The 57,671-nt window shown below is 72.6% G+C and carries 49 protein-coding genes; 31 read left to right on the plus strand and 18 right to left on the minus strand.

The genetic code is table 11. The annotated features are described in order from the left end of the window. The 10 genes from IH00_RS44185 to IH00_RS44190 form a co-directional block, all read left to right on the plus strand. Positions 1 to 2,534 (plus strand): ATP-binding protein (locus IH00_RS44185; protein WP_234334909.1); only part of this gene is annotated, 2,534 nt, incomplete at its 5' end. A gap of 244 nt (positions 2,535 to 2,778) precedes the next feature. Further along, positions 2,779 to 3,462 carry a response regulator gene (locus tag IH00_RS0120755; RefSeq protein ID WP_031075745.1) on the plus strand — a complete coding sequence of 228 codons (684 nt, stop codon included), beginning with the start codon at positions 2,779 to 2,781 and terminating at the stop codon, positions 3,460 to 3,462. 205 nt (positions 3,463 to 3,667) lie between these two features. After that, the gene (locus IH00_RS0120760) at positions 3,668 to 6,511 is read left to right on the plus strand and encodes a DNA translocase FtsK (RefSeq protein ID WP_052411529.1); all 2,844 of its coding nucleotides are present in this window, start codon (positions 3,668 to 3,670) and stop codon (positions 6,509 to 6,511) included. 240 nt (positions 6,512 to 6,751) lie between these two features. Beyond that, entirely contained in the window at positions 6,752 to 7,663 is a 912-nt protein-coding gene (locus IH00_RS0120765; RefSeq protein ID WP_078887868.1) for a helix-turn-helix domain-containing protein, read from the plus strand. A gap of 129 nt (positions 7,664 to 7,792) precedes the next feature. Then, positions 7,793 to 9,274, plus strand: a complete 1,482-nt coding sequence (gene rimO, locus IH00_RS0120770; RefSeq protein WP_052411530.1) for a 30S ribosomal protein S12 methylthiotransferase RimO — start codon at positions 7,793 to 7,795, stop codon at positions 9,272 to 9,274. Continuing rightward, positions 9,271 to 10,104, plus strand: a complete 834-nt coding sequence (gene pgsA, locus IH00_RS0120775) for a CDP-diacylglycerol--glycerol-3-phosphate 3-phosphatidyltransferase (protein ID WP_031075752.1) — start codon at positions 9,271 to 9,273, stop codon at positions 10,102 to 10,104. Before rimO ends, pgsA begins: the two co-directional genes overlap by 4 nt. Beyond that, positions 10,101 to 10,622, plus strand: coding sequence for a CinA family protein (locus tag IH00_RS0120780; protein WP_031075754.1), 522 nt, complete (start codon positions 10,101 to 10,103; stop codon positions 10,620 to 10,622). Before pgsA ends, IH00_RS0120780 begins: the two co-directional genes overlap by 4 nt. 109 nt (positions 10,623 to 10,731) lie before the next feature. Further along, complete coding sequence (locus IH00_RS0120785) at positions 10,732 to 11,115, plus strand: helix-turn-helix domain-containing protein (RefSeq protein WP_019889909.1); 384 nt, start codon at positions 10,732 to 10,734, stop codon at positions 11,113 to 11,115. Positions 11,116 to 11,277: 162 nt separating this feature from the next. After that, positions 11,278 to 11,763: a Dps family protein gene (locus IH00_RS0120790; protein ID WP_031075757.1), complete on the plus strand. Its 486-nt coding sequence runs from the start codon at positions 11,278 to 11,280 to the stop codon at positions 11,761 to 11,763. Between the two features lie 572 nt (positions 11,764 to 12,335). Further along, the gene (locus IH00_RS44190; RefSeq protein ID WP_078887880.1) at positions 12,336 to 12,593 is read left to right on the plus strand and encodes a hypothetical protein; all 258 of its coding nucleotides are present in this window, start codon (positions 12,336 to 12,338) and stop codon (positions 12,591 to 12,593) included. 89 nt (positions 12,594 to 12,682) lie between these two features. On the opposite strand, the gene IH00_RS0120800 is transcribed toward IH00_RS44190, so the two are convergent. Then, positions 12,683 to 13,489 (minus strand): Fpg/Nei family DNA glycosylase, encoded by an 807-nt coding sequence (locus IH00_RS0120800; protein WP_031075759.1) that lies wholly within the window; start codon positions 13,487 to 13,489, stop codon positions 12,683 to 12,685. Between the two features lie 35 nt (positions 13,490 to 13,524). Further along, complete coding sequence (locus IH00_RS0120805; protein ID WP_031075761.1) at positions 13,525 to 18,144, minus strand: ATP-dependent helicase; 4,620 nt, start codon at positions 18,142 to 18,144, stop codon at positions 13,525 to 13,527. 135 nt (positions 18,145 to 18,279) lie between these two features. Between IH00_RS0120805 and IH00_RS0120810 the strand changes: the two genes are divergently transcribed. From IH00_RS0120810 to IH00_RS0120820, 3 genes are all read left to right on the plus strand, one after another. Then, entirely contained in the window at positions 18,280 to 19,140 is an 861-nt protein-coding gene (locus tag IH00_RS0120810) for an AraC family transcriptional regulator (protein WP_031075763.1), read from the plus strand. Positions 19,141 to 19,357: 217 nt separating this feature from the next. Next, positions 19,358 to 20,089, plus strand: coding sequence for an AzlC family ABC transporter permease (locus IH00_RS0120815; RefSeq protein ID WP_031075765.1), 732 nt, complete (start codon positions 19,358 to 19,360; stop codon positions 20,087 to 20,089). Continuing rightward, positions 20,086 to 20,394, plus strand: coding sequence for an AzlD domain-containing protein (locus IH00_RS0120820; protein ID WP_031075767.1), 309 nt, complete (start codon positions 20,086 to 20,088; stop codon positions 20,392 to 20,394). The genes IH00_RS0120815 and IH00_RS0120820 overlap by 4 nt, the downstream gene beginning before the upstream one ends. Before the next feature lie 194 nt (positions 20,395 to 20,588). On the opposite strand, the gene IH00_RS0120825 is transcribed toward IH00_RS0120820, so the two are convergent. Beyond that, the gene (locus IH00_RS0120825; protein ID WP_031075769.1) at positions 20,589 to 21,494 is read right to left on the minus strand and encodes a hypothetical protein; all 906 of its coding nucleotides are present in this window, start codon (positions 21,492 to 21,494) and stop codon (positions 20,589 to 20,591) included. Between the two features lie 79 nt (positions 21,495 to 21,573). Between IH00_RS0120825 and IH00_RS0120830 the strand changes: the two genes are divergently transcribed. The 4 genes from IH00_RS0120830 to recX all read left to right on the plus strand — a co-directional run bounded on the left by IH00_RS0120830 (position 21,574) and on the right by recX (position 25,267). Next, positions 21,574 to 21,768, plus strand: coding sequence for a DUF3046 domain-containing protein (locus IH00_RS0120830; protein ID WP_031075771.1), 195 nt, complete (start codon positions 21,574 to 21,576; stop codon positions 21,766 to 21,768). A 129-nt stretch (positions 21,769 to 21,897) separates the two neighbouring features. Continuing rightward, a complete protein-coding gene (locus IH00_RS0120835; RefSeq protein ID WP_234334910.1) occupies positions 21,898 to 23,292 on the plus strand; it encodes an AI-2E family transporter in 1,395 nt (464 codons plus the stop codon). Between the two features lie 274 nt (positions 23,293 to 23,566). Then, positions 23,567 to 24,694 (plus strand): recombinase RecA, encoded by a 1,128-nt coding sequence (gene recA / locus IH00_RS0120840; protein ID WP_031075775.1) that lies wholly within the window; start codon positions 23,567 to 23,569, stop codon positions 24,692 to 24,694. 3 nt (positions 24,695 to 24,697) lie between these two features. Then, on the plus strand, positions 24,698 to 25,267 hold the full coding sequence (gene recX / locus IH00_RS0120845) for a recombination regulator RecX (RefSeq protein WP_031075782.1): 570 nt from the start codon (positions 24,698 to 24,700) through the stop codon (positions 25,265 to 25,267). 387 nt (positions 25,268 to 25,654) lie between these two features. On the opposite strand, the gene IH00_RS0120850 is transcribed toward recX, so the two are convergent. From IH00_RS0120850 to IH00_RS0120880, 8 genes are all read right to left on the minus strand, one after another. After that, positions 25,655 to 26,047, minus strand: a complete 393-nt coding sequence (locus tag IH00_RS0120850; protein ID WP_107064497.1) for a rhodanese-like domain-containing protein — start codon at positions 26,045 to 26,047, stop codon at positions 25,655 to 25,657. Further along, positions 26,044 to 26,622 (minus strand): cupin domain-containing protein, encoded by a 579-nt coding sequence (locus IH00_RS0120855; RefSeq protein WP_199819791.1) that lies wholly within the window; start codon positions 26,620 to 26,622, stop codon positions 26,044 to 26,046. The genes IH00_RS0120850 and IH00_RS0120855 overlap by 4 nt, the downstream gene beginning before the upstream one ends. Positions 26,623 to 26,703: 81 nt before the next feature. Beyond that, the gene (locus IH00_RS45470; protein WP_355356953.1) at positions 26,704 to 26,790 is read right to left on the minus strand and encodes a putative leader peptide; all 87 of its coding nucleotides are present in this window, start codon (positions 26,788 to 26,790) and stop codon (positions 26,704 to 26,706) included. A gap of 173 nt (positions 26,791 to 26,963) precedes the next feature. Then, positions 26,964 to 28,619 (minus strand): FAD-dependent monooxygenase, encoded by a 1,656-nt coding sequence (locus tag IH00_RS0120860; RefSeq protein ID WP_031075786.1) that lies wholly within the window; start codon positions 28,617 to 28,619, stop codon positions 26,964 to 26,966. Between the two features lie 309 nt (positions 28,620 to 28,928). Beyond that, the gene (locus IH00_RS0120865; protein WP_031075788.1) at positions 28,929 to 29,897 is read right to left on the minus strand and encodes an amino acid ABC transporter permease; all 969 of its coding nucleotides are present in this window, start codon (positions 29,895 to 29,897) and stop codon (positions 28,929 to 28,931) included. Beyond that, positions 29,894 to 30,541 (minus strand): amino acid ABC transporter permease, encoded by a 648-nt coding sequence (locus tag IH00_RS0120870; protein ID WP_031075791.1) that lies wholly within the window; start codon positions 30,539 to 30,541, stop codon positions 29,894 to 29,896. Before IH00_RS0120870 ends, IH00_RS0120865 begins: the two co-directional genes overlap by 4 nt. A gap of 169 nt (positions 30,542 to 30,710) precedes the next feature. Continuing rightward, positions 30,711 to 31,631 carry a glutamate ABC transporter substrate-binding protein gene (locus tag IH00_RS0120875; protein WP_031075793.1) on the minus strand — a complete coding sequence of 307 codons (921 nt, stop codon included), beginning with the start codon at positions 31,629 to 31,631 and terminating at the stop codon, positions 30,711 to 30,713. 126 nt (positions 31,632 to 31,757) lie between these two features. Then, positions 31,758 to 32,543 carry an amino acid ABC transporter ATP-binding protein gene (locus IH00_RS0120880; RefSeq protein ID WP_031075795.1) on the minus strand — a complete coding sequence of 262 codons (786 nt, stop codon included), beginning with the start codon at positions 32,541 to 32,543 and terminating at the stop codon, positions 31,758 to 31,760. Positions 32,544 to 32,805: 262 nt separating this feature from the next. Between IH00_RS0120880 and IH00_RS0120885 the strand changes: the two genes are divergently transcribed. Together IH00_RS0120885 and IH00_RS0120890 are read left to right on the plus strand one after the other, a co-directional pair. Then, positions 32,806 to 33,729 (plus strand): response regulator transcription factor, encoded by a 924-nt coding sequence (locus tag IH00_RS0120885; RefSeq protein ID WP_031075796.1) that lies wholly within the window; start codon positions 32,806 to 32,808, stop codon positions 33,727 to 33,729. Between the two features lie 12 nt (positions 33,730 to 33,741). Continuing rightward, positions 33,742 to 35,142, plus strand: coding sequence for a sensor histidine kinase (locus tag IH00_RS0120890; RefSeq protein WP_031075798.1), 1,401 nt, complete (start codon positions 33,742 to 33,744; stop codon positions 35,140 to 35,142). Positions 35,143 to 35,148: 6 nt separating this feature from the next. Here the strand turns inward: IH00_RS0120890 and IH00_RS0120895 are convergent, their stop codons facing one another. The 3 genes from IH00_RS0120895 to IH00_RS42810 form a co-directional block, all read right to left on the minus strand. Then, entirely contained in the window at positions 35,149 to 36,147 is a 999-nt protein-coding gene (locus tag IH00_RS0120895; protein WP_031075800.1) for a TAXI family TRAP transporter solute-binding subunit, read from the minus strand. A 206-nt stretch (positions 36,148 to 36,353) separates the two neighbouring features. Further along, complete coding sequence (locus IH00_RS0120905) at positions 36,354 to 37,208, minus strand: class I SAM-dependent methyltransferase (RefSeq protein WP_031075802.1); 855 nt, start codon at positions 37,206 to 37,208, stop codon at positions 36,354 to 36,356. 10 nt (positions 37,209 to 37,218) lie between these two features. Beyond that, positions 37,219 to 37,377, minus strand: coding sequence for a hypothetical protein (locus IH00_RS42810; RefSeq protein ID WP_158827875.1), 159 nt, complete (start codon positions 37,375 to 37,377; stop codon positions 37,219 to 37,221). Positions 37,378 to 38,068: 691 nt separating this feature from the next. Here IH00_RS42810 and IH00_RS42020 point away from each other — a divergent pair. The 3 genes from IH00_RS42020 (at position 38,069) to IH00_RS0120925 (ending at position 41,044) form a co-directional block, all read left to right on the plus strand. Then, complete coding sequence (locus IH00_RS42020) at positions 38,069 to 38,239, plus strand: hypothetical protein (protein ID WP_158827877.1); 171 nt, start codon at positions 38,069 to 38,071, stop codon at positions 38,237 to 38,239. Positions 38,240 to 38,454: 215 nt separating this feature from the next. Further along, entirely contained in the window at positions 38,455 to 39,948 is a 1,494-nt protein-coding gene (miaB, locus tag IH00_RS0120920; RefSeq protein WP_199819788.1) for a tRNA (N6-isopentenyl adenosine(37)-C2)-methylthiotransferase MiaB, read from the plus strand. 379 nt (positions 39,949 to 40,327) lie between these two features. Further along, complete coding sequence (locus IH00_RS0120925) at positions 40,328 to 41,044, plus strand: class III extradiol dioxygenase subunit B-like domain-containing protein (protein WP_031075808.1); 717 nt, start codon at positions 40,328 to 40,330, stop codon at positions 41,042 to 41,044. Between the two features lie 153 nt (positions 41,045 to 41,197). On the opposite strand, the gene IH00_RS0120930 is transcribed toward IH00_RS0120925, so the two are convergent. Together IH00_RS0120930 and IH00_RS0120935 are read right to left on the minus strand one after the other, a co-directional pair. Beyond that, a complete protein-coding gene (locus tag IH00_RS0120930; RefSeq protein ID WP_031075811.1) occupies positions 41,198 to 41,449 on the minus strand; it encodes an antitoxin in 252 nt (83 codons plus the stop codon). Between the two features lie 49 nt (positions 41,450 to 41,498). Then, positions 41,499 to 41,771 (minus strand): hypothetical protein, encoded by a 273-nt coding sequence (locus IH00_RS0120935; RefSeq protein WP_031075814.1) that lies wholly within the window; start codon positions 41,769 to 41,771, stop codon positions 41,499 to 41,501. A 183-nt stretch (positions 41,772 to 41,954) separates the two neighbouring features. On the opposite strand from IH00_RS0120935, the gene miaA reads away from it, so the two are divergent. The 6 genes from miaA (at position 41,955) to hflX (ending at position 50,572) form a co-directional block, all read left to right on the plus strand. Then, the gene (miaA, locus tag IH00_RS0120940) at positions 41,955 to 42,893 is read left to right on the plus strand and encodes a tRNA (adenosine(37)-N6)-dimethylallyltransferase MiaA (RefSeq protein ID WP_031075816.1); all 939 of its coding nucleotides are present in this window, start codon (positions 41,955 to 41,957) and stop codon (positions 42,891 to 42,893) included. 107 nt (positions 42,894 to 43,000) lie between these two features. Next, on the plus strand, positions 43,001 to 43,498 hold the full coding sequence (locus tag IH00_RS0120945; RefSeq protein ID WP_031075818.1) for a DUF1129 domain-containing protein: 498 nt from the start codon (positions 43,001 to 43,003) through the stop codon (positions 43,496 to 43,498). Between the two features lie 417 nt (positions 43,499 to 43,915). Continuing rightward, positions 43,916 to 44,824, plus strand: a complete 909-nt coding sequence (dapF, locus tag IH00_RS0120950; RefSeq protein WP_052411531.1) for a diaminopimelate epimerase — start codon at positions 43,916 to 43,918, stop codon at positions 44,822 to 44,824. A 141-nt stretch (positions 44,825 to 44,965) separates the two neighbouring features. Beyond that, positions 44,966 to 47,140, plus strand: coding sequence for a RelA/SpoT family protein (locus tag IH00_RS0120955; protein ID WP_031075823.1), 2,175 nt, complete (start codon positions 44,966 to 44,968; stop codon positions 47,138 to 47,140). A gap of 267 nt (positions 47,141 to 47,407) precedes the next feature. Then, on the plus strand, positions 47,408 to 48,901 hold the full coding sequence (locus IH00_RS0120960) for a M1 family metallopeptidase (protein WP_031075825.1): 1,494 nt from the start codon (positions 47,408 to 47,410) through the stop codon (positions 48,899 to 48,901). A 165-nt stretch (positions 48,902 to 49,066) separates the two neighbouring features. Next, on the plus strand, positions 49,067 to 50,572 hold the full coding sequence (gene hflX, locus IH00_RS0120965) for a GTPase HflX (protein ID WP_031075827.1): 1,506 nt from the start codon (positions 49,067 to 49,069) through the stop codon (positions 50,570 to 50,572). A 72-nt stretch (positions 50,573 to 50,644) separates the two neighbouring features. Here the strand turns inward: hflX and IH00_RS0120970 are convergent, their stop codons facing one another. Beyond that, entirely contained in the window at positions 50,645 to 51,820 is a 1,176-nt protein-coding gene (locus IH00_RS0120970; RefSeq protein WP_031075830.1) for a trypsin-like serine peptidase, read from the minus strand. A gap of 193 nt (positions 51,821 to 52,013) precedes the next feature. Beyond that, positions 52,014 to 53,189, minus strand: a complete 1,176-nt coding sequence (locus tag IH00_RS0120975; RefSeq protein ID WP_031075832.1) for a trypsin-like serine peptidase — start codon at positions 53,187 to 53,189, stop codon at positions 52,014 to 52,016. Between the two features lie 216 nt (positions 53,190 to 53,405). Here IH00_RS0120975 and IH00_RS0120980 point away from each other — a divergent pair, with 216 nt between their 5' ends. From IH00_RS0120980 to IH00_RS0120990, 3 genes are read left to right on the plus strand one after another with little or no spacing between them, the layout of a single operon-like run. Beyond that, complete coding sequence (locus tag IH00_RS0120980) at positions 53,406 to 54,788, plus strand: diaminobutyrate--2-oxoglutarate transaminase family protein (RefSeq protein ID WP_031075834.1); 1,383 nt, start codon at positions 53,406 to 53,408, stop codon at positions 54,786 to 54,788. Positions 54,789 to 54,819: 31 nt separating this feature from the next. Next, on the plus strand, positions 54,820 to 56,832 hold the full coding sequence (locus IH00_RS0120985; protein WP_031075836.1) for an IucA/IucC family protein: 2,013 nt from the start codon (positions 54,820 to 54,822) through the stop codon (positions 56,830 to 56,832). Positions 56,833 to 56,870: 38 nt separating this feature from the next. Beyond that, positions 56,871 to 57,623, plus strand: coding sequence for a GNAT family N-acetyltransferase (locus tag IH00_RS0120990; RefSeq protein WP_031075839.1), 753 nt, complete (start codon positions 56,871 to 56,873; stop codon positions 57,621 to 57,623). The last annotated feature ends 48 nt before the right edge of the window (positions 57,624 to 57,671 follow it).

Here is a 57,671-nt window from a genome sequence, read left to right on the forward strand (position 1 = left end):
TCAACACGATGGTCGACCAGCTCTCGTCGTTCGCCGAGGAGGTCACGCGGGTGGCCCGCGAGGTGGGTACCGAGGGCATCCTCGGCGGCCAGGCCCGGGTCCGGGACGTGGACGGCACCTGGCGCGACCTGACCGAGTCGGTGAACGAGATGGCCGGGAACCTGACGCGGCAGGTGCGCGCGATCGCGGCCGTCGCCACGGCGGTGACCCGCGGTGACCTGAACCTGAAGATCGACGTCGATGCGGCGGGCGAGATCCAGGTCCTCCAGGACAACATCAACACGATGATCGCCAACCTGCGCGACACCACCCTCGCCAACGAGGAGCAGGACTGGCTCAAGGGCAACCTGGCCCGGATCTCCGGTCTGATGCAGGGCCGGCGCGACCTCGACGACGTGGCGTCGCTGATCATGAGCGAGCTGACCCCGGTGGTCTCGGCGCAGCACGGCGCGTTCTTCCTGGCGATGCCCACGGGCGGCGGCAACGAGATCGGGGCGGACGAGGACGGCTCGTACGTGCTGGTCATGCGCGGCAGCTACGGCTACTCGGCCGGGTCGATGCCCACGTCCTTCCGGCCGGGCGAGACGCTGATCGGTACGGCCGCCGAGGAGAAGCGGACCATCCAGGTCAATGTGCCGCCCGGTTACCTCAAGATCTCGTCCGGGCTCGGGGAGGCCGCCCCGGCGCATGTGATCGTGCTGCCAGTGCTCTTCGAGGGGAAGGTCCTCGGCGTGATCGAGCTGGCGTCGTTCCAGCCCTTCACGCAGATCCAGCGCGACTTCCTGAACCAGATCGCCGAGATGATCGCGACGAGCGTCAACACCATCAGCGTCAACACCAAGACCGAGGTGCTGCTCGAGCAGTCGCAGGAGCTGACGGAGCAGCTGCGGGAGCGTTCGGCGGAACTGGAGAGCCGGCAGAAGGCGCTGCAGGACTCCAACGCCGAGCTGGAGGAGAAGGCCGAGCTGCTGGCGCAGCAGAACCGCGACATCGAGGTGAAGAACACCGAGATCGAGGAGGCGCGGCAGGTGCTGGAGGAGCGGGCCGAGCAGCTCGCCGTCTCCATGCGCTACAAGTCGGAGTTCCTGGCGAACATGTCGCACGAGCTGCGTACGCCGCTGAACTCGCTGCTCATCCTGGCGAAGCTGCTCGCGGACAACGCGGAGGGCAACCTGTCGCCGAAGCAGGTCGAGTTCGCCGAGACCATCCACGGTGCCGGTTCGGACCTGCTCCAGCTGATCAACGACATCCTCGACCTGTCGAAGGTCGAGGCGGGCAAGATGGACGTCAGCCCGACCCGGATCGCGCTGGTCCAGCTCGTCGACTACGTGGAGGCGACGTTCCGGCCGCTGACCGCCGAGAAGGGCCTGGACTTCTCCGTACGGGTGTCGCCGGAACTGCCGGCCACGCTCCACACCGACGAGCAGCGGCTGCTGCAGGTGCTGCGCAACCTGCTGTCGAACGCGGTGAAGTTCACCGACAGCGGGGCGGTGGAGCTGGTGATCCGGCCCGCCAGGGCGGACGTGCCGCAGTCGATCCGCGAGCAGTTGCTGGAGGCGGGTTCGCTGAGCGAGCCGGACGGCGACCTGATCGCGTTCTCGGTGACCGACACGGGGATCGGCATCGCCGCCAGCAAGATGCGGGTGATCTTCGAGGCGTTCAAGCAGGCGGACGGTACGACGAGCCGCAAGTACGGCGGTACGGGTCTGGGGCTGTCGATCAGCCGGGAGATCGCGCGGCTGCTGGGCGGCGAGATCCACGCGGCGAGCGAGCCGGGCCGTGGCTCGACCTTCACGCTGTACCTGCCGCTGCACCCCAGCGAGCTGCCGCCGCACGGGTACGGGCATCAGGGCTCGGGTGCGGAGCCCGGTGGCTCCGACGGCCAGGGGCCGGAGGGATTCGGCGAGGCGGCGCAGGACGGGCGCTCGGGCGGAGGGGCGCTGTTCCGGCATCGCCGCAGGGCGGTGGGCCGGGCGGAGCCGCGGGCGGCGCTGCCGGGCCGGACGGCGCAGCCGCAGGAGGCGCCTTCCCCGGCGGCCGGGGGGCAGCAGGCTTCGGGGGTGGCCGCGGGCCCGGCGGCCGGTGCGGCGTCCGGGGCGCAGGAGTGGCCGGGCGCCGGTCAGGAGGACGCGCACGCGCCGGGACACCGCTTCGCGTTCAACGGTGAGAAGGTGCTCATCGTCGACGACGACATCCGCAACGTCTTCGCGCTCACCAGCGTCCTGGAGCAGCACGGGCTGGCGGTGCTGTACGCCGAGAACGGCCGTGAGGGCATCGAGGTGCTGGAGCAGCACGACGACGCGGCGGTCGTCCTGATGGACATCATGATGCCGGAGATGGACGGATACGCGACGACGACGGCGATCCGGCGGATGCCGCAGTTCGCCGGCCTGCCGATCATCGCGCTGACGGCGAAGGCGATGAAGGGCGACCGGGAGAAGGCCATCGAGTCCGGGGCGTCCGATTACGTTACGAAGCCGGTGGATCCGGATCATCTGCTCTCCGTGATGGAGCAGTGGATGCGCGGAGAGTGATCGGGTGCTGCACGGATGACGGCGAGTTGTTGACTGACTGTGGTCGAAGGCGTGTGAGAGGGCGGCGTACGGGGAACCTTCTGGTCTCCCACCGCGTTTCTGCTATGTGCACAGTGACATCGCGGTGACAGGGTGTGGCGACAGGCGGGGTGCGGCTACCATGACCGGCACAAGGACGGACGGCGCAAGGGAGTCGTCCCCTGGGGCGGCGCCCGGCCAACTGCCGGGGCGAGGAGGACGGGCCATGGTGCAGAAGGCCAAGATCCTCCTGGTCGATGACCGACCGGAGAATCTGCTGGCGCTGGAGGCCATCCTCTCTGCGCTCGATCAGACGCTGGTCCGGGCATCGTCAGGGGAGGAAGCGCTCAAGGCGCTGCTGACGGACGACTTCGCGGTCATTCTGCTGGATGTCCAGATGCCGGGAATGGACGGTTTCGAGACCGCCGCGCACATCAAGCGTCGGGAACGGACGCGGGACATCCCGATCATCTTCCTCACCGCGATCAACCACGGCCCGCACCACACCTTCCGCGGGTACGCGGCCGGGGCCGTCGACTACATCTCCAAGCCGTTCGACCCCTGGGTGCTGCGCGCCAAGGTCTCGGTCTTCGTCGAGCTGTACATGAAGAACTGTCAGCTGCGCGAGCAGGCGGCGCTGCTGCGGCTCCAGCTCGAAGGCGGCCAGGGCGGCCAGGACGGCGCGGCCCGTGAGTCCGCTGGTCTGCTCGCCGAGCTCTCCGCCCGCCTCGCCGCGGTCGAGGAGCAGGCCGAGGCCCTCTCCAAGCAGCTCGACGACGAGTCGGCGGACGCCGCGGCCGTCGCCACCGCCGCGCACCTGGAGCGCAAACTCACCGGACTGCGCCGGGCGCTGGACGCCCTGGAGCCCGGCAGCGGAGGGGGCTCGCCCGGCCTTCCCGTACAGGGCTGACGCGCTGTCCGCCTGACGGGCCGTCAGTGACTCCGCCGCCGGTACGACGTACCGTCGGTGCCTCCTCGGTCACCGTGGGGGCGGCCACCCGGCTCACGGCCCTCGTTGAGCCGTCGTCAGTTTGCGGTGACCGCGCGGACGACACGAACGGGTGAAGCGGTAGGCACACGTGTCCACCGCGTCCCACACCGGTAATCTCACCCCCATGGCCTCACGTACGTCCGGCAAGGGTCCCCACGGCACGGCGGGCACCGCGAAGCCGCGCGCCGCCGGCCGTACGACAGGCGCCGCCGGCGCCGCGAAGAAGGCGGCACCCGCCAAGCCACCCGTCAAGAGGGCCGCGCCTGCCGCCAGGAAGGCCGCGGCGAAGAAGGTCCCCGCCAAGAAGGCCGCCGCCAGGAAGGCGGCGGCCGGCGCCAAGGGCGCGTCGAAGGCGGCACCGTCCCCCACCGGGGGGCTGTACCGGCTCGTCCGCGCCCTGTGGCTCGGCCTCGCCCACGCGGTCGGCGCGATGTTCCGCGGCATAGGGCGCGGCGCCAAGGGGCTCGACCCCGCGCACCGCAAGGACGGGCTGGCGCTGCTCCTCCTCGGCATCGCCCTGATCGTCGCCGCCGGCACCTGGGCCAACCTCCGCGGCCCGGTCGGCGACCTCGTCGAGATGCTGGTGACCGGCGCGTTCGGGCGGCTCGACCTCCTCGTACCGCTGCTGGTCGGCGCCGTCGCGGTCCGCCTCATCCTCCACCCCGAGAAACCTGAGGCCAACGGGCGGATCGTCATCGGCTTGTCCGCCCTCGTCATCGGCGTGCTGGGGCAGGTGCACATCGCGTGCGGCTCGCCCGGCCGCGACCAGGGCAGCGAGGCGGTGCGGGACGCGGGCGGCCTGATCGGCTGGAGCGCCTCCAAGCCGCTGGTCTTCATGATGGGGGAGGTCCTCGCCGTCCCCCTGCTGGTGCTGCTCACCGTCTTCGGGCTGCTCGTGGTCACGGCGACGCCCGTCTACGCCATCCCGCAGCGGCTGCGTGCGCTCGGGACCCGTCTCGGGCTGCTCGAACCCGGGGCCGTCGGCCCCGGGGAGGACGACGAGCGCTACGACGAGCAGTGGCGGGAGGCGCTGCCCGCCCGGAGGCGCGGGGCGGTGCCGCCCGCCGGTGCGTACGACGCCCACGGCCCGGAGCAGGCCGAGGAGGAGGCGCTCACCCGCCGCAGGCGGCCGCGGAGGACGGCGGCCGTCCCCGAGCCGGACTTCGACCGGCCCAGGGACGCGGTCGACATCGCGGCGGCGGCCGCGGCCGCGCTCGACGGCGCCGTACTGAACGGCATGCCGCCCTCGCCGGTGGTCGCCGACCTGACCCGGGAGGTCACGGCCGACCGGAAGCGCGACGCACGGGACGCCCGCGACGCACGGGACACCGGGGAGAGCGCCGCGCCCGTCCCGCCCGCGCGGGACGCCGTGCAGCCCGGCCGCCGGGCGGGAGCCTCCTCCGGCCAGGTCCCGGACCTCACCAAGGCCGCGCCCGTGCGGGACGAGGGGCAGTCCCTGCCGCCGCGTGCCGAGCAGCTCCAGCTCGCCGGGGACATCACCTACGTCCTGCCCTCGCTCGACCTGCTGGAGCGCGGCGGCCCGGGCAAGACCCGCAGCGCCGCCAACGACGCGATCGTCGCCGCGCTGACCAACGTCTTCTCCGAGTTCAAGGTGGACGCGGCCGTCACCGGCTTCACCCGCGGGCCGACGGTCACGCGGTACGAGGTGGAGCTCGGCCCGGCCGTGAAGGTCGAGCGGATCACGGCGCTGACCAAGAACATCGCCTACGCCGTCGCCAGCCCCGACGTCCGGATCATCTCGCCGATCCCCGGCAAGTCGGCCGTCGGCATCGAGATCCCGAACACCGACCGCGAGATGGTCAAGGTCGGTGACGTCCTGCGCCTCGCCGACGCCGCCGAGGACGACCACCCGATGCTGGTCGCGCTCGGCAAGGACGTCGAGGGCGGCTACGTGATGGCCAACCTGGCGAAGATGCCGCACGTGCTCGTCGCCGGTGCCACCGGGTCCGGCAAGTCGTCGTGCATCAACTGCCTGATCACCTCGGTGATGATAAGGGCGACCCCCGAGGACGTACGGATGGTGCTGGTCGACCCCAAGCGCGTCGAACTCACCGCCTACGAAGGCATTCCGCACCTCATCACGCCCATCATCACCAACCCCAAGCGGGCGGCCGAAGCGCTCCAGTGGGTCGTGCGCGAGATGGACCTGCGCTACGACGACCTGGCGGCGTACGGCTTCCGGCACATCGACGACTTCAACGCCGCCGTACGGGCCGGAAAGGTCAAGCAGCCCGAGGGCAGCGAGCGCGAGCTCCAGCCGTACCCGTACCTGCTGGTCATCGTCGACGAGCTCGCGGACCTGATGATGGTCGCGCCGCGGGACGTCGAGGACGCCATCGTCCGCATCACGCAGCTGGCCCGCGCGGCCGGCATCCACCTGGTGCTGGCCACCCAGCGGCCGTCCGTGGACGTCGTCACCGGACTCATCAAGGCGAACGTGCCCTCGCGGCTCGCCTTCGCCACCTCGTCGCTCGCCGACAGCCGGGTCATCCTGGACCAGCCGGGCGCGGAGAAGCTCATCGGCAAGGGCGACGGCCTCTTCCTGCCGATGGGGGCGAACAAACCCGTCCGCATGCAGGGCGCCTTCGTCACCGAGGAGGAGGTCCAGGCGGTCGTCCAGCACTGCAAGGACCAGATGGCGCCGGTCTTCCGCGACGACGTCACGGTGGGATCCCAGAAGAAGAAGGAGATCGACGAGGACATCGGCGACGACCTCGACCTGCTGTGCCAGGCCGCCGAACTGGTCGTCACCACGCAGTTCGGTTCCACCTCGATGCTCCAGCGCAAGCTGCGCGTGGGCTTCGCCAAGGCCGGCCGGCTGATGGACCTGATGGAGTCGCGCAACATCGTCGGGCCGAGCGAGGGGTCCAAGGCACGGGACGTCCTTGTCAAACCGGATGAGCTGGATGGAGTACTCGCACTGATCCGGGGGGAGTCGGAGGGGTAGGTATCCGCCGTCCGAGTCCTGATGGAGTCTCACTCGTAAGGGGATCGTGAGCAACCGTTTCCCCGCGTCGTACGTCAAGTTGGGAAGAGAGACGGACAATGGATCTCCTGCCCGTCCCGTCCTTCGGGCGCACGGCCATTCCTATGGCGTACAAACTGCGTCCGCCCGGTTGCTTAACCCTTTCGTACCACCCATAGACTGAACCTCCAGCAGGTGGTTACACGCTCGAAAGGCGCCCTCGTGTCCATCGGCAAATCCCCCGAAGACGACCGGCCTTCGCCCCCTTCGTCCGTTCCGTCCGGACCCTCGGATACGCCCGAGGGCACCGGGACGCCGACCCCTTCGGACGCTTCCGGCCCCGCGGGACCGGAGGCGGACCGCCCCTCGATCGGCCGCGTCCTCCAGCAGGCCCGTGTCGACAGGGGGCTGACCGTCGAGGAGGTCAGCACCTCCACGCGCGTGCGCATCCCGATCGTGCACGCCATCGAGGAGGACGACTACTCACGGTGCGGCGGCGACGTCTACGCCCGGGGGCACATCCGTATGCTCGCGCGTGCCGTCGGCCTCGATCCGGTCCGCCTGGTCGAGCAGTACGACGCCGAGCACGGCGGCCGGCCCTCGCCGACGCCCGCCGCGCCGCTCTTCGAGGCCGAACGCATCCGCCCCGACCGGCGGCGCCCCAACTGGACCGCCGCCATGGTCGCCGCCATCGTCGCCGTGATCGGCTTCGTCGGCTTCACGATGTTCAACGGCGACGACAGCGCCTCCACCACCACGCACGTCGCGGAAGGCCCGGCCCCCGCCCAGAAGCCGGTCCCGAAGCCGAAGCCGCCCAAGCCGGTCGTCCCGCCGCCCGCGCCGTCCGAGAGCGCGATCGCGGCCGTCCCGAAGGACAAGGTCACCGTCAGGCTCACCGCGACCGACGACAAGAGCTGGATCTCCGCCAAGGCCAGCGACGGCAAGCTGCTCTTCGACGGGCTTCTCCTGGAAGGCGACTCCAAGACCTTCCAGGACGACGAGAAGATCGATCTCATCCTGGGCAACGCCGGGGCGATCGAGCTCTTCGTGAACGGCAAGAAGGTCGACGAGAAGTTCGAGGCCGGGCAGGTCGAGCGCCTGTCGTACACGAAGGGCGATCCCCAGGTCGGGTGACGCCGGCAGGACCGCCGGGCGGGCCCGTAGGGCGCTGCGGGCCGCCTGCCGGGCATCGGGGACAGGGCGGCGGAGCCCCGCAAAAGGGTGGCGCCGGGGGCATGGCCGGGACGAAGTAGTCTTGAGTCCATGCCCGAACGCCGTACCGTCGCCCTTGTCACTCTTGGCTGCGCCCGTAACGAGGTGGACTCGGAGGAGCTCGCAGGCCGCTTGGCAGCGGACGGCTGGGAGCTCGTCCAGGACGCCGCCGACGCGGATGTCGCGGTCGTCAACACCTGTGGGTTCGTCGAGGCCGCCAAGAAGGACTCCGTCGACGCCCTGCTGGAAGCCAATGATCTGAAGGACCACGGCAGGACCCAGGCCGTCGTCGCGGTCGGCTGCATGGCCGAGCGGTACGGCAAGGAGCTCGCCGAGGCGCTGCCCGAGGCCGACGGTGTGCTCGGCTTCGACGACTACGCCGACATCTCCGGCCGCCTCCAGACCATCCTGAGCGGTGGCAGCGTCGAGGCGCACACCCCGCGCGACCGGCGCAAGCTGCTGCCGCTGAGCCCCGTACAGCGCCAGGAGGCGGCCGCCGGGATCGCCCTGCCCGGTCACGCGCAGGAGCCCGCCCCCGCCCCGGAGGACCTGCCCGAGGGCCTCGCACCGGCCTCCGGCCCGCGCGCCCCGCTGCGCCGCCGGCTGGACCGCAGCCCGGTCGCCTCGGTGAAGCTCGCCTCCGGCTGCGACCGGCGCTGCTCCTTCTGCGCCATCCCGTCCTTCCGCGGCTCCTTCGTCTCGCGCCGACCCTCCGACGTCCTCGGCGAGACCCGCTGGCTCGCCGAGCAGGGCGTCAAGGAGATCATGCTGGTCTCCGAGAACAACACCTCGTACGGCAAGGACCTGGGCGACATCCGGTTGCTGGAGACCCTGCTGCCGGAGCTGGCGGCGGTCGACGGCATCGAGCGCGTACGCGTCAGCTACCTGCAGCCCGCCGAGATGCGCCCCGGACTCATCGACGTCCTGACGTCCACCGAGAAGGTCGCGCCCTACTTCGACCTGTCCTTCCAGCACTCGGCGCCGGGTGTGCTGCGCGCCATGCGCCGCTTCGGCGACACCGACCGGTTCCTGGAGCTGCTGGACACCATCCGCGGCAAGGCGCCGCAGGCCGGTGTGCGCTCCAACTTCATCGTGGGCTTCCCCGGTGAGACCGAGGAGGACTTCGCCGAGCTGGAACGCTTCCTCACGCACGCCCGCCTCGACGCCATCGGCGTGTTCGGCTACTCGGACGAGGACGGCACGGAGGCCGCCACGTACGAGGACAAGCTCGACCAGGACGTCGTCGACGCCCGGCTCGCCCATCTCACCCGGCTCGCCGACGAGCTCACCGCGCAGCGCGCGGAGGAGCGGATCGGCGAGACGATGGAGGTACTGGTCGAGTCGGTCGACGCGTCGCCGGACGGTGACGGTGCCGTCGGCCGGGGCCCGAACCAGGCGCCCGAGACCGACGGTCAGGTCGTCTTCACGACGACCGAGGGCCTCAAGCCGGGCCGTATGGTCACGGCGAAGGTCGTCGGGACCGAGGGCGTCGACCTGATCGCCGAGTGTCTTTTCGAGGAGGCGGGCAGATGACCGGAGTCCCGGCATCCGCCGCGGGCGGTGCGGGCAGGCCGACGCCGCCCGGCGGCAAGCTGGGCGCTGCGGCCGTCAACCAGGCCAGCCTCTGGAACATCGCCAATATCCTGACCATGGTGCGGCTGGTGCTCGTGCCGGCCTTCGTGGTGCTGATGCTCCAGGACGGCGGGTACGACCCCGCCTGGCGTGCCTGGGCGTGGGCGGCCTTCGCCGTCGCCATGATCACGGACGTGTTCGACGGCCATCTGGCCCGGGCGTACAACCTGGTCACCGACTTCGGCAAGATCGCCGATCCGATCGCCGACAAGGCGATCATGGCTGCCGGACTGGTGTGCCTGTCGGCGCTGGGGGACCTGCCCTGGTGGGTCACGGGTGTGATCCTCTTCCGCGAGCTGGGCATCACGCTGATGCGGTTCTGGGTCATCCGGCACGGGGTCATCCCCGCCAGCCGCGGCGGCAAGATGAAGACGCTGGCGCAGGGCACCGCGGTCGGTATGTACGTGCTCATGCTGACGGGGCCGCTGGCGACCCTCCGCTTCTGGGTGATGGCGCTGGCCGTCGTGTTGACGGTCGTCACGGGTCTCGACTACGTGCGGCAAGCGGTGGTGCTGCGCCGCCGCGGCCTTGCGGCCGAGCGGGCACGGCTCGTCGCGGACCACGCCGGGCAGGCCGCCGCCGAGGTCGCCGGAGCCGGCGCGGGCGGTGCCGGTGGAGCTGCGGCCGGGCCGGCGCAGGCCGGAGCGCCGCAGTCCGGATCGGCGTCGGAGGCCGCTGCGCGGTCCGAGACGGGAACCGGGGCGGAGCGTGGATCGGAGGCGGGGCGATGAACCCTGCCGAGCGCGCGCTCATGCTGCTTGCGGAGCGTGACCAGACGGTGGCGGTGGCGGAGTCCCTCACGGGTGGACTGGTCGCCGCCGAGCTGACGTCGGTACCGGGCGCCTCACGGTCCTTCCGCGGGTCGGTCACGGCGTACGCCACGGAGCTGAAGCGGGACCTGCTGGGCGTCGACCGGGCCCTTCTGGAGGACCGGGGGGCGGTCGATCCGGACGTGGCGCTGCAGATGGCGGCGGGTGTGCGCACCCGGCTGCGGGCCGGCTGGGGGGTCGCGACCACGGGCGTCGCGGGGCCCGAGCCGCAGGACGGACAGCCGGTCGGAACGGTGTTCGTGGCCGTCTGCGGGCCCTCCGGCGGGCCGCTCGGGGATGGGAAAGTCGTCGCCCTGCGATTGAACGGCGACCGCGCGGAAATCCGTAGAGAGAGTGTACGGAGCGTGCTGGAACTGCTCGCGGACGAACTCTCGGAGAATGCGCGGGCACAGGATACGGAACAGAACGGGGGGAATTGATGTTTGCAGCCCTGAGTGAACACGACATCGCTCCCCGCACGGCCGCAGCGCGAGGCGGTACGGTGGGGCGTGAAGGATGCGGCTACGCGGTCCGAGGAGGGAGCCACCGATGATTCTGCTCCGTCGCCTGCTGGGTGACGTGCTGCGTCGGCAGCGCCAGCGCCAGGGCCGTACTCTGCGCGAAGTCTCCTCGTCCGCCCGAGTCTCGCTCGGCTATCTCTCCGAGGTGGAGCGGGGGCAGAAGGAGGCTTCCTCCGAGCTGCTCTCCGCGATCTGCGACGCGCTTGACGTACGGATGTCCGAGCTCATGCGAGAAGTGAGCGACGAGCTCTCGCTGGCGGAGCTGGCCGAATCGGCAGCGGCGAGTGAGCCGGTGCCGGCACCAGTGCGTCCGATGCTCAATTCAGTGTCCGTGACGTCGGTGGCGGGCGTGCCGACCGAGCGGGTGACCATCAAGGCGCCCGCGGAGGCGGTGGACGTCGTCGCCGCCTGAGCGCGCGCTCAGCACTTTTCGGCTCGCGTTTTGAGCTGAGCCCCGGTCGGGTACCCGAGTGGCCGACCGGGGCTTTCGTTTACCCCGAATGCCCGTTTTGGGTCGTATGTGTAATGGTGGACGGGTGTGCGCACCGTCGCACGCCGGAACGGAGGATTCGGAATGACTGTCGTGAAGAGCTCTCTGCCCGATGACGACCTGAAGGTGGTCGGCGAAGCCCTGCAGGGCGCGCTGGTGGACGTGGTCGACCTGTCCCTGGTGGCCAAGCAGGTGCACTGGAACGTGGTCGGGCCGCGCTTCCGCTCCATCCACCTTCAGCTCGACGAGGTGGTGGCCACGGCCCGCCAGCACGCCGACGTGGTGGCGGAGCGCGCTTCGGCGCTGGGCATCACCCCGGACGGGCGAGCCGCGACGGTGGCGTCCGACAGCGCCGTCGGCGCCGTGCCGACGGGGTGGATCAAGGACGACGACGCGGTCCGGATCCTGGTGGACGGGCTCGGCGCCGTGGTCCGGCGGATGCGCGAGCGGATCGAGGCGACGGACAAGCCCGACCCGGTGACCCAGGATCTGCTGATCGACCTGACCGCGGACCTCGAGAAGCACGCCTGGATGTTCCAGGCGGAGAGCCGCCAGGCGGAGAGCGCGTAGGCGGCCGGCACCGCGTGGACGGGCTCGCGGTGCGGGCTCGCGGTGGAGGAGCTCTCGATGCGCGAGCCCGTGGCGGCGATGGACGGGGCCGCGCTGGGCGAGTCCGTCGGAGGCGGCCCGGGCAACCGCCTTCTCACGGGGCGGTTTCCCCGGGCGCGCGGCCGGGCCGCTTCGACAGGTCGTCGACGGCGGCGGGCGCTCGGGTGCCGACGGCCGGGGAGCGCGCGGGGGCGGCCGGGCGTGCGCTGGAGGCGTGCACCGGTACGCCCTCCCGCCGGATGATCGCGCCGGTCTAGCGTCGACCGGAGGAGGCGGCCATGGTACGGCGACGGCTCACGAGGCCGGTGCTCACTCGGGTGATACGCAGGGCCGGTGCGCCCCGCGCGGTGGGTGCGACGCATGCGGCACGCGTGCCGTTCGAGCGGTCGGCCGCCCCGCGGTCGGCGCCCGGGCCGCCCTTCTCCGTGGCTGCCGGAGGACTCGCGCGAATGCTGCCCCGGCCGGCGCCCACGGCCCGACGAGCGGTGCCCGCGCCCGCCGGCCCACCAGCCGCGGCCGGGGCCGGGCGGGCGATGAAGCTGGTGCGGTGCGTACTGGGGTTGGTTCTCGGCGCGGTGTGGTTCTGGGCGATGCTGCGGCTGGCGCTGACGCCCGGTAGGGCCGGGCTGCTCGAAGGGGCCGTGGCGGCGGGCGGCTGGGGTTTGAGCCTGCTGCCGGTCCATGTCGCTTCACCTCCTCCGGCCCGGTCCCGGGTCGCACGCGCGGTCGTGCGCAGGGTCACCAGGGCATGGCACCGCCGCCGTGCGCGCGGAGGACCTGACGTGTCGTAAGGCCGAGGCGCCGGAGGCCCCATCGGCACGGCGTGGCCGGTGTCCTCCGGTTCCCCGACGCGCCCCAGAGGGGACTGACGGGCCGTCAATCAGCTTGTTGGGTCCGCTTCGGGCCCTGGGCCCTGCTGGCAGCCGGGGCACCAGTAGGAGACCCGCTCGTGGCTGTCGTCCCAGCGGATCGGGGTGCCGCAGCGGTAGCAGGGCTGGTGCCTGCGGCCGTAGACGTACAGCTTCCGGTCCGGGCGGGAACTGCCGGTGGTGCGCCGGTCGAAGCGCTCCTTGTTGATGTCCAGCAGGCGGTGCGCGGTGGCCACCAGCCGCTCGGGGACGCCGGGCGGGAGCTCGCCGACGGGCAGCCAGGGGGTGACGCGGGCCAGGAAGGCGAGCTCGCACTTGAAGACATTGCCGATGCCGGCGAGGTTCCGCTGGTCCAGCAGCGCTTCCCCGAGGGGACGGGCGGGGTCCGCGCACACGCGCCGCACGGCCTCGTCGGCATCCCAGTCCGGGCCCAGGAGGTCGGGACCGAGATGGCCGACGACGGTGTGCTCGTCGCTCGTGCGGAGGAGGTCCAGCACGGGCAGCCGGTAGCCGACGGCCGTGTGGTCGCTGGTGGCGAGGATGGCCCGGATCTGGTGGGCGGGGCCGCCGCGCCAGCGCTCACCGGGCGCGTAGACGTTCCAGGAGCCGTCCATCCGCAGGTGGGAGTGGAGGGTGAGGCCGCCCTCGACGCGGGTGAGCAGGTGTTTGCCGCGGGGAGTGACGTCGAGCACCTCCCGGCCGCTCAGGTCGGCGGTGGCCAGGCGCGGGACACGCAGGTCGGAGCGCGTCAGGAGCCGGCCCGCCAGGGCGGCGTGCAGGCGGCGGGCGGTCAGCCAGACGGTGTCTCCTTCGGGCATGCCTCCATGATGGGGGACCGGGCGGCGGACACCGCCTACGCCCGCAGGCGCAGGCCCCGGGGAGTGGCGTGGAAGCCCGCCGCCTCCAGGGCACGGGACAGCGGCGACGTCAGGGCCGCCCCGCCGTTGATCCGTTCCACGGTGACGGTGCCCAGGGATCCGGCGCGGGCAGCCCCCGCGAGCGCCTCGGCGGCGGCCAGGAGGACCGGATCGTCCGGCTCGGTGGACCAGGACAGCAGGGTCTTGCCGCCGCGTTCCATGTAGAGCGCGAGCTCGCCGTCGGCGAGGACGACGAGGGAGCCCGCCTTGCGGCCCGGCTTGTGCCCGGCGCCGGTCGGCGGCTCCGGCCACGGCAGAGCCGCGCCGTACGCGTTGGCCGGGTCGGCGGCGGCCAGGACCACCGCGCGCGGGGCGGCCGATTGCTCGGCGCGTTCCCGGGCGTTCGCCGCCGCGCGCAGCCGGTCCACCGCGCCGTCCATCGCGAACTGCGCGGCGCCCAGTCCTTCGACGACGTAGCCGCGGCGCGCCTGTCCGCTGTCCTCGAAAGCGGACAGGACCCGGTATGTCGCCGAGAACCCGCCCTCCACGCCTTCGGCGGTGACCGCGCCGCGGGTGACCACGCCGTGCCGGTCGAGCAGGGTGCGGGCCAGGGCGTGGGCGCGGTGCGTCGGGTCCGGCTCGGCGGGCGGAAGCAGCGACCAACGGCCGCTGACGGTCGGCGGACCAGAGCGGGAAGCGGCGTGGGCGGCCGCGCTGAGCGTGCCGTACCGGCCGCGCGGGACGGTCCGCCTGGCACGGTGCGCGGTGGAGCCCGCCGTACGGCCCGAGCCGAGCAGGGCGCGGAGAGGCGCGAGGGTGTCGTTCGTCAGCCGGCCCGACCAGGCCAGGTCCCACAGGGCGTCGGCGAGCTGCGGGTCGGTCGCTTCCGGGTGCGTGGTGGCGCGCACCTGGTCGGCGATCTGGCGGAAGAACAAGCCGTAGCCACCGGAGAGGGTCGCCAGGACCGATTCGTGGAGGGCCGTGAGCTCCAGGGGGTGGGGCGCCGGGAGCAGCAGGGGCGCCGCGTCGGCGAGGTAGAGCGAGACCCAGCCGTCCTTGCCGGGCAGGGCACCCGCGCCCGCCCACAGGACCTCTCCGGTGGTGGTGAGCTCGTCGAGGAGCGTGGGGCTGTAGCCGAAGACACGGGAGGGCAGGATCAGCTTCTCGAGGGCGGAGGCGGGGACGGGGGCGCCCTGCAACTGCTCGACGGCGCGGGCCAGTCCGTCGATGCCGCGCAGGCTGTTGCTGCCCAGGTGCTGCCACTGCGGGAGGAAGGTGGCCAGCGCGGCGGGCGGCACCGGCTCCAGCTCGTGGCGCAGGGCGGCCAGGGAGCGGCGGCGCAGCCTGCGCAGGACGGCCGCGTCGCACCACTCCTGGCCGATGCCCGAGGGGTGGAACTCCCCCTGGACCACACGGCCGGCCGCGGCCAGGCGGTGCAGGGCGCCGTCGGTGACGGCGGTGCCCAGACCGAAGCGGGCGGCGGCCGCGGAGGAGGTGAACGGCCCGTGCGTGCGCGCGTACCGCGCGAGGAGGTCGCCCAGCGGGTCCTTCACCGGCTCGGTGAACGCCTCCGGAACGCCGACCGGGAGGGCGGTGCCCAGGGCATCGCGCAGTCGGCCCGCGTCCTCGACGGCCGCCCAGTGGTCGGCTCCGGCGATACGGACGCGGATCGCCCGGCGCGTCGTGGCGAGCTCCTCCGCCCAGGCCGGGTCGGCGCCGCGCTCGGCCAGCTCCGCGCCGGTGAGCGGGCCGAGGACCCGCAGGATGTCGGCGACGCCCTCCACGTCCTTCACGCGGCGGTCCTCGGCGAGCCACTGCAACTCGCGCTCCAGCTCGGTCAGGACGTCGGCGTCCAGCAGCTCGCGCAGCTCGGCCTGGCCCAGCAGCTCGGCCAGCAGCCGCGAGTCCAGGGACAGGGCGGCCGCCCGCCGCTCCGCGAGCGGGGAGTCGCCCTCGTAGAGGAACTGGGCGACGTAACCGAAGAGCAGCGAGCGGGCGAAGGGGGAGGGCTCGGGGGTGGTGACCTCGACCAGGCGGACGCGGCGCGACTCGATGTCGCCCATCAGCTCCTGCAGTCCGGGCACGTCGAAGACGTCCTGCAGGCACTCGCGGACGGCCTCCAGGACGATCGGGAACGAACCGAACTCGCTCGCCACCTGCAGCAGCTGGGCCGCCCGCTGCCGCTGCTGCCACAGCGGGGTGCGCCTGCCCGGGTTGCGGCGGGGCAGCAGCAGGGCGCGGGCCGCGCACTCGCGGAACCGGGACGCGAACAGGGCGGAACCGCCCACCTGGTCGGTGACGATCTGGTCGACGTCGCCCTTGTCGAAGACGACGTCGGCGGCACCGACCGGGGCCTGCTCGCTGTCGTACTCTGCCCCGGGTGCGCCCGGATCCTGGTCGAGCAGGTCCAGCCCCATCAGGTCCGCGTCGGGCAGGCGCAGCACGATGCCGTCGTCCGCGTGCATGACCTGGGCGTCCATGCCGTACCGCTCGGAGAGCCGGGCGCCGAGCGCCAGCGCCCACGGGGCGTGGACCTGCGCGCCGAACGGCGAGTGGACCACGACCCGCCAGTCGCCCAGCTCGTCACGGAACCGCTCCACGAGCACCGTGCGGTCGTCGGGGATGTGCCCGCAGGCGCGGCGCTGCTCGTCCAGGTACGCGATGACGTTGTCCGCGGCCCACGCGTCGAGGCCCGCCGCCAGCAGCCGCAGCCGCGCGTCGTCCGGCTCCAGCGAGCCCACCTCGCGCAGGAACGCGCCCACCGCGCGGCCCAGTTCCAGCGGCCGGCCCAACTGGTCGCCCTTCCAGAAGGGCAGCCGGCCCGGGACACCGGGAGCGGGGGAGACCAGTACCCGGTCCCGGGTGATGTCCTCGATCCGCCACGAGGAGGTGCCCAGCGTGAACACATCGCCCACGCGCGACTCGTAGACCATCTCCTCGTCGAGCTCGCCGACCCGGCCGCCGCCCTTCTTGGGGTCGGCGCCGGCCAGGAACACCCCGAAGAGACCGCGGTCGGGAATCGTGCCGCCCGAGGTGACGGCGAGGCGCTGCGCGCCCGGACGGCCCGTGACCGTGCCCGCGACGCGGTCCCACACCACCCGCGGGCGCAACTCGGCGAACGCGTCCGACGGATAGCGGCCCGCGAGCATGTCCAGGACGGCCGTGAACGCCGATTCGGGCAGCGACGCGAACGGCGCCGCGCGCCGCACCACCGCCAGCAGGTCGTCGAACTGCCAGGTGTCCAGGGCCACCATGGCGACCAGCTGCTGGGCGAGTACGTCCAAGGGGTTCGACGGGATCCGCATGGACTCGATGGAGCCGCTGCGCATCCGCTCGGTCACCACGGCCGCCTGTACCAGGTCGCCCCGGTACTTGGGGAAGACGACACCCGTGGACACCGCGCCCACCTGGTGACCGGCCCGGCCGACGCGCTGCAGGCCGGACGCCACGGACGGCGGCGACTCCACCTGCACGACCAGATCCACCGCGCCCATGTCGATACCCAGCTCCAGGCTGGAGGTCGCGACCACGGCGGGCAGCCGGCCCGCCTTGAGGTCCTCCTCCACCAGTGCCCGCTGCTCCTTGGAGACCGAGCCGTGGTGCGCACGGGCCAGCAGGGGCGGGGCCCCCTTCGCCGCGCCCGACTGGGCCATCACCTCGGCGGGGGACTGGTCCTCGGGCAGGGGCTCACCGGTGGCCCGCTCGTAGGCGATCTCGTTGAGCCGGTTGCACAGCCGCTCCGCCAGCCGCCGCGAGTTGGCGAAGACGATCGTCGAGCGGTGGGCCTGGACGAGGTCGGCGATACGCTCCTCCACGTGCGGCCAGATCGACGGCCGCTCGGCCTGGTCGGTCTCCGTCGCCGGGGAGCCCCCCAGCTCGCCCAGGTCCTCGACCGGCACGACCACGGACAGGTCGAACTCCTTGCCGGACCGCGGCTGGACGATCTCCACCTTCCGCTGCGGCGACAGATAGCGCGCGACCTCGTCGACCGGACGCACGGTCGCCGACAGCCCGATCCGGCGGGCCGGGCGCGGGAGCAGCTCGTCCAGCCGCTCCAGGGACACGGCCAGGTGAGCGCCCCGCTTCGTGCCCGCGACCGCGTGCACCTCGTCCAGGATCACGGTCTCGACACCGGACAGCGCGTCGCGGGTGGCCGAGGTGAGCATCAGGAACAGCGACTCGGGCGTCGTGATCAGGATGTCCGGCGGCCGCGTGGCCAGCGAGCGCCGCTCGGCGGCCGGGGTGTCGCCCGAGCGGATGCCGACCCGCACCTCCGGCTCGGGCAGCCCCAGGCGCACCGCCTCCTGCCGGATGCCGGTCAGCGGGCTGCGCAGATTGCGCTCGACATCGACCGCGAGCGCCTTGAGCGGCGACACGTACAGCACACGGCAGCGCTTCTTCGCGTCCGCGGGCACCGGGGTGGAGGTGAGCCGGTCGAGCGCGGCGAGGAACGCGGCCAGCGTCTTGCCGGAACCGGTCGGTGCCACGACGAGCACGTCCGAGCCCGCGCCGATCGCACGCCAGGCGCCTTCCTGCGCCGCGGTGGGCGCGCTGAAGGCCCCCGTGAACCAGCCCCGGGTCGGGGGGGAGAACGAGTCGAGCGCAGTCCTGGCCATGTCCCCCATCGTGCACCCCGCCACTGACAATCCGGCCCGGCACGACACGGCGGCGGAACCGGCCGGCGGGCCACGGGGCCGTCCACGCCATGGACACGCAGGTCGCAGCGGTGGGGACCGGCGCAGAATGGACCCATGGCGAGCGCGCGGGACGGAGAATGGGCCAGGCACTGGCAGTACCCCGGCGTGCCCGGACTCGACCTCCTCCGGGCCCGGTACGTGCGCCACTCCTTCGCCCGCCACAGCCACGAGGGCTTCGTCCTCGGAGCGGTCCGCCGCGGCATCGAGGACGTCGTCATGCCCGAGGGCACGATCCGGGCCCGCCCCGGCACCGTCGTCATGATCAATCCCGAGGTGCCGCACTCCGCGCACGCCGGGGTGCCCGAAGGATGGTCGTACGCGACCCTCTACCCCTCCTCCGGCCTGGTGGCCGGCATCGCGCAGGAGGAGACGGGACTGCGCGGCACGCCCGGCTTCGCCGAGACCATCGTCGAGGACGAGGACACCGCCCAGCTGATACGGGCGGTCCACCGGGCGGCCGAGGAGGGCAACGCGCTCGCCGCCGACACCCTCCTGCGCATCGCGGTCGCCCGGCTGCTTCGCCGCCACGGCCGGTCGCTGCCCGCCCGGCCGCCGCTCGCCGCAGGGACGCGCACCGCGCTGCTGGCCAGGGAGCTCCTCCAGGAGCGGATGACCGAGCCGCCGTCCCTCGAGCAGCTCGCACAGGAGCTCGGTACCAGCCCCTTCGCCCTGCTGCGGGCCTTCAAGGCCGCCCACGGCATGCCGCCGCACACCTGGCTGACCAACGCGCGCGTGCGGGCGGCCCGCCGCCTCCTGGAGGCCGGCACCACGCCCGCGGCAGCGGCCGCCGCGGTCGGCTTCACCGATCAGCCCCACCTGAACCGGCACTTCACCCGCATCGTGGGCGTGCCGCCGGGCGCGTACCAGCGGGAGCGCGCAAGAACGTACAAGACCGGGGACGAACCCCCGCCGTAGCGTCCTGGGCGTGGCAGAACAGACATCACCGAGAGACGGAGCAGCCGAACCCCGTACGGTCCCGCCAGCGCGGGCGCACAGGGGTGAGCCGGTGCGGGGAGGGGCGCCGGCACGCAGGGACGGGCCGACGGGCGCGGCCGGGCCCCTGCGTACCGCCGAGACAGAGACCGAGACCGAGACCGAGTCCGAGGGCATGGCCGAGACCGGGACCGAGGGCATGGCCGAGGCAGGGGCGGTCGTCGAGCCGGGATCCGGGGCCGCGCCCGACCGCGCCGTCGTGCGCGACGCGCTCGGCGTCGGGGTGGCCGTCGGCCTCTCCGGTTTCGCCTTCGGCGTGACGTCGGCCGGTGCGGGCCTGAGCGCCCTCCAGACCTGTGCGCTCAGCCTCCTCGTCTTCACCGGCGCCTCGCAGTTCGCCCTCGTCGGGGCGCTCGCGGGCGGCGGGAACCCGTTCACCGCCGCCGCGGGGGCCTTCTTCCTCGGCACCCGGAACGCCTTCTACGGGCTGCGCCTCTCGCAGCTGCTCGCCCTGCCCCGGTTCGTCCGCCCGTTCGCCGCGCACTGGGTCATCGACGAGACGGCGGCCGTCTCCCTGGCCCAGTCGTCACGGCGCGCCGCCCGGATCGGCTTCACCGTCACCGGGCTCACCCTCTACATGCTCTGGAACCTGACCACGCTCCTCGGAGCGCTGGGCGCGGAAGCCATCGGCGACACCGACGCGTGGGGCCTGGACGCCGCCGGACCGGCCGTGTTCCTCGCGCTGCTCGCTCCCATGCTCCGTACGACCACCGAGCGGGCCGTCGCCGGGATTGCCGTCGTCCTCGGGCTGGGTTTCCTGCCCGTACTGCCCGCAGGCGTGCCGGTGCTGGTCGCGGCGCTCGCCGCGCCGGCGGTGCTGTGGCTCCAGGGACGCCGGACCGGTGCCGGGCGGAAGGGAGCCCGGCGGTGAACTTCTGGATCGCCATCGCCCTGACCGCCGTCGGCTGCTACCTGCTGAAGCTGGCCGGCCTGCTCGTACCGGCAGCGGCCCTCGAGAAACCGCTCGTCCAGCGGCTGTCGGCGCTGCTGCCCGTCGCCCTGCTCGCCGCGCTGACCGCTCAGCAGACCTTCAGCGCCGGCGACGCGCTGGTCGTCGACGCGCGCGGCGCGGGCCTCGCGGCCGCGGCGCTCGCCCTGGTCCTGCGCGCACCGTTCCTGGTGGTGGTCGCCGCCGCGGTGGCCGTCACGGCGGCGGTACGGGCCCTGGGCGGCTGACCGGGGGACCCCTGGCGCGCGCAGTGACCGCGGGCTCCCGCGGCCCGCGCGGCCCCGCCCAGCGGCGGGGTTTCCACCGGGCTCCGTGGCCCCGGCCGGCCGTGGAGGCACGCTGCCGCGGAGCGGGGCCGCGGAGGGGGCGGGAGAGGAGCGGGGATGGGAGCGGCGGAGCGGCGAGGCTCTGAGGGCAGTGCTCAGCGGATGCTGCGGCCGTGCGCCCGGAGCGTGCGCAGCGCCTCGATCGTCAGGATCGGCCGCCACTCCAGGGCCGTGCCCGGCGCCCACTGGCGCCAGTGGACCGGCCAGCCCCCGTCCTCCTGCTGCTCGGCGGCGAGGTGGTCCAGGGAGCGCTCCATCTCCTCGTCCGTGAACCAGCGCCGCGCCAGCGAGTCCGGCACGCGCGCGTAGTCGTGCGGGAAGTGGTGCTCACCGGGGGCGTAGCCGGGCGGGACCGGGAAGGCGTCCTTGCGCGCCGGATCCAGTACGGCCAGTTTCTGATCCCGTACGAGCCTGCCCAACCGGTCCGCGGCCGCCTCCGCGCGGGCCCGGTCGGGGACACCGTCCAGGAACGCGACGGCGGCCTGGATCTCGTACGGGTGCGACTTCTCCAGCCCCTCGACCGCGGCCCAGCAGAAGTCGGTGGCACGGAACAGCCACGCGTGCCACACCTGGTTGCGGTGGAGCAGGCCCACCACCGGGCCGGTGGCCAGCAGGTCGCTCGGAGGGTCGTCCACGACCGGCAGGAACGGCGCGACCGGGTAGCCGCGCACGGAGGGGTGCAGTGCGGGCAGCGCCCCTTCGTGCGTGGACACCTCCGTGAGGTACCGGCACACGCGCTCCACCCGCAGCCCGCCGCAGCGGCCGATGGAGTCCAGCACCCGCAGGGCGTGCGCGGCGTGCAGAGGCTGGCTGACGGGGCCGCGCAGATCCGGCTCCAGGGCGTGCCCGTAGCCGCCGTCGTCGTTGAGGTACGCGGTCAGGGCGGCCTCGACGGAGTCGGCGGCACCGCCCAGGAAGTGGTATGCGAACCGCCGCTGTTCGAGCACGCGGGCCGTGAGCCAGACGAAGTGCTCGGCGCGCGTGAGGAGAGTTCCGGCCATGTTCCGACGGTAGGGCGGAAAGGGCTTTCGGCAACCGGCCCGGGCCGGGCTGCACTCTCAGGAGCGGGATACTGGTGTCATGCGGTTGACGATTTTCTGGGAGCGGATGGCGGCGCACTTCGGCGACACGTACGCCGAGTCCTTCGCACGGGACCACGTGATGTCCGAGCTCGGTGGCCGTACGGTGCGCGAGGCGCTGGACGCCGGCTGGGAGGCGAAGGACGTGTGGCGGGCGGTGTGCGCGGCGGTGGACGTCCCCGCGGACAAGCGCTGATCCCAGGGCGGGCGGCCGGATGTCGCCGCTGTAGGCGAGACTTGGCGCGTGCCCCCGACTGACGAGACTGAGAAGACGACCGCCGCTCCCGGGACCGGGGCAGCGCGCCCCGCGTCCCCCGCTGCCCGTATGCCGCGCTGGCTGCCGCGCGCGATGGTGCTCGCCCTCGCCCTCTACGCCTGCTTCCAGCTCGGCAGCTGGGCGTTCCACCAGCTCATCGGTCTGCTGATCAACATCCTGATCGCCTTCTTCCTGGCCCTGGCCATCGAGCCGGCGGTGGGCCGGATGGCGGCGCGTGGCATGCGCCGCGGGCTCGCCACCTTCCTGGTCTTCTTCGCGATCCTGATCACGGGCGTCGGCTTCGTCGTGCTGCTCGGCTCGATGCTGGCGGGCCAGATCATCGAGATGGTCGAGGACTTCCCCCGGTACCTCGACTCCCTGATCAACTGGATCAATCACACGTTCGACACCGAGCTGTCCCGCGTGGAGGTCCAGGACAGCCTCCTGCGCTCGGACTGGCTGCGGAAGTACGTCCAGAACAGTGCCAGTGGGGTGCTCGATGTCTCCGCGACGGTGCTCGGCGGCCTGTTCAAGCTGCTGACGATCTTCCTGTTCTCGTTCTACTTCGCGGCCGACGGCCCCCGGCTCCGCCGGGCCCTGTGCTCCGTGCTGCCGCCGGCCAGGCAGGCGGAGGTCCTGCGGGCCTGGGAGATCGCCGTGGACAAGACGGGCGGCTACCTCTACTCGCGCGGTCTGATGGCGCTGATCTCCGGCCTCGCGCACTACGTCCTGCTGGAGTTCCTGACCGTGCCGTACGCGCCCGCCCTCGCGGTGTGGGTCGGCCTGGTGTCCCAGTTCATCCCGACGATCGGCACGTACCTGGCGGGCGCCCTGCCGATGCTGATCGCCTTCACCGAGAACCCCTGGTACGCGCTGTGGGTCCTGATCTTCGTCGTCGTGTACCAGCAGTTCGAGAACTACCTGCTGCAGCCCAAGCTCACCGCCAAGTCCGTCGACATCCACCCGGCCGTCGCCTTCGGCTCGGTCATCGCGGGCACCGCGCTGCTGGGTGCCGTCGGCGCACTGATCGCGATCCCGGCGGTCGCCACGCTCCAGGCGTTCCTCGGCGCGTACGTGAAGCGGTACGACGTGACGGAGGACCCGCGGGTGCACGGGCACCGGCGCCACGGCGAGCTGGTGCTGGCCCGGGTGCAGCGGGCGCTGCGTGCGAAGAAGGAGCAGGGCGCGGAGCGTGACTCCGACGACAGCCCGGCCCGGGCGGCGGAGCGGATCCCGGCCCCGTCCCCGGCCCCCGAGCCGGGCACGGCTCCCGATCCGGGCACGGCTCCCGAGCCGGCCCCGGCCCCCGATCCGGGCACGGAGCCGGACCCTGACCCGGTCCCGGTCCCGGTCACGGAGTCGGACCCGGTCACGGAGCCGGACGCGGACCGGGCCACGGAGCCCGGGCCGGAGCCGGCCGCGGACCGTATCCCCGGCCGGACCCCGCCGTCCGACAGCGCCTGATCCCGGCGGCCGGCGACTGCCGGTGACTGCCGTCGGCGGCTGGCCGAGGGCCTTCGGGTGGCCGCCGCGGGTGGCGGTGTGTGCGCGGCGTGCCGCGCTTGACACTAAAATCGAACATCCATTCTCATGGGGTTCCGGCCCGGGATTCCGGGGTGTTCGCGGAGTTGTCCACGGAGTTATCCACAGGTCGGAGGGACGGCGGGGCCCATTGTCAGTGGCAGGGGTTAGCGTCTTTGACGTGAAGCGATCGACACAAGCAAACCGGGTGGAACCCATGGCAGGTACCGACCGCGAGAAGGCGCTCGACGCCGCGCTCGCACAGATTGAACGGCAATTCGGCAAGGGCGCAGTGATGCGCATGGGCGAGCGGTCGAAGGAGCCCATCGAGGTCATCCCGACCGGCTCGACCGCGCTCGACGTCGCCCTTGGCGTCGGCGGCCTGCCGCGCGGCCGTGTGGTGGAGATCTACGGCCCGGAGTCCTCCGGTAAGACGACCCTGACCCTGCACGCCGTGGCCAACGCGCAGAAGGCCGGCGGCCAGGTGGCGTTCGTCGACGCGGAGCACGCCCTCGACCCCGAGTACGCGCAGAAGCTCGGCGTCGACATCGACAACCTGATCCTGTCCCAGCCCGACAACGGCGAGCAGGCCCTGGAGATCGTGGACATGCTCGTCCGCTCCGGTGCACTCGACCTGATCGTCATCGACTCCGTCGCCGCGCTCGTGCCGCGCGCCGAGATCGAGGGCGAGATGGGTGACTCGCACGTGGGTCTCCAGGCCCGTCTGATGAGCCAGGCGCTCCGCAAGATCACCAGTGCGCTCAACCAGTCCAAGACCACCGCGATCTTCATCAACCAGCTCCGCGAGAAGATCGGTGTGATGTTCGGCTCGCCGGAGACCACGACCGGTGGCCGCGCGCTCAAGTTCTACGCCTCGGTGCGCATCGACATCCGCCGCATCGAGACCCTGAAGGACGGCACGGAGGCGGTCGGCAACCGCACCCGCTGCAAGGTCGTGAAGAACAAGGTCGCGCCGCCCTTCAAGCAGGCCGAGTTCGACATCCTCTACGGCCAGGGCATCAGCCGCGAGGGCGGCCTGATCGACATGGGCGTCGAGCACGGGTTCGTGCGCAAGGCCGGCGCCTGGTACACGTACGAGGGCGACCAGCTGGGTCAGGGCAAGGAGAACGCCCGCAACTTCCTGAAGGACAACCCCGACCTCGCCAACGAGATCGAGAGGAAGATCAAGGAGAAGCTGGGCGTCGGCGTCCGGCCGGAGACCCCGGCGGCCGAGCCGGGCACGGACGCGGCGGCCGCGGCCGCTCCGGACGACGCGGCGAAGTCGGTCCCTGCTCCGGCGGCGAAGGCCACCAAGGCCACCAAGGCCACGGCGGCCAAGGCCTAACCCGTGGTCCGGCGCACCGAATGGCCGGGCGACAGCACCGACTCGTCGAGGGCCGAGCAGGAGCTGTCGCCCCAGGATCCGGCTGAGCGGGCGCGGGCGATCTGCCTGCGCCTGCTCACCGGGACCCCGCGCACCCGCAAACAGCTCGCGGACGCGCTGCGCAAACGCGAGATCCCGGACGAGGTCGCCGACGAGGTCCTTTCCCGTTTCGAGGACGTCGGGCTGATCGACGACGCGGCGTTCGCCGGTGCGTGGGTGGAGTCCCGGCACCACGGCCGGGGCCTGGCCCGACGCGCCCTCGCCCGGGAACTGCGCACCAAGGGCGTGGACGCCGATCTGATCGACGAGGCGGTCGGCCGACTCGACTCCGAGCAGGAGGAGGCGACGGCCCAGGAGCTCGTGGCGCGCAAGCTCCGCGCCACCCGCGGCCTCGACCGCGACCGCCGCCTGCGCCGCCTCGCGGGCATGCTCGCCCGCAAGGGCTATCCCGAGGGCATGGCCCTGCGCGTGGTCCGTCAGGCGCTGGAGGCGGAGGGCGAGGACACCGAAGACCTGCCGCTGGACTCCTTCTGACCACAGCCCGGGCGTGCGGGTCGGAGACACCCGGGAGGACACCCGAGGCCGGCCACCCCGGGCAGTCGCGACCCGCCGGGAGAGCCAGGCCCGCCGGGAGAGCCAAGTCGGCCGGGAGGCCGGATGCACTCGTGTGAGCCGGCCCACCAGGGCAGCCTGGACACCGGGGGTGGCCAGGCGCACCAAGGGGCTGGACACCCGGAGGGCCGACCAACCCGGGCAGGCGAGCACGCCGGGAGGGCCAGGCGCACCGGAGAGCCGAGTTCAGGGCGGGCCAGACACCCGACCCCGGAGGGCCCAGCCCACCAGGGCAGCCTGGACACCGGGAGGGCCAGGCGGACCGGGCAGGCGCCCGACGGGGCGCCGCCGTCGCAGCAGTCGTATGCGTCAGTGCGTCGTGGGCAGGCCCTCCGACCGCCAGGCCTGGAAGCCGCCGATGAGATCGGTAGCGCGATGCAGACCCAACTGCTGGAGTGACGCGGCCGCGAGGGAGGAGGCGTACCCCTCGTTGCACACCACCACGATCCGCAGATCGTGGCTCACCGCCTCCGGAGCGCGGTGGCTGCCCCACGGGTCCAGGCGCCACTCCAGCTCGTTGCGCTCGACGACCAGCGCACCCGGAATCAGCCCGTCGCGCTCGCGCAGCGCCGCGTACCGGATGTCCACGAGCAGCGCGTCACCCGCCTCCGCCGCCGCGAACGCCACCCGGGGCGTCACCCGCTCCAGGCCCTTCCGGACGCGCTCCAGCAGCTCGTCGATGCCGACGCGCTCCGTGCTCACTGCCAGTCCTCCGGGCGCTCGACCTGCTCCAGCCGCAGCACCGGGCCCGTGCGGCTGAACCGTCGGATCAGCGGCAGCGGCGGGTAGTACGCATGGACGGAGACGGCGTGCTCGGCGGTCGACTCGTTCAGCACCTCGTGCACGTGGTGCTGTCCGAACGCCCGCCCCCTGCCCGCCCCGAGCACCCGGCTGCGATCGACGCCATCGGTCAGTTCGAGAGTGCGCCAGCCGCCCGAAGGCAGCCGCACGGCAAGGGACTTCTCCCTCAGGGTGCCGCGCGCCGTGGCGAACGCGCCGATCGACTCGGCGTGGTCGTGCCACCCCGTGCCGGTGCCCGGAGGCCACCCGATGAGCCACGCCTCGCTGCCGCCCGGCCCGTCCAGCCGCACCCACGTGCGGCCCTCCGGGTCGAGGGGCAGGGAGGCGACCAGCTCGGTGTCGGCAGCGGTGCGGCGGGCGAAGTCGAGCAGCTGAGCGGCGGTCGGCGCAGCCGCGCCGACCCGTACGGAAACATGCTGGGACACGAGAAACCGTCCTGTGGTCCTGGAGCCTGGAAGTCGCGAGAACGCGCACATGCGGGCCACACGAGGGCACCTGCGGGCCACGACGGATCCCATGGCCACGACACCGCACATACGCGGAGGAAGAAAGCGAGTTCAGCAGGACGGTCGACACACGCAGCCCGCGTAACGGAGCAGGTCCATATGGACCCTCCGCCACAGGCGCACGACAGTGCCGTTCATGATCCGGAGTACACCATGAACGCCCAGGGCGGTCAATCGACGCTCAAAAGGTGGTCGGTCGAGGTCGGTGAGGGGCCGGGGGGAGAGGCGCTCGGCTGCGAGGGGAAGTGATCACCCGCGGGGAATGGTGATCACCCCGGGGGGAGTGGTGATCACCGCAAGGGGAGAGGTGATCAACCACGGGTGCACGCGGCGTCCGCCGTCCGGTCCCGGTGGCCGGACTCCGGCGCTCCGCCCCGCACCGCGTCGGCCGCCGCGTGCAGTTCCTCCGGCTGCACCCCACCGAAGGCCGCCACGAGGTGCCCGTCGGGCCGCACCAGCAGCACGGTGTGTGCGGCGGCCCCCGGATACGCCTCGGTGACCAGGAGCTCCCCGGGGACCGGCAGCGCCTCCACGGCCGCCGCCAGCCGGGGCATCACACCGGCGGTCATCCAGTGCCGCCGGTCCCACACACCCGTCCCCGGCGCCACCAGCACCACCAGCAGCCTCCCTCGCCCCAGCCGGTCGCGCAGCGGGCCGGTCGTGCCGTCCTCCGGTGCCGTGACCGGAACGTCCGCCACCGGCGCACCCGGGAGCGTGCCGACACTCGCATGCGCTTCGCTGTACGGGGGCGCGAGGGGGGAGTGCGGGTACGCGGGCGGCGCGCCGAGCGGCCCGCGCCCCACGTGGCCGTCCGTCAGGAGCGCGTCGTGCCCTCCGCCCCGCAGGTACGTCCGCAGGCCACCCGTGCCCCGCAGCACCGGCAGCGACTGGTCGGCGGCGCGCAGCCGCGCCGCGACCGCCGTGCGCCGCTCCGCCTCGTAGCTGTCCAGCAGCGCGTCGGAGGCACCGTGGTGCCAGGCCAGGGCCAGCTTCCAGGCCAGGTTGTCGGCGTCCCGCAGCCCCTCGTCGAGCCCCTGCGTACCGAGCGCCCCGAGCAGATGGGCCGCGTCGCCGGCGAGGAACGCCCGCTCCACCCGCCACCGCTTGGCGAGCCGGTGGTGCAGCGTGTAGACGCCGGTGTCGATCAGGTCGTACGCGGGGGCCTCGCCGCACCAGCCGACCAGCGTCTCGCGGATCCGCGCCACCAGCGCGTCCGGTGTCACCAGGTCGCCGCGCGGCGGCAGCAGCCAGTCGAGCCGCCAGCCGTCGTCCGGGAGCGGACGCGCCGTGACCTCCTCGCCGACGCCGCGCCACGGCGGCTGGCGGTGCAGCAACCCCTCGCCGTCCCAGGGGAGTTCGGCGTGGAGTGTGGCGACGGCGTGCCGCTCGACCGCCGTGCGCCCCGGGAAGCGGACGCCCAGCAGTTTGCGCACCGTGGAGCGGGCGCCGTCGCAGCCGACCAGGTAGCTGCCGCGCCACCAGGTCGATCCGGGCCCGCGCGTGTGCACGGTGATGCCGTCACCGTCCTGCTCGATCGCGTCGAGGCGGCTGTGCGTGACGACCTGGACCGGGCTTCTCCGCGGCAGCAGCGCGATGGCCTCGCGCAGGCCGTGCGCCAGGGCGTGCTGCGGGATGTGCAGGGGCGACGCGACATCGCCGTCCTCGTCCGCGGGAACCTCCGCGGCGGCGTCCGCCGCGGGCCCGGCGAAGAGGACGTGCCGCGTCTCCTGCTTGCGCCGCATCGACCGCCACCCGCGCCAGCGGGTTCCTTCGTCCCGTACGGTCGTGCATCCCAGCCGCTCCACGAACGCGGCCATGTCAGGGCGCAGCACGGCGGTCCGTGCGGGGCGCGGCTCCTCCTTGCCGGGGCCTTCGTCGAGGACGACGGACGGGACGCCCTGCGCCGCCAGCGCGAGGGACAGCGCGAGCCCGACCGGGCCCGCGCCCGCCACGATCACCGGGTCCACAGCACGACTCCCGGCACGGCGGCAGTAGCAGAAACCTCAGAACCAGCAGTAACGGAAGAAACGTCACAACCAGCAGAAACATCACAAGCAGTTGAAACAGCAGAAACAGCAGAAACAGCAGAAACGGCAGAAGTAGGAGACACAGGGGAAGCACCGGAAACGGCAGGACGAAGGGCTGGAGCCGGGCGCGAGGTGATCACAGAACGTATGCAACCCACTGCGAGTGCTTGCGTCAAGTGACGGGGGCAGCGACGCGAACGCCACTGCCCCCGACCGTCCGGGTCGATCCCCGGATGATGTCACATACCGTCAGTTGCCCGATGCGCCAGAGCCGCCGGCCCCACCGACACCGCCCGCCCCGTCGATCCCGCCCGGCGTCCCCATGGTGACCGTACCGGCGGCGGCCTGGCCGGCATCGCCGCCCAGAACGGCCGCGGACGCGGCGGGCTCGGCGGCCGCGGCCACCCCGATACCCGTCTTGGCGCGCCGGCCGCGCTTCTCGATCCACGTGGCGAGGGCGGACAGCGCCAGGCACATGGCCACGTAGATGGCGCCGACGACCACGATCGTCGACACGTACGGGTACTGGCCGTTGACCTGCGTGTTCGAGGCGATCAGCCGAGCCGAGTTGAGCAGCTCGGGGTAGAGGATGATGAAGCCGAGCGAGGTGTCCTTCAGGGTCACCACCAGCTGGCTGATGATCGTCGGCAGCATCGACCGGACGGCCTGCGGCATCAGCACCGTGGTCATGACCTGTGTCTTGCTCATGCCGAGCGCGTACGCGGCCTCGCGCTGCCCCTTCGGCACGGCGTTGACGCCGGCGCGCAGCACCTCGGCCTGGACGCAGCCGTTGTAGATCGACAGGCCGATGGCCAGCGCCCACATCGAGTAGTCGGTGAGGAAACCGACCCACACGGCGTAGATCGTGATCAGCAGCGGGATGGAGCGGAACAGCTCGATGAAGCCCGTGGCCAGCCACCGGACCGGCTTGTGGTCGGAGAGGCGGCCGACGGCGAGGAGCACGCCGAGCACGAGCGAGCCGATCGCCGCGATGCCGAACGCCTTCAGGGTGGCGATGACACCGTCGGCGATGTTCTGCCGGATGCCCGCGTAGTTGAAGATGTCCCACATCTCCGGGGCGAGGTGCCCCTTCTCGCTCAGCCGCACGACGCTGACCGCGACCAGCGCGATGATGGCGAGGCTGCCGACGACGGCGTAGATGCGGTTGCGTACGACGGCCTTGGGACCGGGCGCGTCGTAGAGAACGCTGGCGCTCATCGGGCGACCTCCAGACGGCTCTCCAGCAGGCGGAAGATGCCGCTGATGGTGAACGTGATGACCAGGTAACCGAGGGCGACCCAGAGGAAGATGGGCACGATGTCGTAGCCCTGCTCGCTCATGAGCTTCTGCCAGCCGAAGAGGTCGGCGACGCTGAAGGCACCGGCGATGGCCGAGTTCTTCGTGAGGGCGATGAAGATGGAGCTCAGCGGAGGCAGCACCGTGCGGGTGGCCTGCGGCAGGACGACGATCCGGAGCGTCTGGCTGAATGTCATGCCGATCGAGCGGGCGGCCTCGGCCTGGCCGACGGGCACCGTGTTGATGCCGGACCGCACCGCCTCGCAGATGAAGGCGGACGTGTAGAAGCCGAGCGCGAGCGCACCCAGGACGAACGGGCTCATGCCCGGGAAGAGGATCTCCGGGACGACGAAGAAGGCGACCAGGAAGAGCAGCGTCAGCGGCGTGTTGCGCAGCAGGTTGACCCACAGGGTGCCGAAGAAGCGCAGCGGCGGGACCGGGGAGACCCGGAACCCGGCGATGAGGACACCGAGGACCAGCGCGATGGCCGAGCTGACGGCGGTGATCGACACGGTTCCTATGAAGCCGTCACGGAAATCCGAGAAATGGTCCAGCAGTACGTTCATGAGGTCTCCGCGTCGGCGGTCAGCGGCTTAGGGGTGGGGGAGGGGCGGGCCGGGCACGGGCCGCCGGGCCCGGCCGGGCGGACCCGGCGCGTGGGTGCCGGTCCGGACAAGGGGCTGCAGCGCCCCGCACGGCGCGTACGGGGCGCTGCAGCAGGCACGTCAGGGGCGATCAGTAGCGGACGATCGCCGGGGGCTCGGTGTAGGCCGAGCCGGAGAGGCCGAGGGTCGCCTCGTAGATCTTCTTGTACGTGCCGTCCGTGATGTGCTTCTCGAGCGAGTCGTTGATCGCGTCACGCAGGACCTTGTCGTCCTTGTTCATGCCCACGCCGTACGGCTCCTCGGTGAACGGCTTGCCGACGACCTTGAGCTTGGTCGGGTTCTGCGCGGCGTAGCCCTTGAGGATCGCGTCGTCCGTGGTGACGGCGTCGACCTGCTTGGTGAGGAGCTGCTGGACGCAGTCCGAGTACTTGGCGAGCTCGGTGGTCTGGGCGCCGTACTCGGGCTTCTTGATCTCCTGCAGCGGGGTGGAGCCCTTGATGGAGCAGACCTTCTTGCCCTTGACGGTCTCCGGACCGGTGATCGCGGTCTCGTCCTTGCGCACCAGGAGGTCGGCGCCGGCCTTGTAGTACGGACCCGCGAAGCCGACCTGCGCCTTGCGCTTGTCGTTGATCGTGTAGGTACCGACGTAGTAGTCGACCTGGCCCTTGGAGATCGCGGTCTCGCGGGTGCTGGAGTCGACGGTCTTCCACTCGATCTGCTTCTCGGAGAAGCCCAGGTCGGCGGCGATCAGCTTGGCGATCTCGACGTCGAAGCCGGAGCGCTCCTTGGTGGCCTGGTCCTCGAAGCCGAGGTACGGCTGGTCGGCCTTCGAGCCGATGACGAGCTTGCCGCGCTCCTTGGCCGCCTTGAAGGTCGGCGAGTCCAGGTTCACACCGGTGGCGACGGTGTACTTCGGCAGTTCCGGCGCACCGCTCGCGCCCGGCTGCACACCGGCGGGCTTGTCGCCGGCGGAGCCCTCCTTGCCGCCGCAGGCGGTCGCGGTCAGGGCGAGCACAGCGACGGCCACGGCCGCCGTCTTGCGGAGCTTCATGGTGAATATCCCTTGAGTCGTGGTTCGTTGGTCGTCAGTGGTCGAAGATCCCGGTGGTACGGGGACCGTTGTCGTACGAGGGGCCCCGGGCACACCGGGGCCCGGTCGTGACGAGGACCGCGGTCCTCAGTGGTGCAGGATCTTCGACAGGAAGTCCTTGGCCCGGTCGCTGCGCGGACTGCTGAAGAACTGCTCGGGCGCCGCCTCTTCGACGATCTTCCCGTCGGCCATGAAGACGACACGGTTGGCGGCGGAGCGGGCGAAGCCCATCTCGTGCGTGACGACCACCATGGTCATCCCGTCGCGCGCCAGCTGCTGCATGACCTCGAGGACCTCGTTGATCATCTCGGGGTCGAGCGCCGAGGTCGGCTCGTCGAAGAGCATGACCTTCGGGTCCATCGCCAACGCCCGGGCGATCGCCACGCGTTGCTGCTGCCCGCCGGAGAGTTGCGCGGGGTACTTGTCCGCCTGCGCGCCGACGCCGACCCGGTCCAGCAGGGCCCGGGCCTTCTCCTCCGCGGCCTTCTTCTCCGCCTTGCGGACCTTCACCTGGCCCAGCATGACGTTCTCCAGCACGGTCTTGTGCGCGAAGAGGTTGAACGACTGGAAGACCATGCCGACGTCGGCGCGCAGCCGGGCGAGCTCCTTGCCCTCCTGCGGCAGCGGCTTGCCGTCGATGGTGATCGTGCCCGAGTCGATCGTCTCCAGGCGGTTGATGGTGCGGCACAGCGTGGACTTGCCGGACCCGGACGGTCCGATGACGACCACGACCTCGCCGCGGGCGATGGTCAGGTCGATGTCCTGGAGCACATGCAGCGCGCCGAAGTGCTTGTTGACGTTGCTCAGCACGACCAGGTCGCTCGCCGTCGGTACGGCGTCCTCCGCGCCCTTGGTCACTGACACTCCGCTCATCGGCCTCTTGCTCCGTCCTGCTCGGTTGGAGAGGACACTAAGCACGCATTGCGACCAGCGTCATTACATCTGAGCTGAAATTGAGCATAACGATCCGGCTGCAACCGGACACTATGCGTGAACGGGGCGGCCATCCTGAGTACGGGTGGATAACGGAAACCCGGGTGTCGCAGGAACGCTCTTGACTGGCATGGCATACATCGGCGTTCATGCCCAGGTGGCCCTACGGTCACCCACGCGACCGCACCTTCGGAGGGGGGCCATGAGACTGCTGCTTGTCGAGGACGACGACCACGTCGCCGCGGCCCTGTCCGCCATCCTCAAGAAGCACGGCTTCGACGTCACGCACGCCCGCAACGGCGAGGAGGCCCTCCAGGCCGTCCTGCCCGCCGCCACGCGCCCCGCCGGTTCCGGCACGGTGTCCCCCGCCCTTGGTACGGGAGCCGGCACCGGTACGGTCCCCGCGGCGGGCGCCGGGACGGGCCAGGGGGCGGGTACCGCCGTCGGCACCGGCGCCACGGGTCCGGGAGCGGGCTCCCGCACCGGCCGCGGCCCCTTCGACGTCGTGCTGCTCGACCTCGGTCTGCCGGACCAGGACGGCTACCAGGTCTGCGGCCGGATCCGGAAGCTCACCACCACGCCGGTGATCATGGTCACCGCGCGGGCCGACGTGCGCTCCCGCATCCACGGGCTGAACCTGGGCGCCGACGACTACGTCGTCAAGCCGTACGATCCCGGCGAGCTGCTCGCCCGCATCCACGCCGTCAGCCGGCGCACCGCGAGCGGCGGTGCAGGCACGGGCACCGCCACGGGGACGGGCGCCGACGGCGAGGGTGCCGCCGGGGCGGCCACCACCGCGGAGGCCCCCCTGCGCCTCGGCCAGGTGGTCATCGAGCTGCCCACCCGGCGGGTCAGCGTGGACGGCACGGCCGTCCAGCTCACTCGCAAGGAGTTCGACCTGCTGGCCCTGCTCGCCCAGCGCCCCGGGGTCGTCTTCCGCCGCGAACAGATCATCAGCGAGGTCTGGCGCACCAGCTGGGAGGGGACCGGACGCACGCTGGAGGTGCACGTGGCCTCCCTGCGCTCCAAGCTGCGCATGCCCGCCCTCATCGAGACCGTGCGCGGCGTCGGCTACCGCCTGGTGGCGCCCGCCGGCCCCACCGGTTCCGCCGCCCGGGCGACGTAACCCGCAGGCCCTGTGCGCACCCGTCTCCTCCCCCTGCTCATCGTCCTCATGGCGGGCGTCCTGCTCGCGCTGGGCTTCCCGCTCGCGGGCAGCCTGGCCGCCGCGCGGCAGCAGACCGTCGTCGTCGACCGCATCGACGACACGGCACGCTTCGCTGCGCTCGCGCAGTTCGTCACCGAGCGCGGCCCCGGCGTCGATGAGCGGAAGGCCACCCTCGAAGGGGAGCTCGCCCGCTACCACGAGGTGTACGGGATCGAGGCCGGCGTCTTCTACCGCGACGGCACGGCCATGGCCCTCGCCACCCCGGGCTGGCGGATCCCGGAGAAGGGCGAGCCCCGCCGTGCCTTCCAGGAAGCCCTGCTCGGCCGCCGCAGCCACAACCCGCCGCAGGTGTGGCCCTGGCAGCCGCACGCCCGGCTGGCGGTCGCCTCGCCCGTCGTACGGGACGGGGACGTGGTCGCCGTCGTGGTCACGTACTCACCGACCGGCCAGCTGCGGTCGCGCATCCTGCACGGCTGGCTCCTGATCGGGGCCGGGGTGTCGGCGGCGATGCTGCTGGCGGTCGGCGCCGCCTTCCGGCTCACCGGATGGGTGCTCAAGCCGGTGCGGATCCTGGACGCGGCCACGCACGACATAGCGACCGGCCGGATGAACTCGCGGGTCGTGGCGGCGGGCGGGCCGCCGGAGCTGCGCCGCCTGGCGCGCTCGTTCAACGAGATGGCCGACAACGTCGAGACCGTGCTCGAACAGCAGCGCGCCTTCGTCGCCGACGCCTCCCACCAGCTGCGCAACCCGCTCTCCGCGCTGCTGCTGCGCATCGAGCTCCTCGCCCTCGAACTGCCCCCGGGCACCCCGGGCAACGAGGAGATCGCCTCGGTCCGCACGGAGGGCAAGCGCCTCGCCCAGGTGCTGGACGACCTGCTGGGCCTGGCCCTGGCCGAACACGCCTCCGCGGACCTGCGGCTCACCGACATCGGCGAGCTGGCGGCCGAGCGGGTCGCCGCCTGGCGGCCGCTCGCCGAGGAGAAGGGCGTCCGCCTGACGGACGCCACGTCGGCCGTCACCGGCTGGGCCGACCCCGTCGCGCTGTCCAGCGCCCTCGACGCCGTGGTCGACAACGCGCTGAAGTTCACCCCGGCGGGGGAGGAGGTCACCGTGACCTCCGCCGCCGACGGCGCGACCTCCACCATCGTGGTCACGGACCGCGGCCCCGGCCTGACCGACGACGAGCTGGCGCGCATCGGCGACCGCTTCTGGCGCAGCAACCGCCATCAGAACGTCAAGGGCTCGGGTCTCGGCCTGTCCATCTCCCGCGCGCTGCTCGCCGCGGGCGGCGGCTCGATCTCGTACGCCCACCACGAGCCGCACGGCCTGCGCGTCACGGTCACCGTCCCGCGCACCGGTCCCCACTGACCTGGGTCAGGGCTTGACCGAGAGGTAGTAGCGCCGCGCGCCCTCGTGCAGCGGCAGCGGGTCGGTGTAGATCGCCGTACGGAGATCCACGAGCTGCGCCGGGTGCACCTCGCGCCCGATCCGGTCCCGGCTCCTGATCACCGTACGGGTGAACGCCTCCGCCATCGCCGGATCGGTCCGGTCGGTGGTCACGAGCAGGTTGGCGACCGCGACCGTCTCGACCGGCCGGCCCTCCTGGGCGCGGGCATAGGCGTCGGCGGGCATCACCGCGGACCGGTAGTACCGGCTGCTGCCGCCCTGCGCGTGGACGCGGTCCACCAGCTCCTCCGGCAGCGGCACGAGCCGGACGGGGAAGCGCTCCGAGAGCTTCTGCACGGCGCTGGTGGGCAGCCCGCCCGACCAGAAGAAGGCGTCCAGCCGGTCGTCCTCCAGCAGCTTCGGCATGGTGTCGATACCGGCGGAGACCGGTCGGACGTCCTGCGCCGGGTCCAGCCCCGCGGCCGTCAGCAGCCGGTTCGCGATCAGCCGCACGCCCGAGCCCTCCTGGCCGACGCCGACCCGCAGACCGCGCAGGTCCTGGGCCGACCGGACCTTCGAGGACCTGGGCACGACCAGCTGCGCGTAGTCGTCGTACAGCCGCGCGCAGCCGCGCAGCCGGGACGCTCCGGGCCTGCCGTCGCGGAGGTAGGTGGCGACCGCGTCGGCCGTGGCGATGGTGAAGTCGGCCTCACCCGAGGCGAGCCGGGCCAGGTTCTGCTGGGAGCCCTCGCTGGTGCGCAGGCTTATCGAGACGTCCGGGACCTCGCGGTCCAGGGCGTCCTCCAGCAGGGCGCCGTACCGCTGGTAGACCCCGGTCGGCACGCCGGTGCTGAAGGTGACCCTGCCCTGCGGGGACGGCTCCCCGGCCGGGAGCAGCCACCACAGCAGCAGCCCCAGCACCACGAGCACCGCGGCCGACCCCTCGAGGGCGTGGCGGCGGCTGATGCGGGGCAGGTCCGGGAGCATGGGCGCGATCCTGCCAGCTCACGCGCCGCCCTGGCCAGGCCCCTCCCGGAAGCCGGGCCGTCCGTCGCTCGGGGTGCACCGGACGTCACACGGACGTCATCCGGGCGGTGCGGGCGGACCTCATCCGGGCGGTGCGGGCGGACGTCATCCGGGCGGTGCCGGCGGACGTCATCCCGAGCGGCGCCGCTGCCCTCCCCTGGCGGGCCTCACGGTCTCGCGGCGGTGCAGATGTTGTACCGCCACGTCTCCTGGTGCCGGTACAGCTCCACGCCGCTCATGGCATTGACCAGCAGGTCGCCGCGCCCCACGCTCCGGGCCACCGCGTACGGCACGCGCCCGAGGAGGGAGAAGGCGCGCAGCATGGGCAGGACACGGGCGGTGATGTCGGTGACGGACTCCACCTCGAAGCCCGCCTCGGACACGAGCCGCTCGAGATGCCCGTGCGGCAGCATCGCGGGCATCGCGGCCAGCTCGCAGATGTCGGAGAGCACGCTGTCCGCGCGCGGGGCGAGCTCGGCGCGCGGCGTGCGCGAGTACTCGAACATGACGAGCCGCCCCCCGGGCCGTACGACGCGGAAGAACTCCGACAGCGCCTGCCGCGGGTCCGCGGCGTGGACGAAGGACTCCATGGTGTACAGCCCGTCGAAGGAGCCGTCCGCGAACGGCAGCGCGTGGTAGTCCCCCACGACGAACCGGGTCGCCCGGGCCGCGTGCCCGGACGCCCGGGCCGTGCGCCGGCGGGCGATGGCGACGTCGGAGGCGATGCCGTCGAGGCCCGTGACGTGCAGGCCGCCCTCCGTGGCGACGGTGCGGGCCACGTCGCCCACACCGCATCCGGCGTCGAGGACGCGCGAACCGGCGGGCAGCGCCAGCTTCCGGGCCGTCATGGCCTCCATCCGGCGCATGGACGCCGCGAAGTCCCACGGCGACTGGCCGGGCTCGTACCACCCGAAATGCCGCGTCCGCCCCAGGAGCATCGCGTAGCCCCACCGGGAGCCGATGCGCCTGTAGTAGGGCAGGACGGACCGGCGGTAGTGCTGCGCGGTGCGGGAACCGGGCATGGCCATGGCCCTACGCCGCCGGGATGAGCAGCAGCGGGTGCGGCCGGCGGCGCGTTCGGCCGGGTCGGGGCGTGCGCGGGGCGGACGCCACGGCGGTGGCGACCGCCGGGGCGACGGCGGCGACCCGGACCATCGCCGGTGTCACACGGGGACGTGCCTGCTGGGCCATGGCGGTGTCCTCTCATCGAAGGGGTCGTCGGGCTCGTCGCCGAGCCGGTGGGGTGGTGCACCGGAGCCGGTGGGGCGGGTGGCGCCCGGGATTCCGGTACCTGCCGGGTGTCCGGTCCGGGGGTGGGGCCGGGTGCAGGTCCGGGGGCCGAGGTCGGTCGTCGGGTCGGAGTCCGAGGTCGGTCGTCTGGGTCGGTTGTCCGGTGCGGGTGCCGCAGTCGGACGCGGCGGGAGCCGGCCGGTCGCCCGGTGGCGCCCGTCCGGGTGTTCCGGTCCGGCGCCGTCGGCTCCCAGCGGGCGTTCCGGTCGGGCGTTCGGTCAGTCGTTCGGTCTGTCGATCGTCCGGCACGGGTGATCCGGGTCGGCCGACCGGCCGCCGGACCGGTCCACGCCGCGGCGGGCCTCGATGGTCCCGCAGGCCGGCCCGCGCGTCAGCCGTACCGGCCCGACGGGTAAGACATGCCCCCCGGTCGGCCTAGCGAGTCACCGCCGGCGGTCCGCCGGTCGGGCGAATCCGCGTGGCTCCGCGGTGACGGAGGACAGCCCCCGGTCGCGGGGCCCCATGGTGAGGCAATGGACTCCTCCTCCGCTGTCGTCACGCCGGTTCCTGGGGACCCCGCGCACTGCCCGGCCCGCGCGCGGGCGCCGCACTGACCGGACGGGTGTTCGGCGCGCCGCACGACCGCAACCTCGTGAACACCGCGTGCCGGGAGGACCCGGCGCTGGACCGGGCCGCGCTGGAGTGGGGCCCGGCGACCACGTGCTGGTCATCATCAGCGGCGGCTGCCACGCGCTGGATTGCGCAGGACCGCGTCCACACGTACGGCAGCTTCCACATCGCCGATCCGGCGGTCGCCCGGTGAGCACCCTCGCGGCGCTGACGTCCCAGGCAGCACGCCGACGGCGCCGGGTCCGGCCCGGCCGGACCGGACGGCCGCGGCTTCGAGCCGGCGCTCGGTCCGCTCCTCGACGGTCCGGCCGCCACCGTGACCTCTGAGCTGTGCGGTATGGCGCCGAGCGGCCCCGCGGGAGCCCTTACCCTGGACGGGTGAGCGGTAACGACGTGTCTGGCGGAGCAGTGGACGGTTTGAAAACGTACGAGGTACGCACCTACGGGTGCCAGATGAACGTCCACGACTCCGAGCGCCTCTCCGGCCTGTTGGAGGACGCCGGCTACGTCCGCGCGCCGGAAGGCTCCGACGGCGACGCCGACGTGGTGGTCTTCAACACCTGCGCGGTACGGGAGAACGCCGACAACAAGCTGTACGGCAACCTCGGGCGGCTCGCCCCCAAGAAGTCGCAGCGGCCCGGCATGCAGATCGCCGTCGGCGGCTGCCTGGCCCAGAAGGACCGGGACACGATCGTCAAGAAGGCGCCGTGGGTCGACGTCGTCTTCGGTACGCACAACATCGGCAAGCTGCCGGTCCTCCTGGAGCGCGCCCGCGTCCAGGAAGAGGCGCAGATCGAGATCGCCGAGTCGCTGGAGGCGTTCCCCTCCACGCTGCCGACCCGGCGCGAGTCCGCGTACGCCGCCTGGGTCTCCATCTCGGTCGGCTGCAACAACACCTGCACCTTCTGCATCGTCCCCGCGCTGCGCGGCAAGGAGAAGGACCGCCGCCCCGGTGACATCCTCGCCGAGATCGAGGCCCTGGTCGCCGAGGGCGTCTCCGAGATCACCCTGCTCGGCCAGAACGTGAACGCGTACGGGTCCGACATCGGTGACCGCGAGGCGTTCTCCAAGCTGCTGCGCGCCTGCGGGACCATCGAGGGCCTGGAGCGCGTGCGCTTCACCTCCCCCCATCCCCGTGACTTCACCGACGACGTGATCGCCGCGATGGCGGAGACGCCGAACGTGATGCCGCAGCTCCACATGCCGCTGCAGTCCGGCTCGGACACGGTTCTCAAGGCGATGCGCCGCTCGTACCGCCAGGACCGCTTCCTGGGGATCATCCACAAGGTGCGGGAGGCCATCCCGCACGCCGCGATCTCCACCGACATCATCGTGGGCTTCCCCGGGGAGACCGAGGAGGACTTCGAGCAGACGCTGCACGTGGTGCGCGAGGCCCGGTTCGCGCAGGCCTTCACCTTCCAGTACTCCAAGCGTCCCGGGACCCCGGCGGCCGAGATGGAGAACCAGATCCCCAAGGCGGTCGTGCAGGCGCGTTACGAGCGCCTGGTCGCCCTCCAGGAGGAGATCTCCTGGGAGGAGAACAAGAAGCAGGTCGGCCGCACCCTGGAGGTCATGGTCGCCGAGGGCGAGGGCCGCAAGGACGACACCACGCACCGCCTGTCCGGCCGTGCCCCCGACAACCGGCTGGTGCACTTCACCAAGCCGGAAGAGGCGGTCCGCCCGGGTGACGTGGTGACCGTCGAGATCACCTATGCCGCCCCGCACCACCTGCTCGCGGAGGGCCCGACGACCCGGGTGCGCCGCACCCGCGCGGGCGACGCCTGGGAGAAGCGCATCGCCGCACCGCCGGCCGAGCCGGCAGCCGGCGTCATGCTGGGCCTCCCCGGCATCGGCGTCCCGGCACCCCTCCCGCCGGTCACCGGAGGCTGCGCGGTCGGCTGAGGCGAAAGCTGCGCTGCGGGGCGGGTACGGAACCGGCAGAGGCGAAGGCTGCTGCGGGGCGCGTGCGGGGTCGGTCGAGCCGGAGGGCTGGGTCCGAGGTGTCGGCGTGCGGGGCCGGCTGGGGCGAAGGCCGCGCTGCGGGACGCATGCGAGGTCGCTGAGGCGGAAGGCCGCGTCTGGGCAGGGGCGTGCCACCGTGGCGGCCCGGCCCGGGGCGGGGCCGTGCGTGGACCGGGGCGGGGCGTGCGGGGACCGGGGCGGGGCGTGCGTACGGTCGCCGGGACGGGCCAGGCCCCTTTTCCGTCCCGGCGCGACCGGGGCGGTCCGCGTGCGCTGACCTGCGGGCCGACGGCGGAACGCAGCGACTACGCTGCGGATCATGCTTGTCGCCGCGGCTGTCTGCCCCTGCCCCCCGCTCCTCGTCCCCGACGTCGCCGCCGGGGCCGCGCCCGAACTCGACGCCGCCCGCACGGCGTGCTCCGACGCCCTCGCCGTCCTCGCCGCCGCGCGGCCCGACCGGCTCGTCGTGGTCGGGCCGACGGCAGGGGACGCGGTGACGCGGTACGCGGCGGGCACGCAGGGGGATTTCCGCGGCTTCGGCGTGGACCTCGACGTCGCGCTGGGCGCGCCCGGCGACGGCACCGCGGACGGGCCGCGGCTGCCCGCGTCGCTCGCCGTCGGAGCCTGGCTCCTCGCACGGACCGGCCAGGCCGGCGCCCCCGTCGAGGGCCTGGCCGTGGGGGAGCACCTGGACGCCGCCCGCTGCGCCGCGACCGGCCGCGAACTGGCCGCAGGCGCCGGGCGCGTCGCCCTGCTGGTGCTGGGCGACGGCAGTGCGCGCCGCTCCCTCAAGGCCCCTGGTTATCTCGACGAGCGCGCCGCCGGTTTCGACGAGCGCGCCGCCCGCGCCCTCGGTACGGCGGACACCGAGGCCCTCGCGGCGCTGGATCCCCGCCTCGCGTCCGAGCTGCAGGCCGCCGGCCGCGCCCCCTGGCAGGTACTGGCGGGCGCCGCCGGGGACACCGCCCTGGAGGGCCGCCTGCTGTACGAGGACGCTCCGTACGGCGTCGGGTACGTCGTCGCGGTCTGGTCGTAGCCCGGACGCTCGGGCCGGGCCGGGCCGGGCGGACGCGGACGTCGGCGCGGACACGGTCCGCCCCCCCCCGCGCGCCGGAGACGGCGGCACAACGGCGGACGGCCCCGGAGCAACCGTGCTCCGTGGCCGTCCGCCGTTGTCGTGTGCGAGAGGTCAGGACGTCGAACCCGGAGGCGGCGGCGGTGTGCCGCCCTCCTCCCTGTGGGCGAACCGGCCGAAGGCGTCCTTGGCCTTTCCCGTACCGGACTGGATCCTGTCGCTGTACTTGCCCTTGGTCCCCCGGTCGACCATTCGCGCGGCCTTGTCGAGCCCCTGGTCGACCCTGCCCTCGTGCTGGTGCGCGAAATCCTGGACCTTGTCCTTCGCAGGAGCGAGCTTGGCCTTCATCTGATGCAGGAAGCCCATGGTCACCATCCCTCGGAGTCGCCTTCGTCAGGGGTCGGCGACGCGAGTGTCACTTGCGCGCGCCTTCGCCGGCTTCGTTGTCCGCCGCTTCCTCGGCCGACTGCTGCTTGGGGATGTCCACTCCCTCCGCGGCCGTCTCCGATGTCGCCGCCGTATCGTCCGCCTCCGCCGTCCCACTTGGCTCCGGCGCCGTCCCGGGCGCCTCCGCCTCCGCCTCCGCTCCGGCCTCGCCGGCCGCTGTCACCGGGGTGGTCGCCGTCTCCTCGGTCGATGCCGCGGCAGACTCCTTACCCTTCCGGCGAAACCATGCAAAAGCGCCCATGTCTACTCCATAGCGTACTCGTGTGGGCGAAATTCCGCGCCGTCCGGAGCGTCCCATTGCGTCGCCCGGTGGAGCCGGTCCTGAAAACCGGCGGTCGGAACCTCGCAACAGGCAACGACCCCGAACCCGGGGCGTCACGTAACTCGTTCGGGAAGGGCTCCCGAGGTTTGCGAGACTGGGTCGGTGAGAAGTGCAGCTCCCGCCCCGCGGGTCATCGCCGTCGTCGGTCCCACCGCGGCTGGAAAGTCCGATCTGGGTGTCTTCCTCGCCCAGCAGCTTGGCGGCGAAGTCGTCAACGCCGATTCCATGCAGCTCTACCGGGGGATGGACATCGGAACCGCCAAGCTGACCCTCGGGGAGCGCGGTGGCATCCCGCACCACCTCCTCGACATCTGGGACGTCACCGAGACGGCCAGCGTCGCCGAGTACCAACGGCTCGCCCGCGCCGAGATCGACCGACTGCTCGCCGAGGGGCGCACTCCCGTCCTCGTCGGTGGCTCCGGACTGTACGTGCGCGGCGCCATCGACGCCCTCGAGTTCCCGGGCACCGACCCCGCCGTGCGCGCCCGCCTCGAAGCCGAATTGGAGGAGCGCGGCTCCGGCGTCCTGCACGCCCGCCTCGCCGCCGCCGACCCGGACGCCGCCCGCGCGATCCTGCCCGGCAACGGCCGCCGCATCGTCCGGGCGCTCGAGGTCATCGAGATCACCGGGAAGCCCTTCACGGCCAATCTTCCCGGTCACGACTCGGTGTACGACACCGTGCAGATCGGCGTGGACGTCGGGCGCCCCGAGCTGGACGAGCGGATCGCCGCCCGCGTGGACCGCATGTGGGAGGCCGGGCTCGTCGACGAGGTGCGCGCCCTGGAGGCGCAGGGACTGCGGGAGGGCCGCACCGCCTCCCGCGCGCTCGGCTACCAGCAGGTGCTCGCCGCCCTCGCGGGGGAGTGCACCGAGGAGGAGGCGCGTGCCGACACCGTACGCGCCACCAAGCGCTTCGCGCGCCGCCAGGACTCGTGGTTCCGCCGGGATCCGCGCGTGCACTGGCTCAGCGGAGCCGTGTCGGACCGCGCGGAACTCCCGCACCGAGCGCTGTCGTTGGTCGAACGAGCGGTTACAGCCTGATCACGTGATGGCATCGGGACGCACTGCCCGTCATTCCGGCGGCCAGGAGCGTGCCATCATCGAGCATCGATCGACCAGTGGAGTCCGAGTTGGGAGGGCGCGTGGCGATGGAGGCCGGCCCTCGCGACAGAGAACAGTACGAAGCACCGGACGACATGACACGGCGGGGCGGAGAAGGCACGGCTGAGGCACGGGTGCCGGAAGCGCCGGGCCTGAGCCCGGACGGTCCCGACCTCGACGAGGACGGGGCCCAGGAGATCACCCCGGACGAGGTCGAGGTCGAGCTGCGCCCGCAGCGCAAACTGCGCATCTGGCAGCTCGCCCCCATCGTGGGGCTCGCCGCGATCGGCTCCCTGATGTTCGCCTTCCCCCTCGCCTTCGGCTCGGGCGACGGCGGCGCGGTCCTCGCCATGCTGGGGCTGCTGCTGTGCGGCTGCGCCGCCGGCTGGGGCATGATGGCCGCCCGCCGCGTCGGCTACACCTGGCCGGGCCTGCCCGCCCGGGGCTCCGGCGAGCGCCCCGACTGGCGCGTGTTCGCGCTGTACGCCGTCGGCGTCGCGGTCCTGGTGATCCTGGCGGTCTGGCGCGTGGCCCGCCTCCGCTGAGCCTCGACGGCCGTCGGGCTACGGCGCGTGGCTCGACTCCGCCGGCCCGCGGCAGTCGCCGGTGGCCGACCGCGGCTGATCCGGCTGCGTCAGGGGATCGTCCCGCCGATCCGTTACGGCCGCCAGGTGGCCCGCCCGAGCTGATCCCGGCCTCGGGCCGGGTGCGACGCACAGCACTCATTGCGCCGGGGATTCCGGCTCGGCTGATCTGCTGCGAGTCGGGATCCCACCTACGCTGATCCGCCTGCGGCCCGGGCGTGCGCGACGCACAGCCTCTCCGCCACCGGGAGCCGGCCGCTGCCGACCGCCCGCGGCCCCGGGCCCGCCGTGACCCGCAGCCCCACGCGGCCGGGCGGCGCGGCCGCTCGCAAGGCCTGGGCGAGGGCCGTTTCGTAGGCCACTCGTACGATGGAGCGCATGACCACCGCGCCCATCGCCTTCCTCAAGGGCCACGGCACCGAGAACGACTTCGTGATCGTGCCCGACCCGGACAACGCCATCGACCTGCCCCCCGCCGCGGTCGCCCGCATCTGCGACCGCCGGGCCGGCATCGGGGGCGACGGGCTCCTGCACGTCGTCCGCTCCGCCGCCCACCCCGAGGCGCGGGACATGGCCGGTGAGGCCGAGTGGTTCATGGACTACCGCAACGCCGACGGCTCGATCGCCGAGATGTGCGGCAACGGCGTCCGGGTCTTCGCCCGCTACCTCCAGGCCGCCGGGCACGTCACCGCCGGCGACGTCGCCGTCGCCACCCGCGCCGGCGTCAAGCAGGTCCACCTGGCGAAGAACGGCGACGTCACCGTCGCCATGGGCCGCGCCCGGCTGCCCGAGGACGGCGTCACCGTCACCGTCGGCGACCACAGCTGGCCCGCGCGGAACGTGAACATGGGCAACCCGCACGCCGTGGCCTTCGTCGAGGACCTCGCCCAGGCGGGCGATCTGCGGTCCGAGCCGCACTACACGCCCGCGGCGGCCTACCCGGACGGGGTCAACATCGAGTTCGTCGCCGACCGCGGCCCCCGCCACGTCGCCATGCGCGTCCACGAGCGCGGCTCCGCCGAGACCCGCTCGTGCGGCACGGGCGCGTGCGCCGTGGCCGTCGCCACGGCCCGCCGGGACGGCGCCGACCCGTCCGTCACCGGCACGCCCGTCACGTACACCGTGGACGTCCTCGGCGGCACCCTGGTGATCACCGAGCACCCCGACGGCGAGATCGACATGACCGGCCCCGCCGTCATCGTCGCCGAGGGGCACATCGACCCGGCCTGGTTCGCGGCGTCCGCGCCCGCGCCGGCCGCGCAGCACCCGGAAAACGCAAACGACTGAAGCTTCGCTCGAATGGGTGGTCCCGTTCACGCTGAGCGAGAGCGGGTCTGCGCTGCGTGGTGGGCTCGGTAGCATCAAGCACCGGCCCGGCGGGCATGCCTTGCCCGTCCACCGCCGGTCGACCCCGCCGGAGGTGCCCCCATGAGCGCAGAGGCCACCAACCCCGCGCCCAGCCGCCGGCGCGGCCGCCCGAGGATCGACCTCCGGAGGCTCGGCCGCGCCGCACTGCTCGGTCCCGGCGGGCGGGACCGGCTGCCCGACGCCATCAGCCACGTCGCCGACGCCCACCGGGCGCACCACCCGGACGCCGACCTGGCCGTGCTGCACCGGGCGTACGTACTCGCCGAGTCCTCGCACCGCGGCCAGTTCCGCAAGAGCGGCGAGCCGTACATCACCCACCCGCTCGCCGTCACGCTGATCCTCGCCGAACTCGGCGCGGAGACCACGACGTTGACCGCCTCACTGCTCCATGACACCGTCGAGGACACGGACCTGACCCTCGACCAGGTGCGGGAGCAGTTCGGCGACGAGGTCTGCTACCTGGTCGACGGGGTGACCAAGCTGGAGAAGGTCGACTACGGCGCCGCCGCAGAGCCCGAGACGTTCCGCAAGATGCTCGTCGCCACCGGCAACGACGTCCGCGTCATGTCCATCAAACTCGCCGACCGGCTGCACAACATGCGCACCCTCGGCGTCATGCGCCCCGAGAAGCAGGCGCGGATCGCGAAGGTCACCCGCGACGTCCTCATCCCGCTCGCGGAGCGGCTCGGCGTGCAGGCGCTCAAGACCGAGCTGGAGGACCTGGTCTTCGCCATCCTCCACCCCGCCGAGTACGAACAGACCCGCGCCCTCATCGCCGACAACGCCACCGCAGGCGACGCCCTGGCCGCCATCGCCGACGATGTCCGCAGCGTGCTGCGGGAGGCTGGCATCACCGCCGAAGTCCTCGTCCGCCCCCGTCACTTCGTCTCGGTGCACCGGGTCAGGCTCAAACGAGGCGAGCTGCGCGGCACCGACTTCGGTCGGCTCCTGGTCCTGGTCGGTGAGGACGCCGACTGCTACGGCGTGCTCGGCGAGCTGCACACCTGCTTCACACCCGTGATCTCCGAGTTCAAGGACTTCATCGCGGCGCCCAAGTTCAACCTGTACCAGTCGCTGCACACCGCCGTCGCGTCGCCGGACGGTGCGGTCGCCGAGGTCCTCATCCGTACGCACCAGATGCACAAGGTCGCCGAGGCGGGTGTCGTCGCCCTCGGCAACCCGTACGCCCCGGTCGAAGGCGCCGAGGACGGCGAGGACGGGGTGCGCGCCGACCCGACCCGCCCCGGCTGGCTGTCCCGGCTGCTGGAGTGGCAGCAGGCCACCCCCGATCCCGACACCTTCTGGACGTCGCTCCGCGCCGACCTGGCCCAGGACGGCGAGATCACCGTCTTCCGCTCCGACGGCGGCACCCTGGCCCTGCCGGGCGGTGCGACCTGCGTCGACGCCGCCTACGCGCAGTACGGCGAGGCCGCCCACGCATGCGTCGGCGCCCGCGTCAACGGACGCCTGACCTCGCTCGGTACCGTGCTGAGCGACGGCGACACCGTGCAACTGCTGCTCGCCGAGCCCGACGCGTCGCAGGACGCCGCCTCGGGGCCGTCGCCCGACTGGCTGGACCACGCCAGCACGCCCGCCGCGCGGATCGCCATCACGGGCTGGCTCGCGGCGCACCCCGAAGAGGCGAAGCCCCCGGCGACCGGCCCGCGGCCCCTCACCACGGGGCCCCTCACCACGGGGCCGTTGTCGTCCGAAGGCGCTGCGGCGGAGCCGGGCGAGTGCACCCCGGCCGGCTCCCGCACTCCGTCCCCCGCCGTGGCGGACGCCGTGGTCGCCGACCTCCCCGACGCGGCCGTGCGCCTGGCCCGCTGCTGCACCCCGGTACCGCCCGACACGGTCACGGGCTTCGCGGTGCGCGGCGGCAACGTCACCGTGCACCGCGCCGAGTGCCCCGCCGTACGGCGCATGGAGGCGCTGGGGCGGGCGCCCGTCGCCGTGCGCTGGGGTGACACCTCGGAGTGCCGGGTCACCCTGGTCGCCGAATCGTTCGGCCGCCCGCGGCTGCTCGCCGACCTCACGGAAGCCATCGCCACGGCCGGAGCCGCGATCGTGTCCGCCACCGTGGAACCGCCCAGCGAGCAGCGGGTCCGGCACACGTACACGCTCCAGCTCCCCGACGCGGCCCTGCTGCCCGTCCTCATGCGTGCGATGCGCGACGTGGCGGGCGTCTACGACGTCAGCCGGGCCCAGCACCAGCACGCCACCCGCGCCCACTGAGGAGGGCACAAGCCCCGCTGACCCGCAGGCACGAGCCCCTCATGCGCGCGGCGGCGGAACGCCGGAGGGCCCTGACCGGCGCAGGCCAGCCGGACCGGCGCATCCCCGCCTCCCCTTCGCGAGCGCGCCCCTCGGTCGGCGACACGCCGGGTGCGTCCGGATGCGCGCCCGGCCGGGGGAGGGCGTGCGACGCCGTTCGGGTGCGCGGGAGGTGCGCGGGGCGCGCGCCGTCGCGGCCCGCGCCCGGTGCGCTGATAGCGGTTGCCCATGTCCCTCACATCCCGGTCTCCCGCTCGACCGTCCCGACGCCTCCGCGCGGCCCTGCTGATCGCCGCCTCGGCCGGCCTGATCGCCGCCGGTGTGCCCCAGCCCCAGCCGCTCGGCATCGGCGACCCGCTCTTCCCCCACCTCGGCAACCCCGGCTACGACGTCCTCACGTACGACATCGCCTTCACCTACCAGGGCGACAACACCAAACCGCTGGACGCCTTCACCAGGATCGACGCGCGGGCCACCGCACGCCTGGACCGCATCAACCTCGACTTCACCCACGGCACCGTCCGCTCGGTGCACGTCAACGGCCTGCGCGCCGAGTTCGCGAGCAGCGGCGAGGACCTGGTCGTCCTGCCGGTCCAGCCGGTCGAACAGGGCACCCCGCTGAGCATCGCCGTCTCCCACACCAGCGACCCGAGCGGCCCCCGCGACGCGGGCGGCTGGGTCCGCACCTCCGACGGGCTGGCGATGGCCAACCAGGCCGACGCGGCCCACCGTGTCTTCCCCGGCAACGACCACCCGGCCGACAAGGCGTACTTCACCTTCCGCATCACCGCTCCCAAGGAGCTGACGGCCGTCGCCAACGGGCGCCGGATCGCCCGGGCCGTCGCGGGCGACCGGCAGACCTGGCTCTACCGGACCGCCCACCCCATGGCCACCGAGCTCGCCCAGGTCACCATCGGCCGCTCCGCCGTCGTCGAGCGCACCGGCCCGCGCGGCCTGCCGGTACGCGACGTCGTGCCGGCCGCCGACGCCCAGCGCCTGGAGCCCTGGCTGGCCAAGACGCCGGGCCACCTGGAGTGGATGGAGCGGCTGGTCGGGCGCTACCCGTTCGAGACGTACGGGGTCCTCGTCGCGGATGCCGACACCGGCTTCCAGCTGGAGACCCAGACCCTCTCCCTCTTCGAGCGCTCCCTGTTCGCCGACGGTGACTACCCGAAGTGGTTCGTCGACTCCATCATGGTCCACGAGCTGGCCCACCAGTGGTTCGGCAACAGCGTCTCCCCCCGCACCTGGTCCGACCTGTGGCTCAACGAGGGCCACGCCACCTGGTACGAGGCCCTGTACGCGGAGGAGACCGCCCAGCTGTCGCTGGAGCAGCGGATGCGCAACGCGTACCTGGCGTCCGACGGCTGGCGCGCGGCCGGCGGGCCCCCGGCCGCACCGAAGGCCCCGGCGCCGGGCGAGAAGACCAGCCTCTTCCGGCCGGTGGTCTACGACGGCTCGGCCCTGATCCTCTACGCCCTGCGCCAGGAGATCGGCAAGGACGCCTTCGAGCGGCTCGAACGGCGCTGGGTCACGCAGTACGCGCACTCCACGGCGAGCACCGCGGACTTCGTACGCCTCGCCTCCGAGGTCGCCGGACGCGACCTGACGGCCTTCCTGAAGGGCTGGCTGTACGACGCGAAGACCCCGAGGATGCCCGGCCACCCGGACTGGCGCAGCAAGGACCCGGCCAGGGGGGCGCAGCCGGGGGCGAAGCGCTGAAAACCCGCGTGACGGGCCCGGCGCGCCGTGCGACCATCGAGGGGTCGGCGGCGCTGCCGGGCCCGGGCATGCCGGGGCCCGCCCCCGGGAATGATCCGGGTGAGTCACGCGTTGTGACTGGCGAACCGAGTGTTCCACCGAGTATTTCTTCGACGTAAGGATCCAATGACCTCCTCTTCATCCCCTTCCCAGGACGCACAGAGCTTCGCGGACACCACCCGCACCGAGAGCCTTCGGGCCGATGCCCTGATGGAAGAGGACGTCGCCTGGAGCTACGAGATCGACGGGGAGCGCGACGGCGACCAGTTCGACCGCCACGAGCGCGCGGCGCTGCGGCGTGTGGCGGGCCTCTCCACCGAGCTCGAGGACGTCACCGAGGTCGAGTACCGGCAGCTGCGCCTGGAGCGTGTGGTGCTGGTCGGCGTGTGGACCTCGGGGACCGTGCAGGACGCGGAGAACTCCCTCGCGGAGCTGGCCGCCCTCGCCGAGACGGCGGGCGCGCTGGTGCTCGACGGGGTGATCCAGCGCCGCGACAAGCCGGACCCGGCCACGTACATCGGCTCGGGCAAGGCCAACGAGCTGCGCGACATCGTGCTCGAAACCGGGGCCGACACCGTCGTCTGCGACGGTGAGCTCAGCCCGGGCCAGCTGATCCACCTCGAGGACGTCGTCAAGGTCAAGGTGGTCGACCGCACCGCCCTGATCCTCGACATCTTCGCCCAGCACGCCAAGTCCCGTGAGGGCAAGGCGCAGGTGTCGCTCGCGCAGATGCAGTACATGCTGCCCCGGCTGCGCGGCTGGGGTCAGTCGCTGTCCCGTCAGATGGGTGGCGGCGGCTCCGGTTCCTCCGGCGGCGGTATGGCCACCCGTGGTCCCGGTGAGACCAAGATCGAGACGGACCGGCGGCGGATCCGCGAGAAGATGGCGAAGATGCGCCGGGAGATCGCGGAGATGAAGACGGGCCGCGAGATCAAGCGGCAGGAGCGGCGGCGCAACAAGGTGCCGTCGGTCGCGATCGCCGGATACACCAACGCCGGCAAGTCGTCCCTGCTGAACCGGCTGACGGGCGCGGGCGTCCTGGTGGAGAACGCACTGTTCGCCACCCTCGACCCGACCGTGCGCCGGGCCGAGACGCCGAGCGGCCGCCTGTACACGCTGGCCGACACCGTCGGGTTCGTACGGCATCTGCCGCACCACCTCGTCGAGGCGTTCCGCTCCACCATGGAGGAGGTCGGCGACTCCGACCTGATCCTGCACGTGGTGGACGGATCGCACCCGGCGCCGGAGGAGCAGCTGGCCGCCGTGCGCGAGGTGATCCGCGACGTCGGCGCGACCGACATCCCCGAGATCGTCGTGATCAACAAGGCGGACGCGGCGGACCCGCTGGTGCTGCAGCGGCTGCTGCGCATCGAGAAGCACTCGATCGCGGTGTCCGCGCGGACCGGAAAGGGCATCGACGAGCTGCTCGCGCTGATCGACGCCGAACTCCCGCGGCCGCGCACCCAGGTCGAGGTGCTCCTGCCGTACACGCAGGGCGGGCTGGTCTCGCGGGTGCACGCCGAGGGCGACGTGATCTCCGAGGAGCACACCGCGGAGGGCACCCTGCTCAAGGCCCGGGTGCACGAGGAGCTGGCGGCCTCGCTGGCCCCGTTCGTCCCCGCGGCGCACTGACGGCTCCCCGAGCCGCTCCGGGCAGTCCGAAGGCCCGCCCCCTCTTCCCGAGGGGGCGGGCCTTCGGCTTCGTCACTGGCCGGCGAACTTGTTGCTCATCATCGTGTAGATCTGCTGCGCTCCCGCACCCAGGCGCGGGCCCGCCAGCCAGCCGGCCGTGACCGGGCCGATCGAGGTGTTCGACACCAGCGCCAGCTTGCCGCTGGGGAGCTCACGGAACCAGCCGCCGCCGGAGGAACCACCGGTCATGGTGCAGCCGATCCGCCACATCGTCGGCGTACCGGGGCTGAGCGACAGGCGGCCCGGGCGGTCGACGCACTTGTGCATCAGCGCACCGTCGTAGGGGGCGGCGGCCGGGTAGCCCCAGGCGCCCATCGCCGGGACGCTCTGCGCCTCGGGGGCCTGGAAGTCGACCTCGAGCGCGACCCCGACGGTCTCCTCCAGCGACTTGCCACCGTTCTCCGGCTTCACGTGCATCACGGCGTAGTCGTACGGAGCGCCCTCGCCGCCGGTCGGGCCGCCGTCGGAGATCCACTCGTTGGACGTCGCCACCCAGTCCGCCCAGTACACGCCGTACGGTGCGACCTCCTGCGGCGGCGCGCTCTGCAGCTGCGCCGGGGACTTGCCCAGGTCGTTGTACGCGGGGACGAAGGCGATGTTGCGGTACCAGCCGCCGGCCTGCCCGGCGTGCACACAGTGGCCGGCGGTCCACACCAGGTTGGACTTGCCCGGGTTCTTCGGGTCCTTGATGACGGTGGCCGAGCAGACCATCGAGCCCTCGGGGGCGTCGAAGAACACCTTCCCGACCGGGGCTGCGTTCTCGTGGTACGGCTTCTTCTCGGGCTCGGCCCGGACCGGGCGCGGCTCCGGGTCCGTGACGCCCTGGTCACCGGAGATGCCCCCGGCGGCCATGGTCTTCTGCGGCGACTTGGCGGACTGCATCCGCTCGGGCTTCCACAGCCCCTCGATCACCGGGTTGACGAAGTCCTTGGCCTCACGCAGCCACGTGTCCTTGTCCCAGTTCTTCCACTCGCCGTTCTTCCACTTCTCCGGGTCGACACCGTGCTCCTTGAGCTTGTCGGCCAGGTCCTTCGGAAGCTCGGCACCGCCCTGACCGTCCCCGGCCGCGGAACTCGCGGCGGCCGGCTTGCCGGAGGCGGCGTCCTCGGTGGGGCCACAGGCCGTGGCCGTCAGCGCGAGCGCCGAGGCCAGACCGGTGACGGCCAGCAGTGGACGTATGGATCGCATGAAAAACGACTCCCCCATGAAGGCGCAGGAAGACCTGCGTATTGCCATGAACTTGTCACACAAAACGGCGGTCTTCCGGGACCGCCGCGTGAGGATGCGCCTCACTCTATGCCGGTGGCGCCGGGGCGAGTTGCCACCCGGCACCACCTGCACGGACTCTCCACGCGGAGCGACCACCGGCCGCTGCCGGCGACTACTGCCCCGCGAACTTCTTGCTGACCTCTTCGTACACGCCCTTGGCCTCGGCACCCAGGCGGGGACCCGCCAGCCAGCCGGCCGTGACCGGGCCGATCGAGGTGTTGGACACCAGAGCGGGCTTGCCGTCCTTGCCCTGCGCGACCCAGCCGCCGCCGGACGAACCGCCGGTCATGGTGCAGCCGATCCGGTGCATCGTCGGCTGGCCCGCCTTGATCGACAGCCGGCCCGGCTTGTCCTTGCACTGGAACATCTTCTGACCGTCGAACGGCGGCGCCGCCGGGTAGCCGGTCGCCGTCATGCTCGCGATCTTCTGCGTGGCCGGAGCGGCGAACTCCACCGGCAGCGCCGAACCGACCGTCTCCTCCAGCGACTTGCCGTTGCCGCCCTTCTCCGGGGTCACGTGGATGACCGCGAAGTCGTACGGCGCGCCCTGACCGCCGGTCGTGGCACCCTCGTTGATCCACTGCTCCGACGTCTGCGCCCAGTCACCCCACCACACGCCGTAGGGAGCGACCTCCTCACGCGGCGCCTTCTCCAGCTCGGCGGTCGACTTGCCGCTGTCGTTGTACGACGGCACGAAGGCGATGTTCCGGTACCAGCCGCCGCTCTTGCCGGCGTGGACGCAGTGGCCCGCGGTCCACACCAGGTTGGACTTGCCGGGGTTCGCCGGGTCCTTCACCACGGTCGCCGAGCACACCATCGGCCCCTGCGGCCCGTCGAAGAGGACCTTGCCGGCCTCCGGGACACCGGAGTGGTACGGCGCCGCCACCGGCTGCGCCTCGACCGGCTCCGGCGTCGGGTCCGTCACGCCGTCGTCGCCGGAGATGTCCCCGTCCTCGACCGGCCGCTCGGGCTCCTCCGCCTCGCGCATCCGGTCCGGGTCCCACAGATCCTCGATGATCGGGTTGACGAAGTCCTTGGCCTCACGCAGCCACGTGTCCTTGTCCCAGTTCTTCCACTCGCCGTTCTTCCACTTGTCCAGGTCGATCCCGTGCTCCTTGAGCCGGTCCTTCAGATCCTCGGGGATCGTGATCTTCCCGTCGGCGGACTGGCTGGCCGAAGCGGCGGGGTCGCCGCCCGCGTTGTCCTCGGTCGGGCCGCACGCAGTGGCCGTCAGCGCCAGCGCGGCGGCGACGGATGCTGCGGCGAGCAGCGGACGAATCGGTCGCATGTCGTGATCCCCCTGGGACTTCGTAAAACCAAGCACGTCTTCAACAACGGCACCGGAGTGCGGCCCCCACTATGCCGGTGCCGATGGGGACGGCGTACGGCAGGTCGGCGGTTCCGCCGCACAAGGATCTCCGTCGATGGCCGTGATCCCGGGCAGGCACCGTCGTTGGTACGGACGGGGGACAGGCAACCGCACCAGCCGGGAGGACCCGAAGACGTGGCCGCGACCGAACCAACCACGGTGGCGCCGCCCGCCGCGCACGAAGGCATCCTGCGCCGCCAGTCGCTCCGCGAATCGGCGGCCCGCACCTACGCACGCTCCCTGCCCATCGTGCCCGTACGGGCCCGGGGCCTGACCATCGAGGGCGCCGACGGACGGCGCTACCTCGACTGCCTCTCCGGAGCCGGGACCCTGGCCCTCGGGCACAACCATCCGGTGGTCCTGGAGGCCATCAAGAAGGTCCTCGACTCGGGAGCCCCGCTCCACGTCCTGGACCTCGCCACCCCGGTCAAGGACGCCTTCACCACCGAGCTGTTCGCGACGCTTCCCCGTGAACTCGCCGACGACGCACGGATCCAGTTCTGCGGGCCGGCCGGCACCGACGCGGTCGAGGCCGCGCTGAAGCTGGTCCGTACCGCGACCGGACGCACCGGACTGCTCGCCTTCACCGGCGCCTACCACGGCATGACGGCCGGAGCCCTCGACGCCTCCGGCGGCGCCACCGACGTGCGGGTCACCCGCCTTCCCTACCCCCACGACTACCGCTGTCCCTTCGGCACCGGCGGCGAACGCGGCGCCGAACTCGCCGCCCGCTGGACGGAGCACCTCCTCGACGATCCCAAGGGCGGGGTGCCCGCCCCCGCCGCGATGATCCTCGAACCCGTACAGGGCGAAGGCGGCGTGATCCCCGCACCCGACGACTGGCTGCGGCGCATGCGCCGGATCACCGACGACCGCTCCATCCCCCTCATCGCCGACGAGGTGCAGACGGGCGTCGGCCGCACCGGAGCCTTCTGGGCGGTCGACCACAGCGGTGTCGTCCCCGACGTGATGGTGATGTCCAAGGCCATCGGCGGCTCCCTCCCCCTGGCCGTCATCGTCTACCGGTCCGCACTCGACGCCTGGCAGCCCGGCGCCCACGCGGGCACCTTCCGTGGCAACCAGCTCGCCATGGCGGCCGGGACCGCCACCCTCGCCTTCGTGCGCGAGAACCGGCTCGCCGAGCGCGCGGCGACCCTCGGCGCCCGCATGCTGGGCCGGCTCCAGGGGCTCGCCGCCAGCCACCCCTGCATCGGCGACGTACGCGGCCGGGGCCTGATGATCGGCGTCGAACTCGTCGACCCGGACGCCGACGACGGCACCCGCGACGGCGCCCCGCCCCCGGCCCCTTCCCTCGCGGCCGCCGTCCAGCGGGCCTGCCTCGACCGCGGTCTCATCGTCGAACTCGGCGGCCGCCACTCCGCCGTCGTACGCCTCCTCCCGCCCCTCACCCTCACCGACGAGCAGGCCACGGCGGTCCTCGACCGCTTCGCCGACGCACTGGCCGCCGCCGAACGCAGCCGGCAGCACCACCCCGACCCCACAGGACCGTCCCACTGACCCCGAACACCCTCACCAGAAAGTCCCCTCCGTGAACCCCACCCCCGCACCCGAAGCAGCCGACGCCGACGGCCCGCCCACCCCGACCCCCGCAGGGCACGCGCCCCAGAGCCGAGGCCCCCGCGCGGGCGAATCGACGACCGTGCCGCGCCAGCAGCCGGGCGCGTACGCCGAGCGGTGCACCCCCGCCGCCGCGCCGGGTGAGGACCCCCTGGACGACCCGGACCCCCGGCGCGCGGCGGACGCGGCGACCATCGAGAACCTGCTGCGCTGCTGGGTACGGGAGAAGAACCTGGCGGAACCGGCCGGTGCCACGCTGCGCATTCCGCTCGACGCCAGCGGCACCGCCCTGCTCGTCCCCGTCCACTACTGGTCCCCGACCGGCTGGCACCGCTTCGGGCCGCCCGCCCTCGAAGGCGTACCGCGCAGCGCCCCACCGGCCGACGCGGTGACCGTGGCAGCCCTCATCAGCCGGGAAGCCCACCACACGGCGACCCGCGAGGCGGGCCACGGGCCCGACACGGCACACCCCGGTGAGCCGGCCGCGCACACGGGCGAGGAATCCGATCCGGAACCGGACCACACGCCCCACACCGGCGGAACCGGACACCACGACGGTGCCGACCTCGTCGGCCGCGTCGCCGACTCCGCACGGCGCACCGCCGCGTTCCTCACCCACCGCCGCGGCCGGCCCGCCCCCGCTCCCGAGGCCGATCCGTTCCTCGCGGGTGAGCAGTCCCTCCTGCTCGGCCATCCCCTCCATCCCACGCCCAAGAGCCGCGAGGGACTCTCCGACAGCGAAGCCCGCCTGTACTCGCCCGAGTCGTGCGGCTCCTTCCCGCTGCACTGGATGGCCGTGGACCGCTCCGTCCTCGCCACCGACTCCGCCTGGACCGAACAGGGCCGACCCCTGCCCGCGGAACGGCTCACCGCCCGGCTCGCCCGGGACCTGCGCCTCCCCGAGAACACCGTCGCCCTGCCCCTCCACCCCTGGCAGGCCCGCGACGTACGCCACCGCCCCCAGGTCGACGAGCTCATGACCGCGGGCCTCCTCCGCGACCTGGGCCCGCACGGCGCCCCCTGGTACCCCACCTCCTCCGTCCGCACCGTGCACCAGCCGGGATCCCCGGCCATGCTCAAGCTGTCCCTCGGCGTCCGCATCACGAACTCGCGCCGCGAGAACCTGCGCAAGGAGCTCCACCGGGGCGTCGAGGTGCACCGCCTGATGCGCACCGGTCTCGCCAAGCAGTGGCGGGCCACCCACCCCGGCTTCGACATCGTCCGGGACCCGGCCTGGCTCGCCGTCGACACCCTCTCCGGCGAGCCCGTCCCCGGGCTCGACGTCATGCTCCGTCACAACCCGTTCGGCCCCGGCGACGACGCCGTGTGCATCGCGAGCCTCACCGCACCGCGCCCCTGGCCCGGCAGCGCCCGCATGCAGTCCCGCCTCGCCGCCACCGTCTCCCGGCTCGCCGCCCGCACCGGCCGGCCCACCGGAGCGGTCGCCGCCGAGTGGTTCCTGCGCTACCTCGACCACGTCGTGCGCCCGGTGCTCTGGCTGGACGGCACCGCCGGCGTCGCCCTGGAAGCCCACCAGCAGAACACCCTGGTCATCCTCGACCCGGCCGGCTGGCCCATCGGCGGTCGCTACCGCGACAACCAGGGCTACTACTTCCGTGAGTCCCACCGCGTCGCCCTGGAGAAGCGGCTCCCCGGCATCGGCGCCGACAGCGACACCTTCGTGACGGACGCCGTCACCGACGAGCGCTTCGCCTACTACCTCGGCATCAACAACGTCCTGGGACTGATCGGGGCGTTCGGAGCACAACGCCTCGCCGACGAACGCCTCCTCCTCGCCGCCTTCCGCCAGTTCCTCGGCTCCGCCCGCGCCCTCGGCTCCCCCCTGCCGAGCCGTCTGCTGGAGAGCCCCACCCTGCGCTGCAAGGCCAACCTCCTCACCCGGCTGCACGGCCTGGACGAACTCGTGGGCCCCGTCGACACCCAGTCCGTCTACGTCACCATCGCCAACCCCCTTCACATCTGAACCGATCCCGGTCCACCGAACCGCCGAGAGGAGCGCCCATGCCTCCCACCGATGCGAGCACCGGCACCGGTACCGGCCTCAGCCCCCAGCCCCGGCCGGTACCCGACGGCGCGGGTACGGAAGACACACTGGACATGCGGCTGCCCGACGAGCTCATCGCCCTCCTGGCGGGGGAGGAGCCCCGCCTCGTCGACCCACCGCAGGACATCACCACCGACGGCGATCTCCTCGACGGGGTCGCCGGCTGGGACGCCGCCATCACCTCCGCAGGCGTCTTCCGCCTCGTACCCGTACGCATCGAGCGCGACCTCCCACTGATCAGCCGCTGGATGAACGACCCTGCTGTCGCCGCATTCTGGGAGCTCGCCGGCCCCAGAACCGTCACCGCCGCCCATCTGCGGGCCCAACTCGACGGCGACGGCCGCAGCGTGCCCTGCCTCGGCGTCCTCGACGGCCTGCCCATGAGCTACTTCGAGCTGTACCGGGCCGACCTCGACCCCCTGGCCCGGCACTACCCGGCCCGCCTTCACGACACCGGCGTCCATCTCCTCATCGGGGGCGTCGCCGACCGCGGCCGGGGCCTCGGCACCACCCTGCTGAGAGCCGTGGCCGATCTCGTACTCGACCACCGCCCCAGCTGTTCCCGCGTCATCGCCGAACCCGACCTGCGCAACACCCCCTCCATCTCAGCCTTCATGACCGCCGGTTTCCGCTTCTGCGCGGAACTCGACCTTCCGGACAAAAGAGCCGCCCTCATGATTCGCGACCGCGCCCTGCGACACCTGCTGTGAACAGCCCCTGCCTCCGCCCGTTCGCCTTATGCACACCGCCCGATCCAC

It is taken from the genome of Streptomyces sp. NRRL S-118 (genome assembly GCF_000716335.1).
GTDB lineage: Bacteria > Actinomycetota > Actinomycetes > Streptomycetales > Streptomycetaceae > Streptomyces.

Coding starts and splice junctions, on each gene's coding strand:
- IH00_RS0120955 (WP_031075823.1), top strand. CDS start 44,966: ATGAGCGCAGAGGCCACCAACCCCGCGCCCAGCCGCCGGCGCGGCCGC.
- IH00_RS0120825 (WP_031075769.1), bottom strand. CDS start 21,494: ATGGCCGGAACTCTCCTCACGCGCGCCGAGCACTTCGTCTGGCTCACG.
- IH00_RS0120970 (WP_031075830.1), bottom strand. CDS start 51,820: ATGCGATCCATACGTCCACTGCTGGCCGTCACCGGTCTGGCCTCGGCG.
- IH00_RS0120760 (WP_052411529.1), top strand. CDS start 3,668: ATGGCCTCACGTACGTCCGGCAAGGGTCCCCACGGCACGGCGGGCACC.
- recA (WP_031075775.1), top strand. CDS start 23,567: ATGGCAGGTACCGACCGCGAGAAGGCGCTCGACGCCGCGCTCGCACAG.
- IH00_RS0120780 (WP_031075754.1), top strand. CDS start 10,101: ATGAACCCTGCCGAGCGCGCGCTCATGCTGCTTGCGGAGCGTGACCAG.
- IH00_RS0120960 (WP_031075825.1), top strand. CDS start 47,408: ATGTCCCTCACATCCCGGTCTCCCGCTCGACCGTCCCGACGCCTCCGC.
- IH00_RS0120925 (WP_031075808.1), top strand. CDS start 40,328: ATGCTTGTCGCCGCGGCTGTCTGCCCCTGCCCCCCGCTCCTCGTCCCC.
- IH00_RS0120885 (WP_031075796.1), top strand. CDS start 32,806: ATGAGACTGCTGCTTGTCGAGGACGACGACCACGTCGCCGCGGCCCTG.
- IH00_RS0120905 (WP_031075802.1), bottom strand. CDS start 37,208: ATGCCCGGTTCCCGCACCGCGCAGCACTACCGCCGGTCCGTCCTGCCC.
- IH00_RS0120835 (WP_234334910.1), top strand. CDS start 21,898: ATGCCGCGCTGGCTGCCGCGCGCGATGGTGCTCGCCCTCGCCCTCTAC.
- IH00_RS0120865 (WP_031075788.1), bottom strand. CDS start 29,897: ATGAGCGCCAGCGTTCTCTACGACGCGCCCGGTCCCAAGGCCGTCGTA.
- IH00_RS0120810 (WP_031075763.1), top strand. CDS start 18,280: ATGGCGAGCGCGCGGGACGGAGAATGGGCCAGGCACTGGCAGTACCCC.
- IH00_RS0120800 (WP_031075759.1), bottom strand. CDS start 13,489: ATGCCCGAAGGAGACACCGTCTGGCTGACCGCCCGCCGCCTGCACGCC.
- hflX (WP_031075827.1), top strand. CDS start 49,067: ATGACCTCCTCTTCATCCCCTTCCCAGGACGCACAGAGCTTCGCGGAC.
- IH00_RS0120875 (WP_031075793.1), bottom strand. CDS start 31,631: ATGAAGCTCCGCAAGACGGCGGCCGTGGCCGTCGCTGTGCTCGCCCTG.
- IH00_RS0120935 (WP_031075814.1), bottom strand. CDS start 41,771: ATGGGCGCTTTTGCATGGTTTCGCCGGAAGGGTAAGGAGTCTGCCGCG.
- dapF (WP_052411531.1), top strand. CDS start 43,916: ATGACCACCGCGCCCATCGCCTTCCTCAAGGGCCACGGCACCGAGAAC.
- IH00_RS0120870 (WP_031075791.1), bottom strand. CDS start 30,541: ATGAACGTACTGCTGGACCATTTCTCGGATTTCCGTGACGGCTTCATA.
- IH00_RS42810 (WP_158827875.1), bottom strand. CDS start 37,377: ATGGCCCAGCAGGCACGTCCCCGTGTGACACCGGCGATGGTCCGGGTC.
- IH00_RS0120975 (WP_031075832.1), bottom strand. CDS start 53,189: ATGCGACCGATTCGTCCGCTGCTCGCCGCAGCATCCGTCGCCGCCGCG.
- IH00_RS0120815 (WP_031075765.1), top strand. CDS start 19,358: ATGGCCGAGGCAGGGGCGGTCGTCGAGCCGGGATCCGGGGCCGCGCCC.
- IH00_RS45470 (WP_355356953.1), bottom strand. CDS start 26,790: ATGAACGGCACTGTCGTGCGCCTGTGGCGGAGGGTCCATATGGACCTG.
- IH00_RS0120945 (WP_031075818.1), top strand. CDS start 43,001: ATGGAGGCCGGCCCTCGCGACAGAGAACAGTACGAAGCACCGGACGAC.
- rimO (WP_052411530.1), top strand. CDS start 7,793: ATGCCCGAACGCCGTACCGTCGCCCTTGTCACTCTTGGCTGCGCCCGT.
- IH00_RS0120755 (WP_031075745.1), top strand. CDS start 2,779: ATGGTGCAGAAGGCCAAGATCCTCCTGGTCGATGACCGACCGGAGAAT.
- IH00_RS0120895 (WP_031075800.1), bottom strand. CDS start 36,147: ATGCTCCCGGACCTGCCCCGCATCAGCCGCCGCCACGCCCTCGAGGGG.
- IH00_RS0120990 (WP_031075839.1), top strand. CDS start 56,871: ATGCCTCCCACCGATGCGAGCACCGGCACCGGTACCGGCCTCAGCCCC.
- IH00_RS0120805 (WP_031075761.1), bottom strand. CDS start 18,144: ATGGCCAGGACTGCGCTCGACTCGTTCTCCCCCCCGACCCGGGGCTGG.
- pgsA (WP_031075752.1), top strand. CDS start 9,271: ATGACCGGAGTCCCGGCATCCGCCGCGGGCGGTGCGGGCAGGCCGACG.
- IH00_RS0120790 (WP_031075757.1), top strand. CDS start 11,278: ATGACTGTCGTGAAGAGCTCTCTGCCCGATGACGACCTGAAGGTGGTC.
- IH00_RS0120855 (WP_199819791.1), bottom strand. CDS start 26,622: ATGTGCGCGTTCTCGCGACTTCCAGGCTCCAGGACCACAGGACGGTTT.
- IH00_RS0120930 (WP_031075811.1), bottom strand. CDS start 41,449: ATGGGCTTCCTGCATCAGATGAAGGCCAAGCTCGCTCCTGCGAAGGAC.
- IH00_RS0120880 (WP_031075795.1), bottom strand. CDS start 32,543: ATGAGCGGAGTGTCAGTGACCAAGGGCGCGGAGGACGCCGTACCGACG.
- IH00_RS0120785 (WP_019889909.1), top strand. CDS start 10,732: ATGATTCTGCTCCGTCGCCTGCTGGGTGACGTGCTGCGTCGGCAGCGC.
- IH00_RS44190 (WP_078887880.1), top strand. CDS start 12,336: ATGAAGCTGGTGCGGTGCGTACTGGGGTTGGTTCTCGGCGCGGTGTGG.
- IH00_RS0120830 (WP_031075771.1), top strand. CDS start 21,574: ATGCGGTTGACGATTTTCTGGGAGCGGATGGCGGCGCACTTCGGCGAC.